At 46.9% G+C, this 56237-nt stretch carries 62 protein-coding genes and 1 tRNA gene (2 of these 63 only partly in view); 24 read left to right on the top strand and 39 right to left on the bottom strand.

Annotated elements, in window-relative coordinates; all coding sequences use genetic code 11:
* Both THAL_RS05465 and THAL_RS05460 read right to left on the bottom strand, forming a co-directional pair.
* On the bottom strand, positions 1-1066 hold the beginning of the coding sequence (locus THAL_RS05465) for a Lon protease family protein (protein WP_012992111.1). The gene continues 1277 nt to the left of window position 1, outside the view; 1066 of the gene's 2343 nt are visible here — the first part of the coding sequence; its start codon is at positions 1064-1066; its stop codon lies beyond the left edge, outside the window.
* Complete coding sequence (locus THAL_RS05460) at positions 1063-1380, bottom strand: MTH1187 family thiamine-binding protein (protein WP_012992110.1); 318 nt, start codon at positions 1378-1380, stop codon at positions 1063-1065. Before THAL_RS05460 ends, THAL_RS05465 begins: the two co-directional genes overlap by 4 nt.
* Before the next feature lie 27 nt (positions 1381-1407).
* Between THAL_RS05460 and lipA the strand changes: the two genes are divergently transcribed.
* Complete coding sequence (gene lipA, locus THAL_RS05455; protein ID WP_012992109.1) at positions 1408-2253, top strand: lipoyl synthase; 846 nt, start codon at positions 1408-1410, stop codon at positions 2251-2253.
* Here lipA and queA read toward each other — a convergent pair.
* Positions 2226-3230 (bottom strand): tRNA preQ1(34) S-adenosylmethionine ribosyltransferase-isomerase QueA, encoded by a 1005-nt coding sequence (gene queA, locus THAL_RS05450; RefSeq protein WP_041434226.1) that lies wholly within the window; start codon positions 3228-3230, stop codon positions 2226-2228. The two genes, lipA and queA, sit on opposite strands and share 28 nt — an antisense overlap.
* A 40-nt stretch (positions 3231-3270) precedes the next feature.
* On the opposite strand from queA, the gene pdo reads away from it, so the two are divergent.
* From pdo to THAL_RS05435, 3 genes are read left to right on the top strand one after another with little or no spacing between them, the layout of a single operon-like run.
* Positions 3271-3936, top strand: coding sequence for a protein disulfide oxidoreductase (gene pdo, locus THAL_RS05445; protein WP_012992107.1), 666 nt, complete (start codon positions 3271-3273; stop codon positions 3934-3936).
* Positions 3923-4246: a tetratricopeptide repeat protein gene (locus THAL_RS05440; RefSeq protein WP_012992106.1), complete on the top strand. Its 324-nt coding sequence runs from the start codon at positions 3923-3925 to the stop codon at positions 4244-4246. Before pdo ends, THAL_RS05440 begins: the two co-directional genes overlap by 14 nt.
* Entirely contained in the window at positions 4210-4968 is a 759-nt protein-coding gene (locus THAL_RS05435; RefSeq protein ID WP_012992105.1) for a DUF3108 domain-containing protein, read from the top strand. Before THAL_RS05440 ends, THAL_RS05435 begins: the two co-directional genes overlap by 37 nt.
* Before the next feature lie 31 nt (positions 4969-4999).
* Here THAL_RS05435 and THAL_RS05430 read toward each other — a convergent pair whose 3' ends face one another.
* From THAL_RS05430 to THAL_RS05370, 13 genes are read right to left on the bottom strand one after another with little or no spacing between them, the layout of a single operon-like run.
* Positions 5000-5221 carry a hypothetical protein gene (locus THAL_RS05430; RefSeq protein ID WP_012992104.1) on the bottom strand — a complete coding sequence of 74 codons (222 nt, stop codon included), beginning with the start codon at positions 5219-5221 and terminating at the stop codon, positions 5000-5002.
* A gap of 59 nt (positions 5222-5280) precedes the next feature.
* Positions 5281-6141 carry an LptF/LptG family permease gene (locus tag THAL_RS05425; protein ID WP_012992103.1) on the bottom strand — a complete coding sequence of 287 codons (861 nt, stop codon included), beginning with the start codon at positions 6139-6141 and terminating at the stop codon, positions 5281-5283.
* Complete coding sequence (locus tag THAL_RS05420; RefSeq protein WP_012992102.1) at positions 6141-7757, bottom strand: tetratricopeptide repeat protein; 1617 nt, start codon at positions 7755-7757, stop codon at positions 6141-6143. The genes THAL_RS05425 and THAL_RS05420 overlap by 1 nt, the downstream gene beginning before the upstream one ends.
* Complete coding sequence (locus THAL_RS05415; RefSeq protein ID WP_012992101.1) at positions 7754-8629, bottom strand: universal stress protein; 876 nt, start codon at positions 8627-8629, stop codon at positions 7754-7756. The genes THAL_RS05420 and THAL_RS05415 overlap by 4 nt, the downstream gene beginning before the upstream one ends.
* Positions 8626-9429: an inositol monophosphatase family protein gene (locus THAL_RS05410; protein WP_245522232.1), complete on the bottom strand. Its 804-nt coding sequence runs from the start codon at positions 9427-9429 to the stop codon at positions 8626-8628. Before THAL_RS05410 ends, THAL_RS05415 begins: the two co-directional genes overlap by 4 nt.
* Complete coding sequence (locus THAL_RS05405; protein WP_012992099.1) at positions 9392-10609, bottom strand: phosphoglycerate kinase; 1218 nt, start codon at positions 10607-10609, stop codon at positions 9392-9394. The genes THAL_RS05410 and THAL_RS05405 overlap by 38 nt, the downstream gene beginning before the upstream one ends.
* 9 nt (positions 10610-10618) lie before the next feature.
* Entirely contained in the window at positions 10619-10951 is a 333-nt protein-coding gene (locus tag THAL_RS05400) for a hypothetical protein (RefSeq protein ID WP_012992098.1), read from the bottom strand.
* A gap of 19 nt (positions 10952-10970) precedes the next feature.
* On the bottom strand, positions 10971-11738 hold the full coding sequence (gene trpC, locus THAL_RS05395) for an indole-3-glycerol phosphate synthase TrpC (protein ID WP_012992097.1): 768 nt from the start codon (positions 11736-11738) through the stop codon (positions 10971-10973).
* Positions 11735-12304 (bottom strand): sulfurtransferase TusA family protein, encoded by a 570-nt coding sequence (locus THAL_RS05390; RefSeq protein ID WP_012992096.1) that lies wholly within the window; start codon positions 12302-12304, stop codon positions 11735-11737. Before THAL_RS05390 ends, trpC begins: the two co-directional genes overlap by 4 nt.
* A gap of 9 nt (positions 12305-12313) precedes the next feature.
* The gene (locus THAL_RS05385) at positions 12314-13141 is read right to left on the bottom strand and encodes a hypothetical protein (protein ID WP_012992095.1); all 828 of its coding nucleotides are present in this window, start codon (positions 13139-13141) and stop codon (positions 12314-12316) included.
* A gap of 19 nt (positions 13142-13160) precedes the next feature.
* The gene (locus THAL_RS05380; RefSeq protein ID WP_012992094.1) at positions 13161-13418 is read right to left on the bottom strand and encodes a hypothetical protein; all 258 of its coding nucleotides are present in this window, start codon (positions 13416-13418) and stop codon (positions 13161-13163) included.
* On the bottom strand, positions 13408-14406 hold the full coding sequence (gene recA, locus THAL_RS05375; protein ID WP_012992093.1) for a recombinase RecA: 999 nt from the start codon (positions 14404-14406) through the stop codon (positions 13408-13410). Before recA ends, THAL_RS05380 begins: the two co-directional genes overlap by 11 nt.
* 41 nt (positions 14407-14447) lie before the next feature.
* Positions 14448-15503 carry an NADH:flavin oxidoreductase/NADH oxidase gene (locus tag THAL_RS05370; RefSeq protein ID WP_012992092.1) on the bottom strand — a complete coding sequence of 352 codons (1056 nt, stop codon included), beginning with the start codon at positions 15501-15503 and terminating at the stop codon, positions 14448-14450.
* A gap of 67 nt (positions 15504-15570) precedes the next feature.
* On the opposite strand from THAL_RS05370, the gene THAL_RS05365 reads away from it, so the two are divergent.
* From THAL_RS05365 to THAL_RS05330, 8 genes are all read left to right on the top strand, one after another.
* A complete protein-coding gene (locus THAL_RS05365) occupies positions 15571-16638 on the top strand; it encodes a bis-aminopropyl spermidine synthase family protein (RefSeq protein ID WP_012992091.1) in 1068 nt (355 codons plus the stop codon).
* Positions 16639-16741: 103 nt separating this feature from the next.
* The gene (locus THAL_RS05360) at positions 16742-17413 is read left to right on the top strand and encodes a DUF4198 domain-containing protein (RefSeq protein WP_012992090.1); all 672 of its coding nucleotides are present in this window, start codon (positions 16742-16744) and stop codon (positions 17411-17413) included.
* On the top strand, positions 17394-17813 hold the full coding sequence (locus THAL_RS05355) for a hypothetical protein (RefSeq protein ID WP_012992089.1): 420 nt from the start codon (positions 17394-17396) through the stop codon (positions 17811-17813). Before THAL_RS05360 ends, THAL_RS05355 begins: the two co-directional genes overlap by 20 nt.
* Before the next feature lie 2 nt (positions 17814-17815).
* Entirely contained in the window at positions 17816-18859 is a 1044-nt protein-coding gene (locus tag THAL_RS05350) for a transporter (RefSeq protein WP_012992088.1), read from the top strand.
* A 10-nt stretch (positions 18860-18869) separates the two neighbouring features.
* Entirely contained in the window at positions 18870-19505 is a 636-nt protein-coding gene (locus tag THAL_RS05345; protein WP_012992087.1) for an energy-coupling factor ABC transporter permease, read from the top strand.
* A complete protein-coding gene (locus tag THAL_RS05340; RefSeq protein WP_012992086.1) occupies positions 19495-20049 on the top strand; it encodes an energy-coupling factor transporter transmembrane component T family protein in 555 nt (184 codons plus the stop codon). The genes THAL_RS05345 and THAL_RS05340 overlap by 11 nt, the downstream gene beginning before the upstream one ends.
* Positions 20036-20770 (top strand): energy-coupling factor ABC transporter ATP-binding protein, encoded by a 735-nt coding sequence (locus tag THAL_RS05335; RefSeq protein WP_012992085.1) that lies wholly within the window; start codon positions 20036-20038, stop codon positions 20768-20770. The genes THAL_RS05340 and THAL_RS05335 overlap by 14 nt, the downstream gene beginning before the upstream one ends.
* 15 nt (positions 20771-20785) lie before the next feature.
* Positions 20786-21397 carry a TetR/AcrR family transcriptional regulator gene (locus THAL_RS05330; protein WP_012992084.1) on the top strand — a complete coding sequence of 204 codons (612 nt, stop codon included), beginning with the start codon at positions 20786-20788 and terminating at the stop codon, positions 21395-21397.
* Here the strand turns inward: THAL_RS05330 and THAL_RS05325 are convergent.
* From THAL_RS05325 to THAL_RS05295, 7 genes are read right to left on the bottom strand one after another with little or no spacing between them, the layout of a single operon-like run.
* Complete coding sequence (locus THAL_RS05325; RefSeq protein ID WP_012992083.1) at positions 21368-23050, bottom strand: hydrogenase maturation protein; 1683 nt, start codon at positions 23048-23050, stop codon at positions 21368-21370. The two genes, THAL_RS05330 and THAL_RS05325, sit on opposite strands and share 30 nt — an antisense overlap.
* Positions 23050-24186, bottom strand: a complete 1137-nt coding sequence (gene hypD / locus THAL_RS05320; RefSeq protein ID WP_012992082.1) for a hydrogenase formation protein HypD — start codon at positions 24184-24186, stop codon at positions 23050-23052. Before hypD ends, THAL_RS05325 begins: the two co-directional genes overlap by 1 nt.
* Positions 24165-24416 carry a HypC/HybG/HupF family hydrogenase formation chaperone gene (locus tag THAL_RS05315; RefSeq protein ID WP_012992081.1) on the bottom strand — a complete coding sequence of 84 codons (252 nt, stop codon included), beginning with the start codon at positions 24414-24416 and terminating at the stop codon, positions 24165-24167. Before THAL_RS05315 ends, hypD begins: the two co-directional genes overlap by 22 nt.
* 3 nt (positions 24417-24419) lie before the next feature.
* Positions 24420-24764: a hydrogenase maturation nickel metallochaperone HypA gene (gene hypA / locus THAL_RS05310; RefSeq protein WP_012992080.1), complete on the bottom strand. Its 345-nt coding sequence runs from the start codon at positions 24762-24764 to the stop codon at positions 24420-24422.
* Between the two features lies 1 nt (position 24765).
* Positions 24766-25764 (bottom strand): hydrogenase expression/formation protein HypE, encoded by a 999-nt coding sequence (hypE, locus tag THAL_RS05305; RefSeq protein ID WP_012992079.1) that lies wholly within the window; start codon positions 25762-25764, stop codon positions 24766-24768.
* Between the two features lie 59 nt (positions 25765-25823).
* Entirely contained in the window at positions 25824-27047 is a 1224-nt protein-coding gene (locus tag THAL_RS05300) for a type II secretion system F family protein (RefSeq protein WP_012992078.1), read from the bottom strand.
* Entirely contained in the window at positions 27047-28120 is a 1074-nt protein-coding gene (locus tag THAL_RS05295) for a type IV pilus twitching motility protein PilT (RefSeq protein WP_012992077.1), read from the bottom strand. The genes THAL_RS05300 and THAL_RS05295 overlap by 1 nt, the downstream gene beginning before the upstream one ends.
* Before the next feature lie 42 nt (positions 28121-28162).
* Here THAL_RS05295 and THAL_RS08565 point away from each other — a divergent pair, with 42 nt between their 5' ends.
* Together THAL_RS08565 and THAL_RS05285 are read left to right on the top strand one after the other, a co-directional pair.
* Positions 28163-31597, top strand: coding sequence for a valine--tRNA ligase (locus THAL_RS08565; protein ID WP_012992076.1), 3435 nt, complete (start codon positions 28163-28165; stop codon positions 31595-31597).
* Positions 31594-31959: a hypothetical protein gene (locus THAL_RS05285; protein WP_012992075.1), complete on the top strand. Its 366-nt coding sequence runs from the start codon at positions 31594-31596 to the stop codon at positions 31957-31959. The genes THAL_RS08565 and THAL_RS05285 overlap by 4 nt, the downstream gene beginning before the upstream one ends.
* Here THAL_RS05285 and THAL_RS05280 read toward each other — a convergent pair.
* The 10 genes from THAL_RS05280 to THAL_RS05235 are packed head-to-tail and all read right to left on the bottom strand — an operon-like array spanning position 31952 to position 43062.
* Complete coding sequence (locus THAL_RS05280; protein WP_012992074.1) at positions 31952-32968, bottom strand: DNA-processing protein DprA; 1017 nt, start codon at positions 32966-32968, stop codon at positions 31952-31954. The two genes, THAL_RS05285 and THAL_RS05280, sit on opposite strands and share 8 nt — an antisense overlap.
* Positions 32965-34677, bottom strand: coding sequence for a proline--tRNA ligase (locus tag THAL_RS05275; RefSeq protein WP_012992073.1), 1713 nt, complete (start codon positions 34675-34677; stop codon positions 32965-32967). Before THAL_RS05275 ends, THAL_RS05280 begins: the two co-directional genes overlap by 4 nt.
* 7 nt (positions 34678-34684) lie before the next feature.
* The gene (locus THAL_RS05270; protein ID WP_012992072.1) at positions 34685-36094 is read right to left on the bottom strand and encodes a hypothetical protein; all 1410 of its coding nucleotides are present in this window, start codon (positions 36092-36094) and stop codon (positions 34685-34687) included.
* Positions 36091-36663 carry a GTP-binding protein gene (locus tag THAL_RS05265; protein ID WP_012992071.1) on the bottom strand — a complete coding sequence of 191 codons (573 nt, stop codon included), beginning with the start codon at positions 36661-36663 and terminating at the stop codon, positions 36091-36093. The genes THAL_RS05270 and THAL_RS05265 overlap by 4 nt, the downstream gene beginning before the upstream one ends.
* Positions 36664-36675: 12 nt before the next feature.
* The gene (locus THAL_RS05260; RefSeq protein WP_012992070.1) at positions 36676-37791 is read right to left on the bottom strand and encodes a LapA family protein; all 1116 of its coding nucleotides are present in this window, start codon (positions 37789-37791) and stop codon (positions 36676-36678) included.
* Positions 37788-38120: a ribosome silencing factor gene (gene rsfS / locus THAL_RS05255; RefSeq protein ID WP_012992069.1), complete on the bottom strand. Its 333-nt coding sequence runs from the start codon at positions 38118-38120 to the stop codon at positions 37788-37790. The genes THAL_RS05260 and rsfS overlap by 4 nt, the downstream gene beginning before the upstream one ends.
* The gene (locus THAL_RS05250; protein WP_012992068.1) at positions 38117-39022 is read right to left on the bottom strand and encodes an outer membrane protein assembly factor BamD; all 906 of its coding nucleotides are present in this window, start codon (positions 39020-39022) and stop codon (positions 38117-38119) included. Before THAL_RS05250 ends, rsfS begins: the two co-directional genes overlap by 4 nt.
* A complete protein-coding gene (locus THAL_RS05245; protein ID WP_012992067.1) occupies positions 39012-40373 on the bottom strand; it encodes an Rne/Rng family ribonuclease in 1362 nt (453 codons plus the stop codon). The genes THAL_RS05250 and THAL_RS05245 overlap by 11 nt, the downstream gene beginning before the upstream one ends.
* The gene (locus tag THAL_RS05240) at positions 40355-42367 is read right to left on the bottom strand and encodes a carbon starvation CstA family protein (RefSeq protein WP_012992066.1); all 2013 of its coding nucleotides are present in this window, start codon (positions 42365-42367) and stop codon (positions 40355-40357) included. The genes THAL_RS05245 and THAL_RS05240 overlap by 19 nt, the downstream gene beginning before the upstream one ends.
* Positions 42364-43062: a dienelactone hydrolase family protein gene (locus tag THAL_RS05235; protein ID WP_245522231.1), complete on the bottom strand. Its 699-nt coding sequence runs from the start codon at positions 43060-43062 to the stop codon at positions 42364-42366. Before THAL_RS05235 ends, THAL_RS05240 begins: the two co-directional genes overlap by 4 nt.
* Positions 43063-43127: 65 nt before the next feature.
* Here THAL_RS05235 and selD point away from each other — a divergent pair, with 65 nt between their 5' ends.
* On the top strand, positions 43128-44186 hold the full coding sequence (gene selD, locus THAL_RS05230) for a selenide, water dikinase SelD (protein ID WP_012992064.1): 1059 nt from the start codon (positions 43128-43130) through the stop codon (positions 44184-44186).
* On the opposite strand, the gene leuA is transcribed toward selD, so the two are convergent.
* From leuA to THAL_RS05205, 5 genes are read right to left on the bottom strand one after another with little or no spacing between them, the layout of a single operon-like run.
* Positions 44141-45700 (bottom strand): 2-isopropylmalate synthase, encoded by a 1560-nt coding sequence (gene leuA / locus THAL_RS05225; protein ID WP_012992063.1) that lies wholly within the window; start codon positions 45698-45700, stop codon positions 44141-44143. The two genes, selD and leuA, sit on opposite strands and share 46 nt — an antisense overlap.
* 41 nt (positions 45701-45741) lie before the next feature.
* Entirely contained in the window at positions 45742-46410 is a 669-nt protein-coding gene (gene pyrF / locus THAL_RS05220) for an orotidine-5'-phosphate decarboxylase (protein WP_012992062.1), read from the bottom strand.
* On the bottom strand, positions 46403-47017 hold the full coding sequence (gene hisH, locus THAL_RS05215) for an imidazole glycerol phosphate synthase subunit HisH (RefSeq protein ID WP_012992061.1): 615 nt from the start codon (positions 47015-47017) through the stop codon (positions 46403-46405). Before hisH ends, pyrF begins: the two co-directional genes overlap by 8 nt.
* Entirely contained in the window at positions 47014-47829 is an 816-nt protein-coding gene (locus THAL_RS05210) for a cytochrome c biogenesis CcdA family protein (RefSeq protein WP_012992060.1), read from the bottom strand. The genes hisH and THAL_RS05210 overlap by 4 nt, the downstream gene beginning before the upstream one ends.
* A gap of 8 nt (positions 47830-47837) precedes the next feature.
* Positions 47838-49271 (bottom strand): aldehyde dehydrogenase family protein, encoded by a 1434-nt coding sequence (locus THAL_RS05205; RefSeq protein ID WP_012992059.1) that lies wholly within the window; start codon positions 49269-49271, stop codon positions 47838-47840.
* A 22-nt stretch (positions 49272-49293) separates the two neighbouring features.
* Between THAL_RS05205 and THAL_RS05200 the strand changes: the two genes are divergently transcribed.
* Positions 49294-49908: a hypothetical protein gene (locus THAL_RS05200; protein ID WP_012992058.1), complete on the top strand. Its 615-nt coding sequence runs from the start codon at positions 49294-49296 to the stop codon at positions 49906-49908.
* On the opposite strand, the gene THAL_RS05195 is transcribed toward THAL_RS05200, so the two are convergent.
* Positions 49891-51195 carry an ArnT family glycosyltransferase gene (locus THAL_RS05195; RefSeq protein ID WP_012992057.1) on the bottom strand — a complete coding sequence of 435 codons (1305 nt, stop codon included), beginning with the start codon at positions 51193-51195 and terminating at the stop codon, positions 49891-49893. The two genes, THAL_RS05200 and THAL_RS05195, sit on opposite strands and share 18 nt — an antisense overlap.
* A gap of 19 nt (positions 51196-51214) precedes the next feature.
* On the opposite strand from THAL_RS05195, the gene THAL_RS05190 reads away from it, so the two are divergent.
* The 8 genes from THAL_RS05190 to rlmB form a co-directional block, all read left to right on the top strand.
* Positions 51215-51290: transfer RNA gene (locus THAL_RS05190), tRNA-His, on the top strand.
* Positions 51291-51316: 26 nt separating this feature from the next.
* Entirely contained in the window at positions 51317-52189 is an 873-nt protein-coding gene (gene epmA, locus THAL_RS05185) for an elongation factor P--(R)-beta-lysine ligase (protein WP_012992056.1), read from the top strand.
* Between the two features lie 5 nt (positions 52190-52194).
* A complete protein-coding gene (gene def / locus THAL_RS05180; protein WP_012992055.1) occupies positions 52195-52719 on the top strand; it encodes a peptide deformylase in 525 nt (174 codons plus the stop codon).
* Positions 52706-52942: a SpoVG family protein gene (locus THAL_RS05175; RefSeq protein WP_245522230.1), complete on the top strand. Its 237-nt coding sequence runs from the start codon at positions 52706-52708 to the stop codon at positions 52940-52942. The genes def and THAL_RS05175 overlap by 14 nt, the downstream gene beginning before the upstream one ends.
* Positions 52939-54582, top strand: coding sequence for a cytochrome c biogenesis protein ResB (resB, locus tag THAL_RS05170; RefSeq protein ID WP_012992053.1), 1644 nt, complete (start codon positions 52939-52941; stop codon positions 54580-54582). The genes THAL_RS05175 and resB overlap by 4 nt, the downstream gene beginning before the upstream one ends.
* Complete coding sequence (locus THAL_RS05165; RefSeq protein ID WP_012992052.1) at positions 54563-55027, top strand: YqhA family protein; 465 nt, start codon at positions 54563-54565, stop codon at positions 55025-55027. Before resB ends, THAL_RS05165 begins: the two co-directional genes overlap by 20 nt.
* The gene (ispF, locus tag THAL_RS05160) at positions 55020-55496 is read left to right on the top strand and encodes a 2-C-methyl-D-erythritol 2,4-cyclodiphosphate synthase (RefSeq protein ID WP_012992051.1); all 477 of its coding nucleotides are present in this window, start codon (positions 55020-55022) and stop codon (positions 55494-55496) included. Before THAL_RS05165 ends, ispF begins: the two co-directional genes overlap by 8 nt.
* Positions 55493-56237 carry the 5' portion of a 23S rRNA (guanosine(2251)-2'-O)-methyltransferase RlmB gene (gene rlmB / locus THAL_RS05155; RefSeq protein WP_012992050.1) on the top strand. The gene runs 2 nt beyond the window's last position, so only the first 745 of its 747 coding nucleotides appear in the window; its start codon is at positions 55493-55495; its stop codon straddles the right edge of the window (only 1 of its three bases is visible, at position 56237). The genes ispF and rlmB overlap by 4 nt, the downstream gene beginning before the upstream one ends.

Raw genomic sequence — 56237 nt, 5'->3', positions numbered from 1 at the left:
AGTATCCTCCCCTTGCCTTGTGTAAACTCCCAGGAGAAAGACTCATGTGGTCTGCATACAGAACACCCATCTCCATACTGTAGGATACTTTTCCAAAAAGAGCGGGAAAGGAAGGAACTTCTTCCAGTATTACCGGTGCTCCCTTAAGATGGGAGTTGTCCACCAGTACGTTTATCCTAAAACGTCTGAAGTTTCTCTCCAGGGCCTTCCTCCACTCGGGATTGGCCTCAGCACTCTTCCAGGACAAGAAGAGATCCACGTTTCTGACAAGTTCTTCTTTTAGTCTCGCGAGAAATGTCTCCACCTGAGGTATATGACAGTATCTCTCCTCACATCTTCCCAAAGCTTTCTCCACCACGTACCGAGCTACCTTCTCTTTGAGTTGGAAAACTTTTTCCATGTAAAAGTGATCCAGCTCTCTAAGCTCTCTCATATAGTCCCTGAATTTTTCCTCAAAGGCGGATAGATTCTTTTCGTATGCCTCCATCAGACGGTTGTCGGCATAAATCTCCTCCTCCGGTATAAGTCTCTTCCCCATAAGAGGTAGTAACTTTATACCTGCAGGTGTCAGTACTACACCGAGACCGTAGTGTCTGGCTTCTTCGGCCATCTTGTCTAAAAGTTTCTGTCTTTTCTCCTCCACCTGCTTTCCTATATGGGCAAGCTCCTCTTCGTACTCTTTACTCTCAAAAGCTCTTGGCAGTTCCACCTTCAGAGTCTCCAACGCCCTATCTATCTCCTCCGCCAGTTTCTTACCCATACCGGCTGGAAGGAGTAAACAGAGGGGCTTTAAAGGATCATCGAAGTTATGGACATAGCATATATCCTCCGGCACAGGCTGATCTTTCGCAGCCTCCATTAGCCTCTGTAAGGTGTAGGTAGTTCTTCCTATACTCTCAGGTCCTGAGACGTAGATGTTGTAACCTTCGTTCCAGGTGCTTAGAGCCACCTGAAAGGCTCTCTTTACCCTGTCCTGTCCTATGAAAATCTCCGCAGACTCTACCTCTGCTGTAGATGTGTTGAACTTAACATCTAAGATCAGGTCTTCGGCCCTGAGTTCTCTCACAGTTTCTTTACTTCCCTACCCAGTTTTTCCTCCACCGACTTTATCTTAGACTCAAGGCGTCCCGATTTACCTTCCCTGTAGTCTATCTTCATGGTGATAGATATACGCGAGCAGTCTTTCTTAAGGGCCTCAAACCCTTCTTTTAGAACGGCCATCACCTCATCCCAGGATTCACCCTCTATTATGGTACCCATAGGCGTCAGGACATAAGGTAGACCAGACCTGTCCACTATATCCACAACTCTGGCCACATACTGGCTCACACTCTCTCCTTTACCTAAAGGCGTCATACTGACGAACACCAACACACTCATGGAAAAGCATTATAATATAAAACCCTCATGAAACCAGTGGTTCACCTGTCCCAAACTCACTCCCTGAAAAGGATTCTGAGGAAAGCTCTGTTACATACCGTATGTGAGGAGTCACGGTGTCCCAACATCTCTGAGTGTTTCTCACGTGGCACAGCCACTTTCATGATATTGGGAGATGTATGTACCAGGAGTTGTAGTTTCTGTAATGTAAGAAGGGGTAAAGAGGGTACAAAGGTGGATCCAGATGAGGCGATGAGGTTACTACATGTGGTGAGACAGCTGAACCTTAAGTATGTGGTCATAACTTCCCCTACACGGGATGATCTTGTGGATGGTGGTGCATCACAGTTTGCTCTTTGCACTCGTATCTTGAAGGAAGGGATACCCGGCATAAAGGTGGAGGCGCTGGTGCCCGACATGGGAGGGTCTGTGGAAGCTCTACGCATTGTTTTGGATGCGAAGCCAGATGTGCTGGCTCACAACGTGGAAACAGTACCACGCCTTTACAACTACGTAAGGAAAGGATCCGACTATATCAGAAGTCTGAGACTTTTGGAGAATGTCAAAAAACTATCGGGAGATATCACCACCAAGTCGGCCATAATACTGGGTTTTGGAGAAAGGTGGGACGAGATCTTGCAGGTTATGAAGGACCTCAGAAACGCCGGGTGTGACGTACTGACTATAGGGCAGTACTACCAACCCAGTAGGCGTCATCATCCCGTGCTGAAATACTACACCAAGGAGGAGTTTGAAGCTTTAAAGGAAGAAGCTCTGTCTTTGGGGTTCAAATGGGTTGCAAGCGGTCCTAATGTGAGGAGTTCTTACAGAGCCTTTGAGGTTCTTCACAGTATCAACATACCATCTCCATAGCTGTAAAACCTGTAACGCTCCTTTACAGCCACGTTGTAAGCATGCATTATAAGATCCTTTCCGCCAAAGGCGCACACCAGAAAGAGGAGGGAGGACCTGGGGAGATGGAAGTTGGTAACTAAGGCATCCACTACCTTAAACTGATATCCTGGGTATATGTAGAGATCTGTCCAGCCTTCGTAAGGCTTATCCACGGCCGTCTCAAGAGCTCTCACCACGGTTGTTCCTACAGCCACAACCCTTTTACCTTTCTCCTTGGTTCTCTTGATAAGCTCTATGGTCTCTTGGGGTACCTTTATGTACTCAGGATCCACACGATGCTCTTCTACCTCGGAGACCTTTACAGGTTTAAAGGTACCATAAGACACGTGCAGGGTTATAAAGGCTTTCTTTATACCAAACTCCTCCAGTCGGTCCAGAAGCTCTTGGGAAAAGTGTAAAGAGGCTGTGGGTGCTGCCACAGAACCCTCTTCCTGAGCAAAGACTGTCTGGTAATACACCCTGTCAATGGGCTCATCCTCCCTCTCTAAGTAAGGAGGGATTGGTATGTGACCGTAACGGTCCAAAGCTCTCGCAGGATCAGAAGATATGAGAAAAACTTCAAACTTACCTCCCTCCAAGTGTCTTCTTACCTCCACCTTAAGATCTTCCCCCACCTCTATCACCATGCCTTCCCTTATGTTCTTACCACCTATGAGAGCGCGCCACACGTGTTTATCCACATAATCGGTAAGGAGGATCTCTACCCTTCCACCTGTAGGCTTGTGTCCGAAGAGTCTGGCAGGTAGCACCTTAGAGTTGTTGAAGATCACGAGATCACCCTCTTGTAGATAGAGAGGAAGGTTCCAAAAGATGTCGTGTTTTATGCTACCATCCTTTCTGTTTATCACCATAAGGCGTGCTGCGTGGCGTGGCTCTACAGGATACTTGGCTATGAGTTCCTTAGGCAGATAATAGTCAAACTCCTCCGTACGCATATCTTTTAAGAATATAATCATTCCCTTAAGGAGGAAGAGGATGCTGCTAGGGTTAGACGTAAGAACTCAACTGAGGGAGATTTTCTCAAAGGACCTTAAGGAACCGGTTAACATCAAACTCTTCTCTCAGGCTATAGGTTGTGATACCTGTCCCACCGCCGAGGAGTTACTCAAAGAAGTGGCACAGCTGGATGAAAGGATAAAGCTGGATATATACTCTCCCCTCGTGGATAGAGAAATCAGTGCCCGCTATGGTATTGAGCGTGTACCCACCATAGTGGTGGAAGGTGATAAGGACTATGGGATACGCTACATAGGACTGCCCGCAGGGCTTGAGTTTTCCACCCTCGTTCACACCATACTGCAGGTTTCCAAAAGGGAACCCAAACTCTCCGAAAAGACACTGGAGTTTCTAAGTGAGATAGACGTTCCTATAGAGATCATGGTGTTTGTCACCACGTCGTGTGGCTACTGTCCGGCTGCCGCCATAACGGCGGTAAACTTTGCCATAGCCAACGATAACATAAAGGCTGTAGTGGTAGACGCCTCTGAAAACCCTGACCTTGCCCAGTTGTACCAGGTGGTGGGTGTCCCTAAAATCGTGATAAACAGGGGACTGGTGGAGTTTGTGGGAGCACAACCGGAAAATGCCTTTCTTGGGTATGTGATGGCAGCTTATGGGAGGTTGAAGAATGGACAGGCTTAACTACTTCTTACAGCTTCTGGAGAAGGATCCCAACAACCCTCTTGTTCACTATTCTCTCGCCTTGGAGTACAAAAAGAAGGGACATCTGGAAAAGGCCATAGAACATATGGAAAAATACCTCAGTATGAAAGAGGACGAAGGAGCAGCTTACAGATTACTAGCCGAGTGTTACCAAGAGCTGGGAGATTACGAAAAGGCTGCACGTGCCTTGGAAGAGGGTATAAAACAGGCCGTTAAGTTTAACCATCCCTCCATGGTACAGGAATATCGACAATGGTTAGAGGATCTTCGTACCTCCTGGCCTTCCTGACCCTTAGCTCCACCCTATGGGCTGCGGAACTTACTGCCTGCTACACCGCCAAGTACCTCTTCTTACCTGTAGCTGTCACCTGCATAACTTACAGTCAAAAGGGTGACAAGCTACACATATCCAGCTGGGTCAAAACTGTAAACGTAGGAAAACTAGTTAAGAGAGTGTACAACTATGGAAACGCCCTTGTAGATCTAAACCCCATCAGACCCATATCTTTTTTCTACCATCAGGAAGAGGGGACCTTTAAGAGAGAACAGTTTTATCACTTTCAGAACGGAAGAATAAAGGTTAGGGAGGTAAAGTACGAGGATCTTACCAACAACATACAGAAGGAAGAGGTTAAAGAGTACGTCTATACGGGATACGTGGAGCCTTACACCGCCAGCCTCACCCTTTACGCCAATGTTAAAAAGACCAGCGCCGGTAAAATCAAAATGTTTTACGACGATAAGAACTACGAGATACCCTATCAGGTGGTAGGTAAAGAGCTGGTGAGAACACCGGCTGGTAACTTTGAGAGTGTGAAAGTGTTGGTAAATCCCAACATACAGACTAAGGGTCTGCTCCGTCCCACTGGACAGTGGACTCTTTGGCTTGATGACGGAATGTTGCTACCCGTAAAGATGCAACTCTCCTTTGTGATAGGAAGTGTGAAGGCTGAACTTGAAAGTATAGAAGGAGATAGAGACCTACTGAGAAGGGTGTTACTGAAAGAGTGACAAGGAGGGGGCAGACCCCCCCCTTTAAAGCTTACTTCTTCTGTTGCTCTGCGGGAGCTTGCTCCTTCTTTTCTTCCTTCTTCTCCTCCTTCTTCTTCATGTGCTTTTTGTGGGCTTTCTTTTTGTGAGCTTTCTTTTGCTCAGCAGCGGGCTTTTCTTCCTTCTTCTGCTCGGCTGGAGCTGCTTGCTCGGCAGCTAAGGCTGCAGAACCTGCAAAGGCTACGGTGAGCAGAGCTACGAGGAGCTTCTTCATGGCAACACCTCCTTAAAAGTTTTACTAAGGAAAATAATATCGTATCCAACATGAAAACTTCATGAAAAGGTGAGAGAGGACCTGATGAGGAGGATGGTAAGGTGATAGAAGATGGATATAAGACCCACTAGGTAGTAAAGTTGAGTGTGTGTCCTTATAAGTCCCAGTACGAGAGGAGAAACAACAGGTATCAGTGCGATACTGAAGAAGAGGTTTATAAAGTTCACCAGCGTGTCTTTTGTGGTGGTTTGGGAGATGGTTCCGGGAGGTGTGCCAAGGCGTAATAGGTATACATCAAAACGGGCCAGAAACCTCTTGTTTTCCTTCTCTGTAAGGACGGATCCGTGCTTTAACAGAATTCCATCGGAGTGTAGCACGGCCTCCTTTGCTACCACAGTAAGGTCCTGGGTTTTCAGAAAAACGTTTTTCCACGTATTCCCTTCCCTTTCTCCCACGTAAAAGGTTACGTCTCCCGCAGTGTAGAAATCACCGGCCGGTATACCCATGAGCAACTTGGAGTAATACTTACTCAGCAGTATGTTTCTGGCGGTAGATATGTCAGACTGATGCAAAAGATAGGCTCCTACCGCCATAGCCAAAAGTAGCGGAGAAAGGCGAAGGAGGGTGTGAAACAGTACGTTACCCAATGATATACCAAAGGTCTGCATCACGTGAAGTTTTTTGTTCTCCTTAAGTTCGTAAAGGTTCCAACACCAAGACAGAAGTAAAGAGGATGGAATAAAGTACACAAAAAAGTAGGACCACCAAAGGAACATAAAACCTACAGCATCAAAAACGGGAAGCTTGAAGATGAGTTTATCCAGCTTCACCAGCTGGACTATAAAGAAAGACAGTGTGAGGAAGGTGCTCACCAAGAGAGATAACCGAATCGTCCTCCACGCTATCCAGTTCCACAGCATCAGAACCTTAACTTTTCCATAAGCCTCTCCTTCTGACCCGGCTCTCCTCTCTTACCCTTCTCTAGAAGTTTCAAAGCCTCTCTGTAGTGATAGAGGGCCTCCTCTCTGTTACCCAGCTTCATGAGTACTTCTCCCATATGCTCGTGAATGACAGGGTCCTCTTTTTCCTTCTCCAGAGCCTTCTTCAGAAGCTGATAAGCTTCGTGATACTTTCCTCTGTAATAAAGGGCCCAAGCGTAGCTGTCCAGATAAGCCGGGTTGTCAGGATCTTTCTCTAAGGCCTTCAGTATCAGTTTCTCCCCTTCCTCAACCCTTGCACTGTGGTACCACAGTAGCAACGAGTAGCCAAGATGGTTGTAAAGATCTGGGTCTTCCGGATTTAGCTCTATAGCCTTTCTGAGGTTCTTCTCTGCCTCCAGATACTTGCCCTCTTTGTCCAACAGGATGGCGGTAACAAAGTAGACTCTGTAGTCGTTGGGGTTTATCTCCTTAGCTTTCTGAACGTAAAGGAAAGCATCCTGAAGCCTGTTGGTTTCTGAAAGAAGGTGAGCCATCAAAAGCAGCATGTTGTAATTGCTGGGATCTATTTTTAGAACCTTCTGGGCGGTTTCTTCCGCCTTAGTGTAATCCCCCAGATCTGCATAAACACCGGCTAGCCTCTCCATTATCCTCACGTTGTTGGGATCCTTCTGCAAAAGCTCCTCGTACACCTTTTTGGCCTCTTCCGTCCTCTTGAGAAGTTCCAACACTACGCCGTAGGTGAAGTTCACCTGAAGATCATCCTTGTTTTTCTGGCGAAGTTCTGAAAGGACTTGCAAGGCCTCCTCATACTGAGAGGCTTTTATAAGTACAAGAGCATACTGATACTGATAACCACTGTCTGGGTAAAGATCTATCAGCTTTCTGTATGTTTCCTTAGCCTCTTCCCATCTACCCGAAGAGGCATAGAGACTTGCCAACCTCTCTAAGGCCACCCTGTTGTTGGGGTCCTTCTCCAGTATACTTTTGTAGAGGGTTTCTGCTTTGGAAAGCTCCCCTCTACTTTCGTAAAGTCCACCGAGGGTTATAAAGCCCGCTTCAAAGGTGGGTTTTACTCTCAGAGACTTTTCCAAGTACTCTATAGCCTTCTTCTGATCTCCCTGTGCCATGTACAACCGGGCTAGAAGATAGTAGGGTAGGGGATTCTGGGGGTTCAGCTCAGACAGTCTTTGAAGTAAGGGTGTCGCTTTGTCGTACTGACTCCTTCGCATATACTCATCTGCCAAAAGCAGGAGTATCTGAGGAGAATCGGGAACTACTCTGTAGCCTTCTTCTAAAGCGGACATAGCCTTATGTTGCTCTCCTCTGACAGAATACACACTGTGTAACGTAAGGTAAGCTTCAGGGAGCTTTGGATACTGTTTCCTAAACTCCAGAGCTAGCTGTAAAGCCCTATCGTACTTTTTCTGAAGGATGGCCAGCCTTACCGTGTCCACAAAGAGGGTGGGCGTAGGAGCATGCTTGATGGCCCTCTCACACACCGAAAGATCCTCTCTGTACCTACAGAAAAGGTAATCACGGTAAGGGTTATAAGCGTAAACAAAGTGCAAGGTCAAGAGAAGGAGCAGTATCCTCATGATGGGTTCCTGTAGATCAATACAGGCATCTCTGCCTTTCTGATAACTTCCTCCGATGTACTACCCACTATGACTCTCTTTAGACCTGTGAGTCCTCTGCTACCCATAACCAGAAGGTCCGCACCCCACTGCGCACTTTTCTCCAGTATGGCAACCGCCACATGGTGGTGCTCCCCTATCTCGTAAGAGGCCTTTATGCCTCTCTTCTTTGCCTCTTCCACCATACTCTGCAGGTGCTTCCTCTTTTCTTCCTTTATCCTCTCTTCTATATCCGTCACTATTCTTTCCATTATGGGTAGATTGATACTCTCCTCTACGTGCAGCAAGAGGAACTCCACGGGTGTGAAAGCAATAAGATCCAAAGCAAAGAAGAAGGCTTCTCTTGCCAACTGGGAAAAATCGTAGGCCACACACACTTTGTGAAAGGTCTCCCTATCTTCTCCTTTGAAAACCAACACAGGTTTTGTGCTGTACCTTACCACTTTTTGGGCGGTGGATCCCAGGAGGATCCTCTCCACCAAACCTTTCCTGTGACTGGCCATTATTACCAGATCCACCTCCCTCTCCTTCTCTATGATAGCCTCCGCAGGATCGCCCACCGTTATGTAAAGATCTGTCTTAACAGGTTTCATAAACTCCACTAAGGCCGCCAGTTTTTCTCGGGCGTTCTTTATCTTTTCTTGTTCCATCTGCGACAGTATTTCCAGATCCACAGTGTTGAGACCAAAGCTTTCGGGATAAGGAAACAGCATGACGGGGGCTACAGCATGCATCAGGATAACTTCTGCGGAATGAAGGTTAGCCAAACTCTTGGCCAGCCTCAGAAGAGGATTTGTCACTTCACTGAAATCCACAGGCACTAGGATCTTCATACTAACCCCTCCATAATGTGGCTGCAAACATCTCTCAGGAAAGGAAAAAGGTAGGGTGTTCCTGCCACCACATCCGTCCCTTCCCTTAACCCTTTGCTCAGTTCTACCATACCTCCAGCCTCTTTAACTATAAGCAAACCTGCTGCCACGTCCCATGGATTTAGTTCAAACTCCACAAGACCGTCAAAGATACCCTCTGCCAGAAAACAGAGATCCACAGCCGCAGCACCGGGCCTACGCATGGAACCCACTTTATCGAAGATCTCTTTAAGGATCTTCCAGTAAAAGTCAAGATTCCTACGCGCCCTTGAGGGAAAACCATAGGCCACAGCACACTTCTTGAGCTCCTTTCTATAACTTACGTGTATTTCCCTGCCGTCCTTGTAGGCACCTAGACCCTTGGCTGCCCAATAGAGGTTATTGGTGTAAGGAAGATAAACGGCACCTACCACAGGCTCTTCACGGAAGGTCAGAGCCACAGAGACCCCGAATATGGGAAACCCGGTCACAAAGTTCTTGGTTCCATCCAGAGGATCTATAAACCAAACAAAATCGGTGTTCCGGTCACCACCCTTTTCCTCTCCTACAGCTCCGTGATGGGGAAAGTATCTCAGTATATGGTCCCTTATGCGCTCCTCCGCCTCTTTATCCGCCAAACTCACCAGATCTTTTTCTCCCTTGAAACTGAGGTCCTGTTCTTGGAGTTTTCCAAAGTACTCTCTCAGGACAGCACCGCCCAGAAGGGCAGCTTCCTTAGCCACTCTAAGAAATATGTGTAAATCCATCACCTTCTCTGTCATCTAACACTTCAATACAGGGTAAAGTGTTTCCTTCCAAGAGTTCCAAAAAGGCACCACCACCCGTAGATACAAAGTCTATGGAGTTATAAACACCAGCTCTGTGAATGGCGTGATCGGTGTCTCCACCACCAGCTATGGTGAGGGCAGGTGACTCGGCCAACATCTTGGCTGTCTGGTAAGTACCTTCCTTAAATCTGTCCAGTTCAAACACACCTAAAGGACCGTTCCACACTATAGTCTGAGCATCCGCTATTACTTCCCTTATAAGAGATACCGAAACAGGACCTATGTCCAATCCCATCCAACCTGAAGGTATCTCCTGCCATGGAACCACTCGGGTAGGTGTGTTGTCAGACAGTTCCCTACCTATGACAAAGTCCACAGGCAGGTAAAACTTCACATCCAGCTTTCTGGCCACCTCCAGTATATCCCTGGCCGTGTCAAGGAGATCTTCCTCCACCAGAGAGTTACCCACGGGAAAGCCCATGGATTTTATGAAGGTGAAGGCCATGGCTCCCCCCACAAACAGCTTGTCAACCCTCTTGAGGAGGTTCTTCAGAATGCCCAGCTTGGAGGAAACTTTGGCACCTCCTATTATCGCTACCACCGGTCTCTGAGGATTAACCATAGCCCTCTCAAAGTAACTCACCTCCTTTTCAAGAAGGAAACCCATCACCGCTGGCTTGAGGATCTGAGGTACCAGGTAAGTGGAGGCGTGTTTTCTGTGGCATGTACCGAAAGCGTCCGCTACGTAAACCTCTCCCAAACTGGCCAGCTCTTTGGCAAAATCTACATCTGCCTGCTCTTCTCCCTGATGAAACCGCAGGTTTTCCAAAAGGAGAACATCTCCTTCCTTCATATCCTCCACCAGCTTTTTTACCTCAGCACCTACACAGTCGGGGGCCAACTTCACTTCCCTTGCTATGTATCGGGAGAGTCTTTTGGCTACCGGAGCCAAGCTGTACTTAGGATCTCTACCTTTTGGTCTTCCCAGATGAGACATAAGGATCACCTTGGCTCTTGCATCTAAGAGGTACTGGATTGTGGGTAGGCTCGCCCTTATGCGCGTGTCATCCTCTATATTACCTAAATCATCCATAGGTACATTGAAATCTACTCTCACCAAAACCCTCTTACCAGAAAGGTTAACATCTCTGAGGGTTTTTTTTCTGTAAGGCATGTTAACACCTCAGAAGTCTAAGTCTATATCTTCGTCATCTAGTTCTACGTTATGGCCTGTAGGAAAAACTCCCCTGAGACCTAATGCCAGGTTTTTAAGGTTTTCAAGATACATAAGGACATCTTCGTAAGTCTGAAGGAGAGACCTGTAACGAGCCGCTTCTTCATATGCCAACCTTTTGTTCTTGAGAAGCTTCTTTACAGCTATCCTACTCATATAAGCTCTGGAAAACTTCTCCTGCCACTCCTTCCAAAAATCACTGGCGTTTATAGGTGTCTTAACGATGAAGTACTCAAGATGTGAAAGCTCTTCTATGAGGTGTACATCTACGGGGTTTTTCATAGCGAACCTCCTCCTTCTATTATAACAGCTCCATAAGTTTTTTAACAGGATCGTCACTCTTCATAAGACTTGTACCTATCAGAAAGGCATCTACACCACACTTTTTAAGTTCCTCTATCTGGTCTTTGCTTTCTATACCGCTCTCTGCCACCACATACCTGGCACCCATCTCTTTCAGGACAGGTGCCAGCTGTTTTGTCACAGATATATCCACCCTGAAGGTATCAAGGTCCCTGTTGTTGATGCCTATAACGTAAGCACCTGCTTTGAGAGCTCTCTCCGCCTCCCTAAGGTTAAAGACTTCCACCAGATGCCCAAGTGTTAGTTCACGGGACAGTTCCAAAAGATCCTTCAGGAGCGCATCGTCTAAGATCCTCACTATTAGGAGAACAGCGTCCGCTCCGAAGGCTCTCGCTTCCTCTACCTGCACGGGATCTAACAGAAAGTCTTTACGTAAAACGGGGACCTTCACAGCCGCGCTCACCTCCCTAAGATCCTCCAAAGAACCTTTGAAGAACTCTTTGTCCGTCAGTACCGATATAGCCACAGCCCCGGCCCTTTCGTAAAGTACCGCCTGATGGGAGGCCTTCACATCTTTCAGAGAACCGGCAGAAGGTGAGGCTCGCTTGACTTCCGCTATTATCCTTGTTCCATCTTTTGTGAAAATCTGTTCCCAAGGACGTGTGGGCCCCCTGAGGGATATTAACTGAGCAAGGTTTTTTCTGTAGTCTTTACTTTTGGAAATCTCTCTCCTCTTGACTTTTAGTATCTTCTCAAGAAAGCTCAAGGGTAAATTCTCCTGTAGTCCTTTCCCTCTTTGCTGTATATAGCTTCAACACCTACACCTGCCTCAGAAAGCTCTTTGTAAAGAAGAACAGCTCTATCTCTCCCCTTAACAGCCAACACTACACCGCAGCGCGGATCTATCTCATCAGGTATAGGTAGTAGTTTAGCCCTCTTACCCACCATCTTCTCTGCTCTGAGGCCTTCAGAAATAGCCACAAAGGTTATAAAATGATCGGGCTTTTCCACAAAAGGGTTAAGGACCGTCAGGTAATATCTGGCATGAAGTTTTACACCCAAGGCATGGAACTTTACCCAGTACCACAGGGACTGGTGCTGAGATTGGGAAGTTTTTTGAATGCGGGCGATCACTTTTCCATCCTCCTTGTGAAGAGCAAGAAGGAGATGACCTGTCTGCATACACCAGTTATAGATGTCTCTTTCAAAACCGGGGTCCGTGGATATAACCTTAAGGATATCTCCTTCCTTAAGCTGGTTCATCTGCTGAGACGTCATAACTACAGGTAAAGGACACATAAGTCCACTCAGATCAAGTACTCTTTCCTCCATGGCAACACCTCACACAGCCAAATGGACTATCCCTTCATGGATGTCTTTAATGTAAAGATTAAGTAAACGAGCTGCTCTTTCAAGGTTCTCCAAAAGCCACCTATCCCTCAGCTGGGCAGGGTGATTCATATAGAAGATCACTGTGTGCTGATCCCCCACAGGTACACTGAAGGAGAGGTTAGCGGTATCAACTTCCACCGATGGTGTTCTGCCTCTCACCACTCTAATACCCTTCAGAGAGAATGTTTCCTTCACCGATCTGATGTAATCTCCTACACCGTCACTCTTGGTGAAAAGTTCAAAGAGATCTTCTAAGGTTTTCCTACGTCTTCTCTCCTCGTCCAGAGAGGAGAGCTCTTTAGTTAGGTGGGCAAAACCCTTTCTGAGCCTAACAAAGTAACTCCTCTCCTTCCTTATACTCTCCACAAGGTCAGGGGCGTAGGCTGACAGAAAGGCTCCCAGCAAGAGGGGCAGTATTTCTAGACCCTTGACCCCACTCAGTATCACCGCCATAACAGCAGCAGACCAAAGAGCCAAGAGTGACACACCCACATACCTGTTCACGTAATGCACCATAGGTAGCAGAAGACTTACCACAGATATAGGTTCCTTAGATAAATATATCATTGGTATCAGGAAGATGAGATCCATATATCTGCCAAGTACACCTGTCTTCCAGAAACGGAGATGACTGTAGAGGATACCCGAAAGGTACAGACTACCGATGACTAGAAGGGCGGCCTTTGTATGGATATTTTTTTGGAGGGCTATCACCGTGAAGTAACTTAAGATGAGCAACCTAACCACCAATAAGATAAGTCTTCTTTCTTTCAGCACAGGCCTATATTTTAACTGATCACTCCACCTCTATCCTCTTAACTTTCTCCTTTTTCTGGGTTCTTTCCAGTTTTCTTTCTACGTGGGATATCTGGTAATCTAATAGGGTTTTGAAGATCTTAAGGAAGGAGAGTTCCATACTGTAAAGGTGATGCATTATCTCAGAACGCAGCTCCTTAGGAGGTAGGAAGATTTCCAGGAGTCTGAAGACCTCCTTCCTCAGTTCCTCCACTTGGTCCTCTAAGCTCTCCTGTTTAAGTTCCTTTTCACGGGCCATGGTTGAGAAGCTCCCTCAGCTTCTTTTCTATCTCCTCGGTAAGGGTGGGGTTCTCTTGCAGGAACTTTTTAACCTGATCCCTCCCTTGACCTAACCTAACATCACCGTAGCTGTACCAAGCACCACTCTTCTTTATGATACCGTACTGGGTGGCTGTGTCTATAAGGTCACAGAGCTTACAAATCCCTTCACCGTATATAACATCAAACTCTGCCTCTTGGAAAGGTGGGGCCAGCTTGTTCTTCACTATCCTAACCCTCACCCTGCTACCTACCTTACCATCCCCCTCCTTAAGGTCTCCCACCTTCCTTATATCTAGTCTCATGTCGGCAAAGAACTTGAGAGCTCTCCCACCAGGTGTGGTTTCAGGATTACCGTACATGACACCTATCTTCTCTCTCAGCTGGTTTATAAATATCACAGCAGCGTTAGCCTTGTGAGCTAAACCTTTGAGCTTCCTAAGAGCTTGTGACATGAGTCTTGCCTGTTTACCTACGTGAATGTCCTCCATAGAACCTTCCAGTTCATCCTTGGGAACTAGGGCGGCCACCGAGTCCACCACTATGACATCTACAGCTCCGCTGGAGAGAAGACTCTCCGCTATCTCAAGGGCCTGCTCTCCGTAATCGGGTTGAGAGATGAAGAGCCTTTCGGTATCTACACCTATCTTCTCAGCATATCTCGGATCAAGGGCATGCTCCGCGTCTATGAAGACCGCTACACCACCATTCTTCTGGGCTTCGGCTATCACATGCAAAGCCAGTGTAGTTTTACCAGAGGATTCCGGACCAAACAGCTCCACTATCCTACCTCTGGGAATGCCCCCCACACCCGTTGCTATGTCCAGAGCTATGGAACCGGTGGGTATAGCCTCCACCACCACACGCTCTGCGTTTTTTAGGGGCATTATGGCCCCCTTTCCGAACTTTCTCTCTATACTGGCCAGCACACTCTCCAGAGCTTTCTTTTTTTCCTCGGTTACGCTCATGTTATATCTAATTTAAACCCTTCCCCTTTTGCGGACAACCTTCACCAGGCCCTCAGATACTGCCTGGGTACCATCCCCTTTACACCTGCCTTTTGGGCCCACCTTACAGGCAGATAAGGATCTCTGAGAAACTCCCTACCTATAGCTACAAAGTCGGCCCTACCGTTAGCCACTATCTCTTGAGCTAATTCGTAACTGGTTATCATACCCACAGCTTGGGTTAGAACTCCAGCCTCTCTTTTTATCCTCTCGGCAAAGGGTACCTGATGACCTGGGTATTCTCCAAAGGGTTCATCCTCCACTATCCTGCCGGAAGAGCAATCTATCACGTCCACACCTTCTTTTTTCAAGATTTTTGCCAGCTCCACACTTTCCTCCAAGGTCCATCCTCCCTCCACGTAGTCTACAGATGATATACGTACCCACAGAGGCATGCTGTCGGGCATCTCACTACGAGCTATCCTTACCACCTCCAGCAAAAAGCGAACCCTGTTTTCAAAACTACCACCGTACTGATCCTTCCTCTTGTTGCTTACTGGAGACAAAAACTCGTGTATAAGATAACCGTGTGCAGCGTGTATCTCTATAATATCAAAACCTGCCTCAACAGCTCTTTTCACAGCATTTCTGTAACTTCCTTGAACCTCTTTAATGTCCTCCACACTCATCTCACGAGGAATTGTCCAGTTTTTTCCAAAAGGTAACGGACTGGGAGCTATGGCGTGTTTACTTCCCCTCACCTTCCTCACAGATCTCTCCCAAGGTGGGTAGTCCTCAGCCTTTCTGCCTGCGTGTGCCAGCTGTATGCCTACGGCTGCACCGTACTTCTTACAGAGATCTACCAGTTTTGCGAGGCCATCTACATGATCATCCCTGTAAATCCCCAGGTCCAAAGGAGATATTCTTCCCCTCTCCTCCACAGCTGTGGCCTCCAAGATTATGAGACCGGCACCACCCACGGCCCTTGATACATAGTGGACCAGATGCCAGTGGGTGACATGACCATCCTCCGCAGAGTACATACACATGGGGGACATAACGATTCTGTTTCTTATGTTCACGCCCCTGACATCTATGGGACTGAACAGATGCACCATAAGGTGTAGTATAACAGAGAAGCTATGGTATAATTAATAGGCTAAATCTCGCTTCAGGAGGTGTCCGTTGAACCCACTAGTTAAGTTGGCGGAGAGAGCGAGAGAGGTAGGACAGGTTAGGGTTTATAAAAAGAGTGTGGAGCGTGTTCTTTCTGCCCTTCTAAAGAGTGGGGATTTTTGGGAAGTGGTGGATATGTCGGATCTTCCTGTGCCGGCAGCCTCCGCTATAGTTAAGGTGCTTATAGAGGAAGGTCTGGCTTTCATAGACGATACAGAAGATATAAGACTTACCCAGAAAGGTATGGATTTGGTAAGAGAGTTGGGAATAGAACCTTACGTAGACTACGCCTGTGGTGCCTGTGAAGGGAGAGGCATACCCTTCTACGCTGATATAGAGTTCTACAGAGAGTTTCTCCAGATAACCAAAGACAGGCCCAAGGCCATAAGGGACTACGATCAGGGTTCAGTGACTCCTGAGACTACAGTGGCAAGAGTGCTCTTTATGGATTCGCGAGGAGATCTAAGAAACAAGGACATAATAGTTCTTGGTGCAGAGGACGACCTGACGGGACTCGCAGTGGCCCTCAGTAGAAAACCAAGAAGCGTTTTGGTGATAGACATAGACAAGAGACTCATAGACTTCGATAACGCTATATTCAGGGAGTTGGGTCTAGACAATGCCAGAGCTATGGTATGGGATCTGAGAAATCCCTTCCCTCCCGAAATGCTGGGGAAGTTCGACGTTTTTGTATCAGACCCTCCCGAAACCTTGCCGGCTTTTAGAGCCTTTATAGGTAGAGGCATAGCCACCTTGAGGGAAGAGGGTGGGGTAGGATACTTTGGTCTTACGCTCCGGGACTCTTCTGTCTTCAGGTGGAGAGAGTTCCAAGCGAGCCTCACCACAGAGTTCGGTGTGGCCATTACCGACATAGTACAGGATTTCAACGATTACATAACGTGGGACTATCATCCGGAAACTAGAGCTGCCGAAATAGCTCCCGTGAAACGCAATCCTAAGGGCATATGGTACAGATCAGCGTGGTACAGAATAGAAGCCTTACCGGGCTTCAAACGTTGGAACGAAGCAATATCCGATGACGTCTTCTACCTAGACGAAGAAGGTTCCACCACCTAACTTTCCTTCTCTCCGTGGTTCTCCCTCTTTAAAGTCTCTTGACTTATGAATGATCTTTTATTAATATTACTTTTGTGTTATAAGTAATATTAGGAGGTGGGACATGCGATGGATACTGCCATTGGCACTGACAGTTAGCGCCTTCTCCCATCAGCTTTGGATGGAGCGAGAGGGGGACACTCTCCTTCTCCACTACGGACACCTAAAACCAGCGCCCGGAGAGGAGCGTTACGTCAGGTACGAGCCCTCTTGGGTGAAGCATGTAGCCTGTTACGACGCCGAGGGATACCAACAGAAGATCTCCGTAATCCACACCTACCCTCTCAGAATAAAGGGAAACTGCAAGGTGGCCGTTGCCACTCTGTGGGAAGGCTACTGGACCAAAACGACGGAAGGTTTAAAGAAAGCTGCCAAGGATGAGGTGAAAGAACCAATAGAAAGTTGGGCATCTTACGGTTACGTAAAGCGTCTGGACCTTTGGGTGCCAAAACCCATAGGGCAAGAACTGGAGATAACACCACTGGATGACTTTACAAAGGCAAAGGTGGGAGAAAAACTCACATTTCTGGTAACCTACAGAGGTAGGCCGCTGGCCAATGTGCCTGTCAGTTACAACGGTCACGTGGTGGGCACAACAGACGACAGGGGAAGGATAAACATACGTTTGAAGGAGAAGGGATTAAACGTAGTGGAAACAAGCCTGAAAGAGATGGGGGATGGTAAGAAGGCTGATTACATCATAAGGGAGGCGACCCTTGTTTTTGAGATACATTGAGATACTTCTGCTCCTGTTATCTTCTGTAGTTTTGGCTCACGATGTTCAGCATACGGTGAACTGGGAAGGTAAATGTGCGGTGGTGCGCTTTTTCTTCCCCGATGGGACGCCCTTTTCTTACGAAAGCTACAAAGTCTTCAGTGAAAGAAGTCAGGTACCTTTTCAGATAGGTAGGACGGATGCCTTAGGGAGAGTGGTCTTTTGTCCATCCACACCGGGTGTGTGGAGAGTGAGTACCTACTCGGAGGATGGTCACGGTGCACGTGTGGACATTGAGGTGAAAGAGGTGGGTGCTGTGGAAAAGGTGAGTTTATACGAAAGGTACTCAAAGGTACTGACAGGTGTGTCCCTACTCATAGGTATTTGGGGTCTATACCAAATCTACGTAAGGAGGAGATAGTCGTGAGAAAGACCCTCTTGATGTTCCTCACATGTGGTACCGCTTTGGCTCATCACGGAGTTGCTACGTTGGGTGCTGCCGGCCTTGAAGGTCCTGGAGCCCCCTTAGAAACATCAAGTTCAGCAACTCTGCCTGAAGGTAGTTGGCTCTTTTATGTAAAGTTGGATCATGTGAGGTGGAAAAAGTTCTCTTTTCAGGAGTTCCCAGACCAGAAAGATACCTACAACTTTTTCACGTACGGTATAGGCTACGGATTGAAACCTTGGCTTTCTGTTTACCTTTTTACCCCTTATTATGTAAAGACTGAACTCAAGTCCATAGACAACGACCCCACAAAAGGACAGTACTCCTATACCAACTCTGGATTTGCGGATATATCCCTTATGGCTGTGTTGGGTTTTAAGTACGATAGAGGTTTTAAGCTGATCCCTAAGAACGAAAGTCTTGACGACCTTATGGACTGGCATTTTACCATATACGGAGGTGTATCTATACCTACCGGAAACCCTAACAAGTACGATAGAGCAAGGGATCCAAAAGGTGAGTTTGAACCTGATATGTCCACTGGTTTTGGAAAACCTGCCTTTACCGTTGGGTTTACTTCTACAAAACAGTTGGTTAGCTTTCCAGCCCTTACCTTAGTTTTTGACACCAACTACCTAAAGTTCCTGGAGCATACTTATAACTTTAGAGATACTCCTGATTCACCTAGAAAAAAGTATAAGTTTGGTGATGAATTCAGATTCAACGCAGCGTTAGCCTACAGACTATACACAAATATGGAAAAGAAGTTCCGTGCAGACTTGCTCTTAGAGGCTAACTTTCAATACAACCAGAGGGATAAAGAAGATGGCGTGAAACTTGAAGGCTCTGGTGGTAAGATAATTTACGGGGTTCTGGGTACAAGGCTTTACTACAAAAGTACGTCCATGGGTGTAGGTCTAAAAGTTCCCCTTTGGAAGAGACTCAACGAAGAGAATCAGCAGCAGGGTGCTGAAGGAAAGGAGAAGTACCGCCTTATTCTAACTCTCAGCTACCTCTTTTAGGAGGGATGGAATGCACATACCGGATGGTTTCGTTGCTCCTCACGTATATGTACCCGCTTACGGTGTCAGTATAACCCTCTTTATCAAGTATATGAAGGAGTTTAAAAAGAGGGTGGGAAGTAAGAGTATGCCCCTCTTAGCTCTTCTTTCCGCCTTTTCCTTCTCACTTATGTCCATAACTTTACCTCTACCTGGTGGTACCAGCGTACACTTGGAGGGTATAGCGGTTATGTCTATTCTCATGGGACCTGCGGTAGCTTTTGTATGCACCACCATCATCCTATTTCTGCAAGCCTTCCTCTTGGGTGTGGGGGGAGTCACTACACTACCCATAAACCTCTTAGCTATGGGGTTTATAGGAGGGCAAACGGCCTACCATGTTCACAGAATCATCCAGAAGATGTGGGGAGACACTCCGGCTGTACTGATAAGTGCTTACCTTTCTGTACTCGTTCCAGCGATACTGATAGGTCTTGTTTTAGGAATACATCCTATCCTCTTCAGGTCTGCGTCGGGACAGCCCCTTTACTTCCCTTATCCCCTTAGTGTCACCTTACCCGCCCTTATAGTTCCCCATGCGTTGGCTGGCCTACTGGAAAGCCTCTACACCTTGTTGATAATCCGGAGGGTAAAGTATGAGGGATAAAGTCCTCTTTTTGTTATGCTGTGGACTCATAGTGGGTATCTCCTTCGTGTCCGACATAAGGATCCTTTTGGGAACTATGGCCCTGTTTCTCATAGCTTCCCTTAAAAACACACCGGTGCTAAAGATCCCCGTATACTCTGCCCTTTTCTCCTTACTCCTCGTACTTCCCTACACGGTACTTCAGTATGTAAAAGGAACACCGGACTTTCATGCAACGATACTGTTACCTGCCCGGAGTTTTTGTATCTTATGGATCTGCTCCTCTGTGATGAGTCGCATAAATCTACTCAAAGTGTTTGACTTTTCGCGAGATCTCACTATGCTCATAGCTGTAACACTTACCTATGTTCAGTTTTACAAAAGAACTATGGAGGAGTTCTTCCAGGCTTACATTTCCAGAAGTATGGGTAAGGACAGTTGGAGAGATAGAAAGAATCTTATTCTCTCCATGAGCGGATACTTTTTCCACCTTTCTCTGAGACTTTCTGAGGAAGTACACCAGGCCATGCGCTCGAGGGGGGTTATAGAAGATGATGGAACTTAAAGAAGTGAGCGTTAAATACCAAGATAGGATCGCTATAAAGGATATAAGTTTAAAGATCGGTAAGGGGGAAAAAGTAGTCCTTTTGGGAATAAATGGCAGTGGAAAGACAACCCTCTTGAAACTCCTCAACGCTCTTATATATCCTAGTTCTGGAGAATTTCTCTATAAAGGGAAGAAGCTGAAGGACGCTATAAAGGATATAAGGAAGGAAAGCATTATGCTTTTTCAGAATCCGGACGTTATGCTCTTCAACCCCACCGTCTACGATGAAGTGGCTTACTCTTTACGTAAAAAGGGCCTGAAAGAAAGTGAAGTAAAGGAAAAAGTGATGTACTGGCTGAAGGAGTTAGCTATAGAGGATCTTGTTTCTCTTCCACCTTACAAACTGAGTGGAGGACAGAAACAGAGGGTAGCCCTCGCCAGTGTGTTGGCAGCAGAGCCCCAGATTCTTCTGCTGGACGAACCTACAGCCCATATGGACCTTCCATCGGTGGGACGTCTTATAGAGATCATACAGAAAACTGAAGCTACATGCGTGATATCCACTCACCACATATCCCTCGCACCTGAACTAGGAAACAGACTGGTGGTATTATCACCCCACGGGAGATTACTCTACGACGGTGCTCCAGAGAACTTCCTCAAAGACACATCTCTGCTTCTGGAAGCAGGGTTCATGCACACTCACTCAGGATCCCAGTGGCATTTCCATTCCCTGTAAGTTAAAATTAAAAATATGCCAAGACAAGCACTTAAAGAAAGGAATAGAATGCGGATAATAAGGACTGCCTGTAAGCTCTTTGCGGAGAAGGGATATTACAACACCACCATACCTGACATAGCCCAGGCTCTGGGTATGAGCGTAGGAAACCTTTACAACTACTTTGAGTCCAAAGAAGAACTGGCAAAGGAGATAATGCTCACCACTTCTCGTATCGTAGGAGAGAGGATAAAGGTTATAAACGAGAAAAATATTCCCTTTAAAGAGAAGCTCAGAGAGCTCGTCAGGAGTTTTTTTGAGATAGCTTTGAAGGAACCTGAACTTATTAACTACTTTCTGAGGGTGTTTTTGGTCAACAGAGAGGTGTTTAGAGAAGGGTGTGAGGGGTTTACGTGCGTAGGAGATGTAGTGACAGAAATCATGGTATTGGTAAGTGACGGTGTGGAGAAGGGTGTTTTCAGAAATCAGAGTTTCTTCACCGCCTTTACCACCGTAATGGGTCCTTTGGGAGGTATGGTGTTCCTCAACAACGAGGGTGTGTTGGACAAGCCTCTGATGGACTATGTGGATGAACTTACGGAAAACCTGTGGAGGGCGTTAAGTGCTGAGCCTTCTGTGAATGGCTAGGTAAGGAGGTGTACGGAAAGGTAGTATTCTCCTTACGAAGTAGTAACGTGCTATGTGATAGCTGGTGTCAAAACCGTAGAAGTTTATCTTCATCCTTTCCAACTCCTCCGTTCTGTATGAAGAGAGGGGTTTCTGAGACCAATCGGTTAGTCTCTCTCTTCTCTTTCTTTCTATAAAAGGATGGTAAGCTTCGGAATGGACAAAGTTCGTCACCAGATCTTTCAGTTGACCTAAGAACTCTGAATGATCCTTTCCAAGGACGCCGTCTATCAACCCTAGCTGGGCTGCTCTCTTCGCACTTATGGGCATCCTGTTCTCCATGATCTGCCTTCCTTTCTCCCAACCGACACGTTTGGGAAGGGTATAGGTCCAAAACTCAGAACCGTAAAGATTACCTATGTTTTTGTAATGGGGGTTTAAAACAACGCCATCCCGTGCAAAGACCCAATCGCACGTAAGGGCCAGGAATACCCCCCCTGCACCTGCATTACCGCGCAGTCCTGCAACAGTTAGTATATCCAGGGCTGTAAGGATCTCCTCGCATACGTCGTCCATAGCGTTTATGTTCCGCCACGACTCATCGGCAGGACTCTCCGCTTGCTCTATGGTGTTGAGGTTCATCCCGTTGGAAAAGAAGTCCTCGCCACCTAAAAGAACGAGCGCTTTTATAGGCCTTTTCTTGGCGTACTTTATTACCTTAAGAAGTCTCTCACACTGCTCGGTAGACATAGCACCGTTGTAGAAAGGAAAGTGTATGTATCCTACACCCTTTTCCTCTTCGTAAAGTATCTCTCTGTAAGTTTCTCCTTCTGTATCTTCCCAGGGTTCGATGGGATCCTCCTTAACATCCCTCAGGAAGGGTTCTAAAACCCTTACAGATGGCAGTTTGATGGAATCTCTTTTCTTTTCTCTCATGTGAGTTATCCATACAGCGCCGTCGGTTGTTGCAATACAAACAGCCTCATCCCTCACCGCCAGTATCCTTCCTGGCTCACCTCTGAGTTTGCTCTCGGGAAAGGCGTTGTAGAGGAGAAACTCTCTTCCAAAGAGTTCTGCCGGTGCTCCTGGATGTCCGTCACTGGCGTAGACCTTTGTTAACACACTTTCCGTGTTGTCCTTCTCCCAGTTTATACGCCTCCACTCCACCTCTACCTTTGGATTCCACACACCGTACTCCTGAGGTTTTTTGGTTACTTTCCCCTCCTCCAACATGGTTACGGCTTGTAACACACACTCCACCGCACCCTCTGTCACTTCGTTTCTGTATAGGCTGGACTTCCTGGCAGGCCTCATGGAGAAGGTTCTGTAAGCCCACACATCACCCGCATCGTACTCCTCCGTAGCTTCCAAAAGGGTGACACCCCACCTTCTTTCTCTCCTGAGAATAGCCCAGTCAAGGGCAGATGGCCCTCTGTCACCGGGTGGACCAGGATGTATTATCAGCGTGAGATAGTTCTCGTACACCTCCTTAGGTACCTTTCTTTTCAGAAAGGGAGCTATTATAAGATCTGGTTGATAAAGCTCCGCAGCCTCTATCATCAGATCTGGATGTACGTCCAGTTCTATAGACACCTCGTGTCCCCTGTCTACCAACTCGCAGTAAAGACGTTGGGAGAGGGAGTTAAACCTGTGACAGTAAAAAAGTATACGCATCAGTGACCCCCGTGTCTGTACTTGTAATAGGCCGCGCATGCACCTTCCGAGGATACCATACAGGATCCTATGGGGTTGGACGGTGTACACACCGTTCCAAAAAGTTTACACTCGGTAGGTACAGCTACACCTCTTATCACCTTCGGGCAGATACAGGCGGGATGCTCCTTCGGCGGTGGAAGTGAGACAAGGAAGCGCCTTTCTGCATCGTACTGGGCATAATCCTTCTTTATCTTCAGGGAGCTGTAGGGTACCACACCCAGACCTCTCCACTCAAACTCTTTCCTCAGTTCAAACACCTCTGCCACCAACTTCTGAGCTTTAACGTTACCTTCTCTACTCACAAAACGTGTGTACTGAACCTCCACTTGAGCCCTTTTTTCCCGCAACTGTCTGACGATCATGTAAACGGACTGCATGATGTCCAAAGGCTCAAATCCCGAAATCACCACAGGCTTCAGAAATTCCTCAGCAAAGTACTCGTAAGGTTTGCTACCTATAATCACACTGACGTGTCCCGGTCCTATGAAGGCATCTATACGAACTTTCCCTATCTCACGGATTTCAGGTGCGTTCAGTATGTGCTGTATAGCTGCAGGAGTTATAACGTGGTTACTAACCACCGTGAGGTTCTTTAAACCCCTCTCTTTGGCTTTCATAAGGAGTACAGCTGTCTGGGGTGTAGTGGTTTCGAATCCTATAGCGAAGAAGATCACCTGCTTTGAAGGGTTTTCCTCAGCTATCCTGAGGGCGTCCAGACAAGAGTAAAGCATACGAACATCTCCTCCCTCTGCCCTTACGTTTAGAAGGCTCTTTCTCTGGGACCCGGGTACGCGCAACACATCACCGTAAGTACACAGAATAACCTCTGGGTTTCTTGCCAACTCTATGGCCATATCTACTCTTCCGGTAGGAAGAACACAGACGGGACAGCCGGGGCCATGTATGAACCTGACGTAACCCTCCAGTAACTGATCTATTCCATACTTCATAATAGCGTGGGTGTGTCCTCCACAGAACTCCATTATCCTCACTTCCCTTCCTAATGACTCAACAGCCCTCTTTATCGCCCTCTCGTAAAGCTTAATCTTCTCTGTATCTCTGTAAGACTCTATTACATCTCTGGCTGTTGCCATAGTTCTTCCTCCTCTTTAAGGATCTCTTCGAAGAGCTCCAGACTCTGAAGAGCCTCCTCCTCACTCAGTTTATTGATAGCAAACCCCACGTGTATCAGAAGCCAGTCCCCCACATGCACCTCTTCTTGCATGAGCTCCAAAGAGACCACACGCCTTACACCGAAAACCTCCACCACCGCAGTGTTATCCTCTCGTATCTCCACCACTTTGGAAGGTATAGAAAGACACATACCTTACACCTCCATCTCGATACTTTTTAAAAGTAACTCATCACCACCCACCACACGTGTATCAACGGAACCACACAGAGGGCAGATCATATCCAACTCCTCTTTCTCCACCTGGGTGTTGCAGGAGTTACACCACAGGCGTAGTTTTTCCACCACCAAATCTAACTGAGCATTCTGTGCCACAGTTCCTTCCTTAAAAGTGTCGAAAGCTATTCTGAGAAGATGAGGCTCCACACCGGACAGAACCCCTACCACCACCTCTATCCTCCTCACATCTTTTGCACCTTCCCTCTCCGCATACATCTCCACCAACTGGAGTAAGTTTTGAACTATAGACATCTCATGCATGTCAGCATATCCTCGGTAAAAGTTCACCCATGGGAGGTTCAAGAAAACGATGAGTGCCGTAAGCTGTTCTTAAAAGAACCTGAGGCTTACCTTTCTGAGCCCTTCCTATCACGGCTGCATTGGTACCCAATGGATGTTGCCGCAGTATCTCCAACACCCTCTCAGCAGACTCCTCCGCCACAGCCAGCACCATCCTACCTTCGCAGGCAAGATGATAGGGTTCTAGACCCAGGAACTCACACAGCCCCCTCACCTCTTCCCTTACAGGTACGCTCTGTTCATCCACCACAAAGGAAACACCACTGGCACGTGCCCATTCGTGTAACACAGCTGAGAGGCCACCACGAGTAGGGTCCCTCATAGCGTGAATCTCCACCCCTTCTTTCAACAGAGCCTCCACCATATCCCAGAGAGGAGCACAGTCACTTTCCAGATGGGTTTCGAAATCCAGTCCCTCTCTGGCGGCAAGTATGCATGCCCCGTGATCACCTATTGTACCTGTGACGATGATAATATCACCATCCCTTACGTTGTGGGAAGAGAGGCCGGGATACACAACGCGTCCTATACCGGTGCTGACAATGAAGACACCATCGGCAGTTCCCTTTGGCACAACCTTTGTGTCTCCCGCCACCACTCGTACACCTAAACTACGGGCCGTATCCCCCATACTCCTAACAACAGTCTCCAGATCTTCCAAAGACATCCCTTCCTCCAGTATGAAACTCACCGTCATATACATAGGCCTTGCACCCATAGCGGCAAGATCGTTGACGGTACCACATACGGCCAGCTTTCCTATGTCTCCACCCCTGAAAAAGATGGGACTAACGGTAAAGGCATCTGTGGTAACAGCGATGTGGCCTTCTAAGGGAACAACTGCTGCGTCCTCAAGTTTTGAAAGTATAGGATCATCCAAGTATTTGAGAAACAGATCCTTTATGATGGTCCACGTTTCTTCACCGCCATTCCCGTGAGCCAGCAGTAGCTCCCTTACCATAACAGACCTCCATGAATGGATGTTCATCTAATATAGGCGCCTGCGCCTAGAATGCAACACTACTTGATAAGTTCTCCCAGCTTGAAGATAGGCATGTAGAGAGCTATCAGAATAAGACCCACCGCACCCCCTATGAAAACTATGAGCATGGGTTCTATAAGCTTTATAAGGCCATCCACAGTTCTGTCTACCTCATCTTCGTAAAAACGGGCTATGGTCTCCAGCATCTGATCCAGCTTACCTGTGTCCTCACCCACCCTCACCATAGCCACCACCAACTTGGGGAAAACACCTGTTTTCTCTAACGCTCTGTACATAGGCTGTCCTTCCACCACACCTTTACCTGCAGCCTCTAAAGCCTCCTTTATGATGGTGTTTCCTACCACTTGTTTAGAGATCTCAAAACTGCGCTCTAAGGCCACACCGCTGGAGAAAAGGGTAGCCATAGTACGTGCAAACTGAGCCATCGCACTTTTCTGAAAGAGCGAGCCCATCTTGGGTATTCTCAACATGAAGGCATGGACACTCCTGCGAAAGCCATAGTTGGTGGTGTAAAGATAACGAAAGACCAAAGCAGATCCTATCAGGAATATGAGAATCAGAGGCAGGTTGTTTCTGAGAGCGTTGGAGGCAGCTATCAACATCTGGGTAGGGAGTGGTAGTTCTCCACCTAGGGAGGAGTATATCTGGGCAAAGGTAGGAACCAGAAAGTAAAGGATTCCGGACACTATCGTTACAGCAACTATCACCACGAAAGTGGGGTAAAAGGAGGCACTCTTGATCTTACCCTTTATGGTGGCCATCTTCTCGTAATACTCGGAAGCTTTCAAAAGAGCAACGTCTATCTTACCGGTTTCCTCACCTACCAGCATCAGGTTTACCACAAGTTCTGGGAACACATGGGGGAACTTCCTCATGGCAGCTGACACCGACATACCTTCGCTTATCATACGGGCCACTTCCTGAGAGGCTTCCGATAGTCTTCTGTCAGGCATCTGTTCCGCTATAACGTTCAGTGCTTCCACCAAAGGCACACCAGCTTGAACCATTGTTCCCAACTGTCTGCAGAATATGGAAATATCTCTATCACTTACCCTCCTTCTGAAGGAAAAGGAAGGCTTTTCCTCCTTCTTCTTCTCCTCCTCTTCCAGAACCTCCAGTTCCACTACATATATCCCTTGACTTTGTAACTCGCTGAGGAGTACCTCCTGACTGGGGTAAACCACCTCCCTCTCTATAACGTTGCCTTTCTCGTCGTAAGCCCTGTATCGGAAACGTGCCATCAGCTGGCCCTCTTCAACATCATCTCCAACTCTTTCACATCGGGGGAGTACCTGTAAGCATCTTCAAGAGTTATGAGACCAGACCTGTAGAGTTTGTAAAGGGACTGATTCATGGTCTGCATACCTGTCTCTGCCTGTCCGCTCTGCATAAGAGAGTAAACCTGCTGTAGTTTGTTTTCCCTTATGAGGTTCCGTATGGCGACGTTGGGGATAAGTAGTTCGTAGGCAAGAACCCTACCACCCCCTATTTTAGGAAGTAATCTCTGAGATATAACACCCTGTAACACGAAGGAAAGCTGAACCCTTATCTGTTCCTGTTGCTCGGGGGGAAAGATGTCGATGATACGTGTTATGGTGGATATGGCTGTGTTGGTGTGAAGTGTGGCAAAGACCAGGTGTCCCGTTTCGGCAGCACGAAGGGCTATCTCCACCGTCTCAAGGTCTCGCATCTCACCTACCAAGATAACGTCTGGGTCTTCACGGAGAGCTGCTCTCAGTGCCTGTGCAAAGTCCTGCACATCCTCGCCTATCTCTCTTTGATTCACTATGCTCTTTCTGTGCTGGAAAACGTACTCTATAGGGTCCTCTATGGTGATTATGTGATAGGGGAAGTTCTCGTTTATGTAGTTTATTAGGCTGGCCAGTGTGGTGGTCTTACCGCTACCCGTTGGTCCTGTCACCAAAACAAGTCCCATACTGAGGTGACAGAGCTGAAGCACCTTCTCTGAGAGACCAAGCTCTTTTACACTCATTATCTTGTTGGGAAGTCTTCTGAAAACAGCCGCCACTGATCCTCTTTGGAAAAACACGTTGGATCTAAATCTACCTATGTCCTTTATACCGAAGGAGAAGTCCACCTGCCCCTTCTCTTCGAGAGTCTTTCTGTGCTTTTCCGACATCACCGAATAGGCCATCCTCTGTGTCTGCTCTGGTGTCAGGACAGGGTACTCTGCCAGAGGTGTTATCTTACCATCTATACGCAGTGCCGGTCTGCTGCCCGCCGTTATGTGCACGTCTGAGGCGTTAAGTTTTACCGCCTTGTACAGGATCTCGGTAAGCAGAAGATCCTCCATACGACCCCCACTATCACATATTATAGTTAAAATAACTCATCTATGGAGCTGAGAGAGTATGACCATAGGAGTATAGAAGAGAGGATAGCCAAAGAGTACGTAGAGAGTAAGATCTTCAGTTCTGACACAGAGTCCTCACAGAGGTTTTCGGTGGTCATACCCCCTCCCAACGTGACAGGATCCCTTCACATGGGCCATGCTCTGAACGTGACTCTTCAGGATGTGCTGTGCCGATGGAACAGAATGAGAGGGAAGAGAGTGGTATGGGTGCCCGGATTTGATCACGCAGGTATAGCCACTCAGTATGTAGTGGACAGACAGCTTCAACAAGAGGGAAAGAGTCGCTTTCAGATAGGAAGGGAGGAGTTCCTAAAAAAGGTTTGGGAGTGGGTTCCTATCTCCCGTGACAGCATAAAGAATCAGCTGATAAGAATGGGTGCCAGTGTGGACTGGAGGAGGGAGAGGTTTACGTTGGACGAGGGGTTTTCGCGCCTCGTGAGGTACGCCTTCAGGAAGTTGTACGAGGAGGGCCTCATATACAGAGGTGAGTACATAGTGAACTGGTGTCCCAGTGACCTTACCGCATTATCAGATTTAGAAGTAGAGCACGAGGAGGAGGATGGCAAGCTTTACTACATAAGGTATCCTCTGGAGGACGGATCTGGCTACATAACGGTGGCCACCACAAGACCGGAAACTATGCTGGGAGACACGGCAGTGGCTGTCCACCCTGACGATGAGCGTTACAGGGAGCTGGTAGGTAAGAAGGTGCGTCTCCCTTTGGTAGAGTGGGAGAGAAAAGATATCAGGGGTAACCTTGTAAAGGCTGTTATCCCCATCGTGGCGGACGAAAGGGTAAAACCCGACTTTGGGACAGGTGCTGTCAAAATAACACCCGCTCATGATCCCCTTGATTTTGAGATAGGTAGGACCCATCAGCTTCCCTTCGTTAAGGTTATGGATGAAAAGGCCAGAATGAACGAGAACGCCGGACCCTTTATGGGTATGGACAGATACGAAGCCAGAGAAGCTGTAATCCAACGACTCAAGGAGCTAGGGCTGTTGGAAAAAGTAGAGGAACACCAACATGCGGTAGGAAGATGCTACCGATGCAAAACGGTCATAGAACCCATGGTATCTGTCCAATGGTTTCTCAAAACCAGTGATCCTGTCATCAAGGAGAAGGCTTTGGCCGCCGTCAGAGGATACGAGGAAGTGAAAGACAAGGAGTTCTACTCTCAGATAGTGAAAACTAGCAAGCTGGGTTTTAACCTTCGTTTAGAACAAGAAGGAAGGACCATCCTTGTGGTACACGCCGACGAAGGGGTGGATTTTTTGGTGGGGAGAAAAGAAGGTGAGATAGCTTACATCTACTTACCAGAGGGTAGGGAAGACCTACTGGAGGATGCCAGAGGTAAGGCCGATGCTTACAGGCAAGCGGATCTCTTAATCAAGATATCCGGAAGCTTCTACATAATTCGGGAGACAGGGCAGGAAAAGAAAGAAGGGCCGGTTTTACTGCTGCTGGAGAAAGGTCAGCTTATTATGATGAAAGATTCGGAAAAAACTCCTTTGGGGAATGGGGAGGCTAAGGTGGAACCTCTACACGGATCCTTCAGGATAGAGACAGAGAGAAAGAAAATATCCCAAAGAGAGAGAAAAAAGATAAGGTTCGTACCGGAAAATTGGGAAAAGATATACCTACAGTGGATAGAGAACCTGAAAGACTGGTGTATATCCAGGCAGATATGGTGGGGCCACAGGATACCCGTTTGGTACTGTCAGGACTGCGGTGAGGAGAACATATTCACCGACGAAGATTTTGACAGAATATACGACAAGATCATCTTTAACCTCATAGCGGATGGTAAATTACCGGAAGAGTTTACACCTGAGGAGGTACACGCCCTTCTCTCTGCACCCCACTTCGTACATCCCCATATGACGGTTCTGGATTTCTATCGCCAGTACGTGTTTAACTGGCCGCACACTATGGACATGAGCCCTAACGCTCTGAGACTCTTCTTTACACAAGATGCAAACCCTATGGCCATACTTACGGAGAAGAGGAACAGATACAGGTACAATCCTTCCACTAAGAAGTTCAGGTTCGTGCTTCGCTGTAAGAGATGTGGGTCCGAGAACCTAAGGTGGGAGGAAGACGTTCTGGATACATGGTTTTCTTCTGCCCTCTGGCCCTTCGGCGTATGGGGGTATCCAGAAAAGACAAAGGATCTTAGTGAACTTTACCCCACGGACCTTCTGGTAACAGGTTTTGACATAATCTTCTTCTGGGTTGCACGTATGGTGATGATGGGTATGCACTTTATGAAGGACATACCTTTCAGGGATGTTTACATACATGCCCTTGTGAGAGACGAAAAGGGACAGAAGATGTCCAAAACTAAAGGTAACGTGATAGACCCCCTCGACATAATAGAGAAGTACGGTGCGGATGCGTTGAGATTCACCCTCAGTATCCTCACCCAACAGGGTAGAGACATAAAGCTCTCCGAAAAGAGATTCGAGGGATACAAACACTTTGCCAACAAGTTGTGGAATGCTGCCAGGTTTGTTCTCATGAACCTGCAAGAGGACCTTCTGGCTAACCTTCCCATGTGTGCACCTCCCAGATGGGAAGATCTCTGGATAACTACTCTCCTTAACGAAACGGTGAAAGAGGTTAACGAAGCGTTAGAGCGTTATGACTTTTCTCGGGCTTGTCAAAAGATATACGACTTTGTGTGGTCCGAGTTCTGTGATTGGTACATAGAGATGTCCAAGATAAGACTTTACGCTGAAGGGGAAGACCCTTCTGTAAAAGGAGAGAAGCTAACCGCTCAGGCTACCCTCCTGCGTGTGCTGGACACAGTACTTAGACTCCTTCATCCCTTCATGCCTTTCATAACAGAGGAGCTTTGGAGACATCTACCTACGGCCCATAAGGAGTTTCTTGCTTTGGCAGAGTATCCTGTTTTTAACCCTCAGGAGATCTTTCCAGAAGCCAAAGAGAAGATAGAGAGGTTAAAGGAGATAATAACCTCTATACGTTCCCTCAGGAGCGACCTCAGAATAGAGCCCTCCAGAAAGATAAAGGTGTACTACCGAGGAGAGGAGTCAGAGGAGTTGGTGAGGGAGATGGAGCGTTACATAAAGGCTCTCGCCCGAGTGGAAGAGCTTATAAAAGTCTCCAGCAGACCACCCAAAACGGTAGCCAAGTTCTCAAAGGATCTGGAGTTTTACGTATCCGCCTCAGAGGATATAAAGGTGGATGAGCTTATAAACTCTTACACCAAGAAACTTCAGGAAACTAAAAAACTCATATCCCAGTTTAGGGAGCGCCTCTCCAACGAGAGGTTTCTCACAAAGGCACCACCGGAAGAAGTGGAGAGGACAAGGCAGATGCTGGAAGAATATTTGGAGGAGGAAAAGAGGTTAGAGGAGTTACTAAGAACACTGAAGGAGGCGCTGGTATGAGGAGTGTTATCCTGAGTATACTGGTGTTTGGTATCTCTTCATGCGGTGTAGTAAGAACAGGTGAAGAAGGTCTGTACAGAAGAACCCTCAGGACCGTCATAATAGAGAACGTGGAGTCCTGTAAGAGTTTGGTATCACCCGGTGCCCTTGTTCCTCAGGTGTGTGGCCGCTGTAAGATAAGCTTTGAACCGGAGAGGAAGAGATTGATAATAGCGGAGACTGATGAGTGTGTCAGGTATGACGCTTATGGATGCATCACCACAGGGGGAGAACCCTTTGTAGTAAACACCGTTTCCTGCAGACCTTTGGCCGAGAGACCTGTGCCGCAACGGTCCCAACCGCAGAGCGTCCCCATTAGGTAAGCATGTAATAGGCTCCCTGTTTGGTTACCAATCCCCTCATCTCATACAGGGTAAGCTGTTGAAGAATCTTGACAGGATCTTCTCCAGTGAGACTAACCAGATCTTCCAATGTGCGTGGCAGTTCAAGGAGACTTAGGAGGGGATCTGTATGTTTGACAGGTTTACTTCCTTCCAGTAGTAGATCCTCCGGAGCGGCTAGCAGCTTTGCCATTCCTTCGTTCACCAGCTTTATGCATCCTCTCCAACGCTCACTGAATCCATAACCTACGTGTGCCCAAACCGGCCTTCTTTGAACATGGGCTGTTTTTGCGGTTATGAGGGCACCTGATGTCTCACCCGCTTCTACCACCACCAGCATATGGGAAGAACCACTTATAAGCCTGTTTCTTCTTGGGTAAGTGTGTATATCTGCACCTTCGTGAGGGAGTAGCTCAGAAAGGAGTACAGCCCCTTTTTTTACCAAGCTTTTCAGAACCTCTGCAGCCTTCAAAACACCCATACCGGCAAAGCACAGAGTGTAACCTCCCATATCAAGGCAGGAGTGATGAGCCTGCTGGTCTATACCTCTCGCACCACCCGAAACAACGGCGTAACCTGCCTCGAGAATCTTCTCTACCAAACGGTGAGTGAACTTTAGACTGTAAGGATGCGGATTTCTCGTTCCCACCACACCTATACCTTCGAAGGGCTTTAGCTCTCCAATGTAGAAGATAACGGGAGGTGGATCATCTATCTGTGCTAGCAGCTTGGGGTAGAGAGGATCTCCGAGGGTTACACCTCTGATACCCTCCTTATCCACCAAGGAGAGTACCTTTTCAGGATCGAAGGATAGGGAACCTCTCCTTATGGCCTCAGCTTTGGCAGGACCTACACAGAGGGACAACTCCTCCCAAGAAGCCTTAAAGATAACTTCGGGATCACCCCACCTGAGGAAGAGCTTCTTTATACTTCTCTCTCCGAGCCCCCTTACCGCCCTGAGTCTGAGCCACCAGTAAAGTCTGTCTGTCATAACTTCTCTTGGTGAATAAGCTCTTTCACTTGTCCTACCGCCTCCTCTATGGGTGCATCCCAACGCTCACCTGTGTGTCTGCTCTGTACCTCCACCTTTCCCTCCTTAACCTTTTTACCCACCACTATCCTGTAGGGAAAACCGCAAAGATCTGCGTCTGCAAACTTGGAACCCGGACTTTCATCTCTATCGTCGTAAAGGACCTCTACACCCATCTCCTGGGCAGTGGTGTAGAGTTTTTCCGCCACCGCTCTCTGTTCTTCGTCGGATATGTTGACACATACTATATCAAGTTCAAAGGGAGCCACAGGAGTGGGCCACTTTATTCCCTTTTCGTCATGGTGCTGTTCCACTATAGCAGACATACATCTACTGATACCTATACCGTAGCACCCCATCACCACAGGAACATCCTTACCCTCAGAATCCTTCACGAAAGCCTTCATAGGTTCCGAGTAACGGGTACCCAGCAGGAAGATATGACCCACCTCCAGTCCCCTGTTCACCTTTAAGGGTGCACCACACTTGGGACACGGGTCTCCTTCCTCCACCTGACAGACATCTACCATATCACCGTAATGGAAGTCTCTACCGGGATTGGCGTTTACGTAATGTACATCAGGTTCGTTGATGGCCACCACCATGTTCTTCACACCGTAAAGGGAGTTATCCCACAGAACCCTTACGTTATTCTTCAGAGACAAAGGTCCCACGAAACCCCTTACGGTACCCAGTATTTCCTTTATCTCCTCATCCTTTGCCAGGCGGAAATTGTCGGTACCTAAGATAGCCTCCAGTTTGTTCTCATCCACCTGCCTGTCCCCCCTTATGAAGACCAGTAGAGGCTCTTTTTCCTCCACCACGTAAAGAAGTCCTTTGAGGATCTTACGGGGAGGGACCTTTAGAAAACGTGAGAGCTCCTCTATGGTAGAAACTCCGGGTGTGGCCACCTTTTGCAAAGGCATCTCCGGTTCATCTTCTTCCTTACCCTTACCCAATGGCACTATCTCTGCGTTGGCTGCGTAAGAACAGTTTTCACAGTAGGCCACACGTGCCTCACCGTAATCGGTTAAAACTACAAACTCGTGAGAGCTCTTACCACCTATAGCTCCTACACTTGCTTCCACCATCAAAGTCTTCAGTCGCATCTTCTTAAAGATCCTGTCGTAGGCAAACTTCATAGCTTCGTAGGACATAATGGCTGAAAACTCATCTAAATCAAAAGAGTAAGCATCCTTCATAATAAACTCACGGGCTCTGATGAGACCAAATCTTGGCCTCTTTTCATCCCTGAACTTGACCTGTATCTGGTAAAGAATCAAAGGCAGCTGTCGATAAGAAGTTACGTAACTTCTGAAGAGATCTGTTACTTCCTCCTCATGGGTAGGTCCCAGACAGTAATCTCTACCATGTCTATCCTTAAGGGTGAAGAGTTCTCTACCGTACAGGTCCCACCTTCCCGTTTCGCGCCAGAGCTCTGCAGGGTTGAGAACCGTCAAGAGAACCTCCTGTGCACCTGTTCTGTCCATCTCTTTTCTTACTATACTCTCTATCTTGCGCAGCACTCTAAGAGCAGGAGGAGTGTATTGGTATACACCAGAGGCTATCTGTTTTATAAACCCACCCTTTACCAAATACTTATGGGATGGGGCTTCCACATCGGCAGGATCATCTTTGGAGGTATACCAAAAGTATCTACTCCAACGCATGGCATAATCATTTTACCAATCTTAAGTACTCCTCTACATCGAGAAGTTTCAGAACATCCCTATAAGGACGTAGGGAGACCTCCAGTTCTTCCTCCAAACGTTCCTGCCCCAGTACCCTGTGGCCCAACTCCAGCAGAAAGGTAAGGAACCCCGCCACCTCCTTTTCCTCCTCTTTCGGAGCACGTCTGTAAAGGATGTTTCCCTCGCGATGCATCAGAAGATCTGAGGAGGCGAGGTGTGTCAGTATGGTTTGACTCAGAGCTGGCCCTCTCCTGAGGAGAACCCCGTACAGAAGATTTATAAGGAAGAGGTGTACCACAAAGAATAGATTCTCCACAGACTGGTACTGTACTATCTCTACCCAAAAGGGTCTTGAGTACAGAGGGGCGTGTGACCAACTTAGCACACCACCCTCCTCCACTAGTACGCCCGTTAACGTCCCCTTTCTGTACAGGTTATAGTACTTCTTCCCGGCGGAATGGACCACCACGAGACCTGTATAACCCTTTCTGCTCATTCCCATAAAAACCTTTCCCAACTCCACCAACTCATCCTCTAAACCCTTCACCAAAGGATCCTGAACCTCTCTCAACATGAATATCTCCAGGATAGAATCCTCCATACCTATAACGGTGATCCTCATCTCTCCGTCAGGATTCAGTAACACCTCCATCAGGTCTGACGAGTAAGGATACAGAGCCACCGGTTTTCCCTTTCTGTAGTAGAGGTTGTACTCCCCGTCAGAAGATCTCATAATGAGCAGTCCACTGAACTTACTGAGTCTCAAACTCTCCATAAGGGTAAAGAGGTTGACTTTACTCACCTCCACGTCCTTAAGAACATACTCCAGATGGGGCGAAGAGCTTTCTACTTCGGGGCTGTAAAACTGGTGTATGTCCAGATATCCTCCCCCAAAGAGCTCCCTGAGTTTTCTTATACCACTGAGTAGGTCTGTATGAGATGTCAGAAGTATGTGAAGTACACTCCTACCTTCGTAACGGTTCATATCCTCAAAAGGTTTATCCACCTTCACTACAGCGAGAGGTGTCATCACTATCTGCATTAGGGCTTTAAACTCCTCTCTCAGAGCCTGTAGCTGAAGGACTAGCTCATCTACCGAAATAGGTCTCTCCAAAGGTGTCCAGGTAGAAGAGGTTTCTTCCCTGAAGGTAAAAAAGCCTTGAGGGTCTTCCAGCATCTCTAGAAGACGGTACAGAAGAAGGGAAGAAGGTCTTGATTCTTCGGGAAAGAGTTGCTGTATCTCTTGATCCCAGAAGGCGGTTATGTTCCCCATCTCCAAGCGAAGGGATATGTATCTTCCTCCCATAAAAAGATCTAACGTACCATTCTTTCCCAGAAGGCAACCATTTACCAGATCCACCAGATCTTGACGAGAACTTATATATCCGGATATCATCCCATCAATCTTTCCAGTCTGGCCAAAAGCAGTCCTTCCAGAAGATCAAAAGTCTCTCTGACACCTTCCCCCCTTATGGCGGAAGCACACACAGAAGACCATCTATCTACGTTAAGTTCCCTCTCCAACAGGTAGTAATCCAGCGCGTCCGGAAGATCCATCTTGTTGTACTGAATGACAATAGGAACCTGTCCGTAAGTTTTTCCTACCCTCGGTAGGTCCATCCTGAGGAGCTCCAAAAACCTTTTGTTTTCCTCCAGTCTTTTGGCGCTGGAGTCCGCCACAAACACCAGTCCGTCTACACCTTTGAGCACAGTGAGTCTCATATCTCTGTATATATCTTGTCCTGGCACCGTATAGAGAGCGAAGGACACATTCAGCTTGCCTAAGGGCACCTTTTTGGTGGCGAAATCAAAAACCAGCGTTCTCTCCCCGGCTGTGTCTATCTTGGTCATAGAAAGACCTTCCAGAGAAGCCAGTTTTTCCAGGTTGGTGGTTTTCCCAGACATAGCAGGTCCGTAGTACACTACCTTAAGTCTTACGATCCCCCTTTCGGTATCTATCAACATCCTTTACCCCCTTTACCTATTATACCCACCTACGTATCTTATTTTCAGCCAACGGCCACAGGAGGAACACATGAGACTGTATCTCCTGTAAGCCCTCCCACAGACACAGACCCACGGTGTGTAAAGCTCCTGCAGTATGGTGGCACACTTTCTTTCCTGTTCTCTGTGAGAGAAGTAGGTATCCGCCAGCAACGAAACGGTAGGATTCAGTTTATCCTTCACTTTCTCGACGTGAGAGGGCATGTTGAGCTTGAGGAACAATAGAGCGGCAACGTTGGGATCCAAAGCCTCCAACTCCTCCCTCAAAACATCCATAAGTTTTATCAATGTCTTTTCGTCTTCCATCACCATAAAAAGAACATCATTTTGAAAACCCAGCTCCAACACCTTATCGAAGGTTTTTCTGAGGTCTTTGGTTCTTTCTGATTGGGAAAGGAGCCGTAGTAAAACCGCCATACTGTAGGGTGTCCTGTAGGTATCAACAGCCTTCTCTGCAAGAGAGAGGGAATTGGTGTTTAAAGCCTGCAGAGCCATAAGCTCTGCCAAAATAGCTCTCTGACGATCCTTCTCCCATCTCTCACATAGGCCTACTACCCTTTTCTGAGCCTCTACTGCCTTCTCTATATCTCCCAACGAAAAAAAAGCGTCCCTGCACGCTTTGAGGAGGTTGAGGTCTTTTGTCTCTCCCTCCAGGAAGGCAGAAAGTTTGTCTATCGCTCTGTCAGGATAACCTAGTCTCACCGCAAGGGCCAGAGCGTATGGATCCTCTGTGGTAACAAGATCATCCAGGTCTTCCATTCTGTAACTGGCCTCCGCCTTGAAAAAGGTATAAGCAGCCCCACCTTTTCCCTCCGACATCTTACGCACTCTCTGGTAAAAACCGGTCTTCATAGCAGTTGCCACGTCCTCCAGAGAGGACAGCTTTCTCCTTAAGAAAAACTCCTTAGGTACAAAATAGAGAGCCGGTAATAGGACGCCGAGCGCTACTGATGAAAGCACTAAGAGAAAGAGGGGAACATAGCCTTTTGTACCCCAAAAAGATATCTCCACAAAACCTGAGTTCTGTAAAGTAAATACTAAGAATACTAATATCAGGAGGGATAGGAGTATCAGCTTAAGGATCTTCATTCTTCCCACCTCTTGGCTGTGGAGTACAACCATTCAAGATCATAGTATTCTCTCCATTCTTTTTGGAATATGTGTACTATTATATCTATAAGATCCACAAGAATCCAATTGGCGTAATCTAAGCCTTCCACATGGTCGGGTCTTATCCCCATCTTCTCAAGCTCTTCCACAAGGTAGTCAGCCAAAGCGCGAGCGTGAGTGGGTGAGTTGGCGGTAGCTATCACGAAGTAATCAGCCAGATTGGTCAAAGAAGAAACATCCAGTATCACTATGTCTTCGGCCTTTTTATCCTCCAAAAGCTTCTTTATCTTTAACAGAAGATCCTTCATCTTCTAGAGAGTTTCTCCAATTCTCTGTAATAGTTGTTTTCTCCGTAAACTTCTCTGTACTTTTGCAGAGCTTTTATACCTTCTTTATAACTCTCATCAGCTATTCTCTCCCATCTTTCCACTTGGGATTTTAGGAAGTTAATCCTCTTCCCTATGGCCCGTTTTTCATCTTCCGATCGCGCGGCGGCAAGGCTCTTGTAAGCATCCTCTATGAGACCTTGGTAGTACTCTTTCCTTTTATCAGCTTGTTTCCTAACAAGAAGCAGAGATCTTATGTATCTGTAGGAAACCTCTGCATCCGATATCTGTTCGGGGTAGTTGATGAGAAGGTCTCTATAACGTAGGGCTGCAGAGTAGTAGTAACCGTAATCTTCATAAAAGCGTGCTATGAGATACTGGTGTTTGGCCAGTTTTTCAACGGCTTGCTGTATGAGATCGCCTACCTTATCAGCGTAGGGACTGGATGGATACTTACTGAGAAACTCCCTCGCCTTATCGAGAGCCTTTAGGGTGTAACTTTGGTCTCTGTAAGCATCGGGTGCCACCTTCATGTAGCTGTCCACCAACTGGTAAAAAGCTCTCTCCGTTTCGGGAAGACCCGGGTAACTGGCCACAAAGTCCTCAAGGTAAACCACCGCGTTAACATAGTCCTTCTTCATATAGTAGCTGTCCGCTATGGCATACTTGGCATCCTTTATCTGAGAAGGTGTGAGGTTCTCCAGATAGCGTAAGGCTTCCTTCAGTCTCTCTATGGCCTTTCCGTAGTCCCTACTGGCGTAAGCAGCCATACCCTCCGAGTATAGATCCTGTGCTATTTTGGCGCGCTTCTCCTCAGTAACTTTGGCACAACTCCCCAACAGAAGTAATAGCAAGAAGAACCCAATTAGATTCCTATTTTTCATACTCCACCTCATAATCATTGTAATCTACATCTTCCGTAGCTTCTACCTCTGCGCTCCTTACACCTAACCTCTCAAGGAGTTTCTCCACTTCCTTAGACCTCTCAGGTCTCACCCTCACCCTCATCCTGGAAGCCACCACCGACTTGAGATCCTTCTCCAACTCAAAGAGGAAAAGGTTTTCTGCCTTTATTCTACCACTTCCACCACACACAGGACAAGATGAAGATAAGAGGTGGGGAAAACTTTCTTTGGTTTTTCTACGTACCATTTCAAAAAGACCGAGGCGGGTAAAACCATAGAACTGCACATTACAACCATCTTCACCAAAAGCTTCTTTTAAAGCTTTTGTCACAGCCTCCCTGTTTTCCGGTCTCTTCATGTCTATAAAGTCCACGATGATTATTCCTCCAAGGTTCCTAAGGATCACCTGTTTTGCTATTTCTTTGGCAGCTTCCAAGTTGGTTCTCAGCGCGCTCTCTTCTTGAGAATTTCCACAAGGTTCTCCGCTGTTGACGTCTATAACGGTCATAGCTTCCGTTTCCTCTATCACTATGTACCCTCCGCTTTTAAGCCAAACGTATTTACTGAAAAGCCTTCTGAAAAGCTCCCTTATGTGATACCTGTTTATGAGGGGTGTGGGATCCCTTACGTAGACACTGCGTTCTAAGAGAGGAGGATGAAAACTGTCCAGAAAAGAGGCTATGTCGTTCCACAGGACGGGATCATCACAGTATATCTCCTCCAACTCGTGCCAGTGGTCCCTTATGAACCTCTTATAGCAAGGGTACTCTTCCAGAACCATCTTGGGCTTTTTTAACCTCTTCACCCTATTCTGTAGCTCGCGGTAAAGGTTACGAAGCTGAGCCAGTTCTTGCAAAACCTCCTCTTCAGAAGCATAGACGGATCCCGTCCTTACTATAACACCCTCTCCCTCCAGATGAGGTGAAAGCACGCTTACCCATCTGCACCTACCTTCCTTATCCAGTTTTGAAGAGCACCTTATCTCTCCCAGGGAGGGAAAGTAAACTATGTACTTGCCAGGAATCCTGATCTTGTCGGTAAGTCTCACCCCCTTCTGTCCCACCTCCTCCCTCACCGCCTGCACAAGGAGAGTGTCTCCCACCTTTACCTGTAGGTCCTTGAGAGGTAGATAGGCCTCCTTTCCCAAACCTATGTCCACAAAAGCTCCCTCCAACCCTTTCACCACCCTAAGGACTTTCCCCTTGAAGATACTACCCAAAATCCGAGGAGCTTTCCTATCTTCCATATCCATCTTCACCACATCGAAGCCTTCCAGAAGAAAAGCAAAAACGTACCTGTCGGAAGAGAGGATCAGGAGCTTCTTGGCCATGATCTGATCACATGCTTTACTATCAAAAGGATCACCAAACCTACCAGTAGCACGTAGGAGAAGGCCAGAAAGGCATTGAGATAATCGTTAAAGATAACTCTGTGGGCCACACTTACCGACTTTATACCGGGAGGTAAAAGACCTGACAGAACAGCTTCCCTTAAGGTGGTAGCATGGGCAAGAAAGCCTATCTTCTCGTTGGGATGAAATACCTTTATGAGACCTGCACTTAAAGTGTTGATGGCCATAAGGATAGCGGGTACACCGGTCACCCAAGCATACCTATGCCTGTTGTTCTTAACTAGGTAAAGGGTGACGATACTCAGAGCCACGGTAGCCAGAAGTTGGTTAGATATACCGAATAGGGGCCAGAGGCTTCTTATACCGCCGTAAGGATCCACAACACCAGCGTAGAGGAGGTATCCCCACAGACTTACCGTTATGAAGCTGGTGATGACGTTTCCAAGTTTGTTGGAGTAATCTCTGAAGAAAGGTATGGCTACACCCAAAAGGTCGTGAAGTATGTACCTACCTATGCGTGTCCCTGCGTCTATGGTGGTCAGTATGAATATGGCTTCGAAGAGTACCGCAAAGTGATACCAAAAGGCCAGAAGGTGTTCGCCGGTGATGCGAGCTAAAACAAGGGCCATACCTAGTGCAAAGGCAGGAGCACCACCCGTTCTGGAAAGAATAGTCTCTTCTCCTACCAGTTGAGTAACGTAACGCAGGTAATCAGGAGATATAGGAAAACCCCAGGAAGTTATAACTTTGGAAGCCTCCTCCACCGTTTTACCTATGAGGGAGGCCGGGCTGTTTATGGCAAAGTAAAGACCGGGTTCCATAGAGACAGCTGCCACGAGGGCCACGGTGGCCACCAAGGACTCTCCCAACATACCACCATAACCTACCAACCTTACGTGACTTTCCTTGTCCAACAGCTTAGGTGTTGTTCCCGAAGAGACTAAGGAATGAAAGCCCGATACAGCACCACACGCTATGGTGATCATTAGGAAGGGAAACAGACTACCTTGCCAAACGGGACCTATTCCCGTATAGGCGTATTGGGTGAGAGGTGGCATCTTCACGGTGGGATTTACCAAAATCACCACCAGCGCCAAGAAGATGACGGTTCCCAACTTCATGAAGGTGCTCAGATAGTCCCTGGGTACTAAAAGAAGCCATACGGGAAGGACAGAGGCAAAGAAGCCGTATATCATAATGGCAAAAGAGAGCTGCACTTCAGAAAAGTAAAACATTTGGGAAAGAAGGGGATGTTTATAGATCCAGTATCCACCTACGAGAGACAGAAGTAGCAGGGTAACTCCTATGACAGAAGCGGTGACAACATCACCGGGTCTTATGTACCACATGTAGATACCCATTAAGAGAGCTATGGGGATGGTCATAAAGGTAGAGAAGCTACTCCATGGACTCTCCGCAAGAGCTTTTACTACAACAAGAGCCAAAACAGCCAAAAGGAGTACGAGAATGGAGTATATCACCACGAGGACGAGGAACCCTCCCTTAGGACCCAGGAGCTCTCTGGCTATACTACCAAGACTGCGCCCCTTCATACGCGTAGAAACAAAGAGTACCGTCATATCCTGCACAGCACCAGCTATCACCGCACCTATGGGTATCCAGAGTACGCTCGGCAGATAACCCATCTGGGCCGCCAATACAGGACCTACCAGAGGACCAGCTCCCGATATTGAAGCGAAGTGATGGCCAAAAAGTACCCATCTGTTGGTGGGAACATAATCTACACCGTTGTAGTACCTGTGAGCGGGTGTTGGATTACTGTCATCCACACCTAGAACCCTGTAAGCTATAAACCAGCTGTAATACCTGTAACCCAAAGTGTATAGGCTAAGAGCAGCAAGAACAACCCATATGGCACCGGGTCGTTCACCTTTATGTAAAGCCAGCGTATAAAAAGAAAGCGCGGCGAGAAGAGCCAGTGTCAACAGTAACAGGTGGTCTTTCCATCTCATCTTAAGTGTTTGTTGAAGAAGGCCACCGTCTTCTCCCAAACGTCCTTAGCGTACTCCTCGTGATAAACCTCTGGCCTTGTGTCATTAAAGAAGGCGTGGTCTACACCGGAATAGATAAGGAACTGGGCATCCACGTTATTTTTGTTACACTCTTCCACGGCGGCCATAACTTCCGACAGGGGAATGAACTGGTCCCTACCTGCGTGTATAGCTAGAACAGGAGCTTTTATTCTAGAAAAATCTATAGGAGCAAGGGAGTAAAGCCCGTAGAAGGGTACGAGAGCTTTAAAATCTTCTATTTTGCTTCCGAAGTACCACGTGCATGTTCCACCACAACAGAACCCGGTAGCTCCGAACATGAACTCTCCCGTGCGTGGTACGTATCCTATATCTTGCTCTCTGAAGTAACTGAGAGAGGCTTTCACCATCCTCTCAGCCTCGTCCAGTCTGTTCTTCATAAGATCCATCATGAGCTTTCCGGCATCTTCGGGATTGTCCGCTGTCCTTCCCTTATAGAGATCTATACCGAAGGCGTAAAAACCCTCGCGAGCAAACCGATCACACACGTCCTTTATGTGAGGAACAAGCCCCCACCATTCATGAAACACCATTATGAGAGGTGCCTGTTTTTCCATAACCTCAGGCTGTGCCAGATAACCTGAAACCTCCACACCATCCCTGGTGAAACTTATCATCTGGCCCATGCCAAACCTCCTTCAAGTTTTGAGAAAATTATAAGGAAAAACACGGAGGTTCTACCATGGAGCTGTTGAGGTTGGTGCGAGCATCAGGTTGAGCTGCTAAGGTAGGTCCGGGGGACCTAGAAGCACTGGTCAGCGATCTGCAGATATACACGGACCCCAACACACTACTGGGTATAGGTGACGACGCAGGGGTGTACCGATACGGCGATAGTGTGTTGGTGCACACAGTGGACATTATAACGCCCGTGGTTAACGATCCTTACCTTTGGGGAGCTATAAGTGCTGCCAACTCTCTGAGTGACGTCTACGCTATGGGATGCTATCCACTGACGGCCTTGGCAATAGTAGGTTTCAACAGTTGTGAGATGAGCATAGATATTCTTAAGGAAGTTCTCAAAGGTGCATGCAAAAAGTTGGAAGAAGCCGGCACTGTTCTACTAGGAGGACACACTTTGGACGACAGAGAACCAAAGTTTGGACTTGCGGTCACAGGCGTGTGTCCTGATGGAACTTTCCTGACACAGAAGGGAGCAAGACCTAAGGATATCCTTTTTCTCACGAAGCCCATCGGGACAGGTATAGTGGTGAAGGGCATAAAGGAGAGAGTACTGAAGGAGGAAAAGGTAAGTCACGTGATAGAAAACATGCTAAAGCTTAACTATACGGCCAGCAAACTTGCTAAGGAATTGGGTGCAACAGCCTGTACTGACGTTACGGGATTCGGTTTACTGGGACATGCCTTGAACATATCCCGCAAGTCGGGAGTGAGACTCACCATAGACGCTTCCTCCGTTCCCGTGTACGAAGTGGCCTACTACCTAGTGCAGCAGAAGGTGTATCCGAAAGGTGCTGTGGATAACTACCAGTTTGTGAAGGATCAGCTGAACGCCCCACATCTTCAATGGTGGGAACTGCTTCTGTTGACAGATCCTGTAACATCGGGCGGATTACTGTTTACGGTACCAGAAGACAGAGCGCTCCTTGTGGAGGAGAGAGCAAGAGATCTGGGAGTGGACGTATGGCGGATAGGCTGGGTGGAGGAGGGCTCTGGCCTGAGGGTAATAAAAACTCAAACGGTCCCCTCCTCCCTTATACGATCCTTAGATAGGATGTAGCTCTTCCTCAGAAGCGCTCTGTTAACGGCGTCCACAAAACCCACCACACTGGCTTTTATAATGTCCACATCCACACCCCTACCGGAAGACCTAACACCGTCCAGCTCTATAACCAGTCTAGCCTCAGCCTGTGCGTCTGTGTTGGGGGTGAGAGCTTTTATGGAGAAATCCAGAAGTTTAGTGTCAAGGTCCAGAGCTTTCTGTATGGCCTTTATAACAGCATCCACCGGACCGTTTCCTGTTGCGGTGGCTGTCCTTTCCTGACCCATATACCGTATAACAACGGTAGCGGTAGGAAGAAGTTTGTCCCCCGTCTGTACCTGATAGTGCAAGACGGAGACAGGTTGATCGTCAGGTAGTTTCATAACTTCCTCATACACCAACGCTTCCAAATCTTCGTCGTATATCTCCTTCTTCTTATCGGCCAGTTCTTTAAACTTCTCAAAGATCCTCTCCAACTCGGCTTCGGATACTTCTATGCCCATCTGCTGCAGTTTCTTCTTAAGGGCGTGGCGTCCTGAATGCTTTCCGAGAATTATCCTGCTGGAGGGAAATCCTACATCTTCCGGATTCATTATCTCATAGGTGAGGGGATTAGACAACACTCCGTGCTGGTGTATGCCAGATTCGTGAGAGAAAGCGTTGTCACCTACTATGGCCTTATTGGGCTGTACAAAGCTACCGGTTATGCGACACAGGAGTCTACTGGTCTTATATATCTCTTTGGTGTTGATGGAAGTATAAAGATCTCCAAAGAAGTCCTTTCTCACTTTAAGAGCCATAACCACCTCTTCCAGAGCGGCGTTTCCTGCTCTCTCTCCTATACCGTTTATGGTGCACTCCACCTGTCTGGCACCATGTTTAACAGCCATGAGGGAGTTAGCTACAGCCAACCCAAGATCGTCGTGACAGTGAACACTTATTATGACCTTGTCTATATTAGGGACATTGTTTCTTATGTCCTCTATGAGCTGGGCAAACTCCTCTGGTACGGAATAACCCACCGTGTCAGGTATATTGATGACGGTAGCTCCGGCCTTTATGGCCTCCTCTATGACTCGGTAGAGAAACTCCCTCTGACTTCTTGTGGCATCTTCACACGAAAACTCTACATCATCCGTGTACCTTCTGGCATAAGACACAGCTCTCTTTGCCCTCTCCAACACATCTTGGGGAGACATCCTCAGTTTGTAGCGCATGTGTATCTCGGATGTAGCTATGAAGGTGTGTATCCTTTTCCTTTCAGCAGGTGCCAAAGCTTCCGCAGCAAGATCTATGTCTTTCTCAAGAGCTCTAGCGAGAGAACATATAACAGGACCTTTAACCTCCTGAGCTATAAGTTTCACAGCTTCGTAATCACCTTTAGAAGCTGCGGCAAACCCAGCTTCCAGAACATCTACACCCAAGCGCGCCAACTGGAGGGCCATCTGGAGTTTTTCTTCCGAAGTCATGGAAAACCCCGGTGCCTGTTCTCCGTCTCTCAAAGTAGTATCAAAGATGTAAACTTTTTCCATAGCTCTTTTACCTCCTTAGTGTAGATGATAATAATTCTCAATTAATCTTTCGTCAAGAGGTGTAAGATTTCTTCCACGCGTTTGATTGGGTCCTCTGCCCTCAGAATGCTTCTACCTACAACCACCATATCCGCTTTACCCTCCACAGCCTCCCTTAGCGTAGCCACCCTTTTTTGGTCATCGGTAGGGTCACCCTCAACCCTTACGCCCGGCACCACCGCCATGAAACCTCTCTCCTTCACTATAGGTAGTTCGTAAACTGAGCATACAAAACCATCTATACCAGCTTTTATTCCTACATCCATGAGTTTTGTAAAGTACTCATCTTTGGGAAGGCACACCCCCACATCCCTAAGGAAATCTTCATCTAGACTTGTAAGAAGAGCAACACCTAGCAGTTTTATCTTTCTTCTTACCTCAACGGCGGCTTTCAGAGCCTCGTATCCAGAGGAAAGATGAAGGGTGAGATAATCGGCACTTAATCTCTCGGCAGATTCCACAGCTAAAGCCACAGTGTTGGGAATATCGTGAAGTTTTAAATCTAAAAAAAGCTCGAAACCTCTCTCCTTTACGGCATCTACAACCCTTCTGTGATGATCCAGAATCATGGAAGGTCCTACCTTAAAAACTATAGGAAGTCCTGCAAGAGCTTCTATCAGGGACAGAGCCTTCTCTATGTGAGTGTCAAGAGCTATGCAGAGTTTAGCCATCCATTATCCTCTTCGCCCAGTTTTTCAGGATCCTTAAACCCATCTTCTGACTCTTTTCGGGATGAAACTGCACCGCCAGAACGTTCTCCCATTCTACCGAAGATACAAAGTCTATACCATAGTCGGTAACAGTGAGGATACAGGATGGGTCCTTAGGTACCACGTGGTAGGAATGGACAAAGTAAAGGTAAGCACCATCTGGTACACCCTCCAGTACCGGAGAGTCTTTTTTTCTGAATATCTGGTTCCAACCTATGTGGGGTACACGCACAGTGTGAGGTAGTAAAACCACCTCTCCCCTCAGTACTCCTAGACCCTCCTCCTCTCCAAACTCATAACTTCTCTCAAAGAGAAGCTGTAGTCCTAAGCAAATTCCCAAGAAGGGTTTCCCTTCCTCTATCTGTTTCTTGAGTTGGTCCCAGATACCACTGGCCTTAAGGTTTCTAACAGCATCCCTAAAAGCTCCTACACCAGGAAGAACTATAGCATCGGCCTCTGGCAGAAAGTCAGGATCTGATGTCTGAACAACTTCAAGACCCACCACCTGAAGAGCCTTTCTTACACTTAGCAAGTTTCCCATACCGTAATCTACCAGTGCAACCCTCATTGTAGCACACCGGACAGAACAGCCAGTTTCCCGGTAGCCAACAGAAGCCCTATCGTCACCAACAGGACACCACCCACTATCTCCACCCACCTAAAGAACTTGCTGAAACGCCTGACAAACCCCAAAAAAGCAGAAAGGAAAAGTCCGGCCAGTATGAAAGGCACTCCTAAACCCATGGAGTAGGAGAGGAGAAGCAAGGCACCTTGCCTTGCTGTTTCTTGTTGAGACGCGTAGAGGAGAATTGTACCCAGGACGGGACCAATACAGGGAGTCCAACCCGATGCAAAGGCAACACCCACCAAGAAGGAACCCACTATAGGAAGCTGTCCCTTACTTTCTAACCTCATCTGCTGATAAAGTTTCTGGTGTACGTTAAGAAGATAGAGAGCTAAGACCACAAGGAGCACACCCAACACATCCATAAAGGTCCTCTGACTCAAAACTCCAAAGGTGTAGAGGGCCACTGTGAAGGCCATGATGGCACCAAACTCTCTCATAAAGTTCTCTCTGAGGAAAAGACCGGCAAAGTGAAATCCAAAGAACACCACAAGACCACCACCCAGACGCGCTATGTATAGTTGATAATCTCTCAGTAGCTGGCCTACGAAGGTGGCGCTTGCACCCATGAGAGTAAATACCACAGTGAAACCAAGAACAAAGAAAAAAGCGGAGAGAACTACACGACCTGCTCTTCCAGTACCACCCATACCCGAAAGGTAAGATATGTAACCGGGAATTATGGGTAGTACACAAGGTGAGAGAAAGGACAGAAGACCGGCACTGAAGGCTATCAGAAAACTTACATCTGACATGGCATACCTCAACTGAGATCAAATATAACCATCTTTACCTCCGTGTAGTCCTCTATAGCAAAGCGTGGTCCCTCCCTTCCTATGCCGGACTGTTTTACACCTCCGTAGGGCATGTGATCGGCTCTAAAGTTGGGTCCTTCGTTGATGAGAACTCCACCGGCCTGGACACCTCTTATAAACTCCCACGCCACTTTTATATCTCTCGTAAACACACCAACTTGAAGACCGTAGTCAGAATCGTTTACCATACTTATAGCTTCATCCACCTCCCTGTAAGGATTAACCACCACTACGGGAGCAAAGGCCTCCTCCCTGAACAGCTTGGCGTTGGATGGTACCAAACTCACCACGGTAGGGGTAAGGATGCTGGCTACCTTATCACCGCAGGAAACACCACCAGTTACCAACTGGGCACCCATACTGACAGCTTCGTCTATCCAGCTTTGAATTCTCTCCACTTCCGAAACGCTTATCATAGGTCCCACGTCCGTACTTTCATCCATAGGGTCTCCCACTTTCAGCTTCTCCACCTGAGATGTCAGTTCCATAAGAAACTTTTCGTAAACCTCCTCGTGTACAAAAACTCTCTGAACAGAGATGCACACCTGACCGGCTATAGCGTAACCTCCAGCTATAACCTTCTGAACAGCTTTCGTTATATCACCATCTTTATGAACTACCACGGCTGAGTTAGATCCCAGTTCCAAAACCACCTTTTTAATACCGGCCTGTCTTGTTATAATGTCCCCCACCTTCCTGCTTCCTGTGAAAGATATAACCCTTATCTGAGGATGGGTACTTATGGCCTTACCTACATCACCGAAACCAGGAAGTACTGATATAGCCATAGGAGGGACACCAGCCTCAAGAAGAAGCTCTCCCAGCATTATGGGTGTCAGGGGAGTCCTCTCAGAAGGCTTCAAAATCACAGCGTTCCCAGCGGCCAGAGCCGGTGCCACCTTATGCATGGAAAGGTTGAGGGGAAAGTTGAAGGGAGTTATAGCACCCACTATACCTACTGGCTCCCTTATGTAGAAACCCACCTTACCCTTTCCGTTAGGATGCGCGTCCAAAGGTATAACTTCACCCCCTATTCTCTTTGCCTCTTCCGCCGAAAAGATGAGAGTTTGCAGAGCCCTCTGTACCTCCGTCCGCGCTTCCCTTATAGTCTTCCCTACTTCCAGTACCAGAGTTCTGGCAAAGACTTCAGCTCTCTCTTCCAGAAGCTGAGCAGCTTTCATGAGGATCCTATATCTTTCGTAAGGAGTAAGAGAGGCCATCTGTTTATGGCCTTCTATCGCTCTTTCTACCGCAGTGTGAACATCCTCCTCAGAGGCCAAGGAAGCCCTACCTATCACCTCACCGGTGTAAGGATATACAACATCCAGCCATTTGCCTGTACTTCTGCGTTCCCCACCTAATATGAGAGGTTTTTCCAGCATAAGACTTAAATTATAACGAAGCATGAGAAGGGTGAGAGGTCCTCTTATTGTAGCCGCCTTTTCTCTCCTTACTTGGGGATGTGCGGTAAGATACACCTATCTACCTTTACCTTCCGAAGGTTTGCAGATACAGGACAGCAGAGCCTTGTACCAAGATGGGAAGACCCAGTGGGAAGTATCCTTCGGCTCCTGGCGTTATTCTCCCAGTGACCTTACGAGATACTACTTGCCGGTGTTTATAAAGGTGAAGAACTCCTCTCAGGATACACTGGAGGTAGCCTCCGATGGCGTTTATATACTGGCGGGTGACAGGCAGATAAAACCCATCCCTCCATCGGAAGTTTACGTCTCTTACTCCACCACCTTCTCTGTATCGTTGGGTTACGGTTACTATGCCTATCCCTTCTGGTGGGGGATAGGTTGGTATCCTTACTACGAACCGAGAAGGTTTGTGTATCCTGATGTGGTAAACAAGGCTTTCCGATACGGGAGCCTACCACCAAACCAATGGACGGAAGGTTTTGTGTACTTTCCACACGTACAGAGCGGGGATAACCTTACCTTGGTAATCCAGTACAGTATAGGAAAAGAGAGAAAAGTCCTCAAGATCCCATTCCAACTATCTAAGAAGGAGTGATGGTTTCCCTTCGGGACATACGATGACTGCCTTGGCGTTAGGTACGTAAATGATGCGTTTGGTAGGTTTACCTGTCATGAGGGAGATATAGGCACACACTCCATGTCTTTGAGGACATTCACACGCCACCTCTGTAGAAGAAGGAATAGCCTTATAAAGCTTATAAGCTATCACTTTCTCAGATTCATCTCTGCTCGAATAGTAGGGAAAGTAGAAAAGACCGTAGGCTAACCTGAGAAAAATTACAAAAACCATAGAAACGTAAAACAGCTTTGCGAATCTTCCCTTTTCTAAAGCTATCTGATAGTAGTAAGACACAACAACAGCCATTATAGGATAGAGGGGAAGTAGATATCTTCCTCCGGATAGAGCTATCAAGTATGGCAGAAGGTTAAAAAACAGAACATATAAAAGGGAACTAATGGTGTGAGGTAAGCTGAGCTCCTTCTTTTTAAAGAGAGTAATCAGAGCAACCAACAACAGAAGAGAGTGAGGAAGAAGATCCTTGAAAAAAATCAAGAAGAAAGAAGCGTAATGTAGCAAACTTCTTTGGGCTTCAAAGCGTGAACTACTTTCTGAAATGAGGGCAGTTAGGTACTTAGTGGGGTACGGAGTGGCAAAGAGCCAAAGGAAGGGTATCACAAAAAGAAGAAAGTACGCTGAAAAAGACCACAGACTAATGGCAGGTCTTAGATCTTTTCTCTGTAACAGAAGTGAAAAGAGGGTAAGAAAGAAAAAGCCAAAGGCAGGAAATCCCTTAAGAAGGAAACTTAACCCTCCAAGGAATCCTGCCAAAGGAAAGAGATAAGGCTTATCGAGGGATACATAAAGGATGAATATGAAGGCTGACACAAAGAAGGTAAAGGTCATATCTATCTCACCGAGGTATCCGTAAAAGAAAAGAACATTACCGAAAGTGAGAAATACAAGAGAAGCAAGGAGAGATAAATCAAGCTTTCTAAAAAGGTAATAGGTAAAAAACCCAGTGGATAGGCAGGTAAGGAAGAGGAAGAAAACACTCACCACCCGAGGTGTTAACTCTCCCCATCCTACAAGATTGCTAGCAAAGATTATCAACCAGTTAAAGAGAGGTGGTTTATTAAAGTACAACTCCCCCATAAAGGTAGGCTGCATGTAATTTCCACTACTGTACATTTCAAAGGCTATCTCTAACCGTCTACTTTCCTCGTTGCGGAGGGCATACGTGTTTAGGTTAGGCAGCAATGATAGAAAGGCAAGAACAAAGAACAGAAAGACAAGACCTTTACTTAAAGATAGGGTATGCATATAATTATTTTTACAGAAGGAGGGTGTAGCTCAGCTGGTAGAGCAGTGGACTGTGGATCCACGGGTCGCGGGTTCGAGTCCCGTCACCCTCCCCAAGACAAAATAGTTTATAATACTCCAGATGATATCCCAATGGTCCAAGTTTATAGATAAGGTCAGAAGTTTTTTTAAAGAGAGAGGTTTTCTGGAGGTTCACACTCCGATACTTCAGCAGTATCCCAACTTAGATCCCAATGTGGAACCTATGGAAGTTTTGGTGAAGGAGAAGGAAGGAAAAAAGAAAATGTGGCTCCACACATCACCCGAGCACGCTATGAAAAAGATCCTTTCTAAGGAGAAAAAAGACATTTTCCAGATATGCAAGGTTTTTAGAAACGGTGAGTGGGGAAGGTTCCATCACCCTGAGTTTACCATGCTAGAGTGGTATAGGATAAATGCCGATTACAACCTCCTCATACAGGACATAGTGGATCTTTTGAAGTACCTTGGACTGAGTGGAGATTACGAGACCGTAACGGTAGAGGAGGCCTTTGAAGAATATGCGGGTGTTATCCTTTCTGAAGAGGAAGAGATATTTAAGAACAACCTTATGGCATACGGATACGAGTTTGATATGCAGGAGGATTGGGAAGCTCTGTTTTACAGAGTATACATAGACGTAGAAAAACACTTAGGGCAGGAGAAACCCACCTTCTTGGTAAAGTTTCCCCAAAGGCTTGCCATATACTCCAAGGTGAAAGACGGTTATGCAGAAAGATTCGAACTTTACATAAAGGGTGTGGAGATAGCCAACGGCTGGACGGAGGAGACGGATCCCACCATTATCAGGCAGAGGATGGAAACCTTCAGCAGAGGTAGGGATCTTCCTGTAGATGAAGAACTCATCAAAGCTATGGAGAGTATGCCACCCTGTGCGGGCTGCTCCATAGGACTGGAAAGACTCTTTATGGTGATCCACAACATTGACGACATAAGAAGACTCATTTATTATTGATAGCCATGGTGAGATCTGTACTGAAGTACCCTCATCCCCTTCTCAAGCAACCAACTCTAAAGGTGGACGTTATAGACAGTGAGATACTTAAGCTAGTACAGGATATGTGGGATACCATGTACGCGGAGGAAGGCGTAGGACTCGCTGCCAACCAGATAGGAGAGCCTCTACGCATAATGGTTATAGACACAACACCTAAAAGAGAATCCCCACCCGTGAAGCTGGTTCTCATAAACCCACAACTCATAGAAGCGGAAGGGCATATAACCTACAGGGAGGGCTGTTTGTCCTTTCCAGGCCTTTCGGTGGAAGTGACAAGGTACAGTAAGGTGAGGTTTAGAGCTCTGGACCTTTCTGGAGAAGAAAAAGAGTACCAGCTGGAAGGTTTCCCTGCTATAGTTTTTCAGCACGAGCTGGATCATCTCAACGGAATAACCTTCATAGACAGGTTGAGTGGGCTTCGTAGGAGGCTGGCCCTTGAAAAGTATGGAAAACTCCAGAGACAAACAATACGAGGTGAAGCTGATTAAATTTTACCCTTTTCCCTTATCCTTCAGAAGACCCAGGTTGTTAGGGTTTGCAGATGTGGAGTTGGAGAACATTCTTGTTATAAGAGGTGTTAAGCTTTTTGAGGCTAAGAACGGAGGCTACTTTGTACAGCTCCCAGAACCTACTGTAGAAATAAAAGACAAGAAACTCCTTGAAAGTATAAGGAGAGTGGTGGTAGACAAATATAAGGAGGTTAGGTTTTGAAAGGTTTTCCCTTCTTCGTTCTGTCCTTTCTATTTCTGGTGGGCACTGTTGTGGTAGGTGTGTTCCATATGGAAGAAAGAGGTTATATGTATTACTTTGTTCTACTTTTAGCTTTATCCCTGTTCCTTGTAGCCTCTGCTAATGTTACTTTTGCAGCGATAAGAGATCTTTTGAAAGATTACAAAAAGCAAGGAAACATTCTTGGATTTCTGTATGACTTTTTTGCTTCTCTAAAACTTGCCATTTTTCTTATGCTCACTATAGGCATAGTTTCCATGCTGGGTTCCACATATATACAACAGAACCAACCTATAGGGTTCTACCTAGACAGATACGGAGCGGATATAGGTCTATGGATATGGAAACTTTGGCTTAATGACGTTTTTCATTCGTGGTATTACATACTTCTTATAGTTTTGCTGGCCATAAATCTTACTGTCTGTTCTATAAAGAGACTTCCATCTGTGTGGAAACACTCTTTTGGAAAAGAAAGGTTCTTAAAACTGGATGAAAAAATGGAAAGGCATATGAGACCTCTTCTGGTATATCCGAAAACCGATATAACTGAAGATATGCTGGTAAAATTTGTGAAAAAGGAAGGTTTTAAAGTTTTCGTTAATAAGGAAGAGAACACCCTGTATCTGTATGGCGAAAAAGGTAGATTCTCTCGGTTAGGTGTGTTTGTGGTACATATAGCCCTTCTTGTTATCATGGCAGGTGGACTTTTAGATGCCCTCATGGGTGTAAGAGGTAACCTTACTGTGGCCGAAGGTTCAAGAGAAGACAGGCTGGTTATTCCCGGAAAAGATAAAGTTTTAAAACTCCCCTTCCAGATACATTTAGAAAGCTTTCACATAGTAACCTACGAAGAGGAAGCAAAAAGAGAGGGAAGGGTCTTTAGAGGCGATCCCAGTATAAAGGATGCGGTGGCCAGTTATGAAAGTAACATAAAGATAGTGCAAGGAGGACAGGTAGTAGCTCAGGGTATAACAGCCGTAAACAATCCCTTTAGGTACGGACCTTACCGCATATTTCAGGCCTCTTATGGTCTTACAGGCGAAGCGGGAGAGGTTCTCCTCACAGTTTACGATCGCCAAAAGCTTTTCCAGGAAAGGGATCCCCAGACAGCCTTCTTAGGCACCGTTAAGCTAAAGGCAGGGCAGGTGGGAGATTTTAGAGGAATGCTCCTCTCTATAGATAGATCTACCCTCAACATAGAGAACGAACAGGCAGGGTTCAACGGTGAATTTAAACCTGCCATTATTCTGAAAGTCATCAAAGATCACCGTAGCTATGACGTCCCCGTCATATACTCCCCTGAACTCACCATATTTGCTTACAGCCAGATACCACAACTGAAGGACTTTCCTTACATCTTCTTTATGGAAGAGTTCAAACCTAGGTTCTTCAGCGGTTTTCAAATAACTTACAGTCCCGGCATGTGGGTCATATGGACAGGATCAGCCCTACTGGTTTTAGGTCTGATCTTGGCCTTTTACACTGTTCATAGAAAGGTGTGGATAAAGTACCAGGCTGGTATCTTGAAAGTGGCTTTCTGGTCCCATAAGTTCAAAGAAGAGTACAGAAAGAGTATGATAATAAAACTTAAGGAGTTGGGAGATGTGGAGGAAACTTCTTGAGAACGGTAAGAGCATAGCACTTTTGCCTTCCCTCAGTCTCTTTGTAGGTGCGGTTTTTCTGGGCATGTATGGGGTCTTCTTGCTCGTGGAGACCCTTTACAAAGCTATAACAGACCCTACCATGAGGGATACCACCTATCTTTCCACAAAATTCATATCTATAATGGACATTCACCTTCTTTCCGTTGTTCTGTATATCTTCGCTGTGGGATTATATGAACTCTTCGTAGATAAGCTCAACGTGCCTGAATGGCTTAAAATAGGAAATATAGATAACTTAAAGGCAAAACTCAGCAGTGTCATCGTTCTGATACTGGCCATAACTTTTACAAAGAAGCTGGTGGAATGGAAAAATGCTCTGGAGACCCTCATGTTTGGTATAGCTGTTGCCGTGGTTATAGCTGTTTTGGTCTTCTACTACAAAGTAAAGGAGAGCCATGATTGAAGATATAAGGATAGGTTTAGGCTTTGATGGCCACAGATTGGAGGAAGGGTTAGAACTAAAGTTGGGGGGGGTCAAGATAGATTACCCGAAAGGTTTGAAGGGACATTCCGATGGGGATGTGCTACTACACGCCCTCACAGATGCTCTGCTGTCTGCCTGTAAAGAACCTGACATAGGTCAACTTTTTCCTGACACAGATCCTATGTGGAAGGGAGCTGATTCTAGAGTATTCCTAATGGAGGCCCTAAAAAGGGTGAAAGAAAAGGGGTATATGATAATGAACGTGGACTGCACGGTGGTGGCGGACGAACCTCGTATAGCTCCCTATAGAAAACTCATAGAGGAAAACATAGCTCAGTTGATGGAATTGGATCCGTGTCGTGTGTCGGTGAAAGGAAAAACGAGGGAAGGTTTCTGTAAAGATGACAGTGTGGCGTGTTTCTGTGTAGTGCTCTTAGTAAAGGCATGACAAAATTGATTATTTACGGAAGAAATCCCGTTTTAGAGGCCATAAGATCCGGCAGGAGTGTGGAAAAGGTGCTGGTAGCTCACGACTCTCATCCACCCCACCAGCTGGTTAAACTCTGTAAGGAGAAAAACATAAAACTTCAAAAAGTGCCTAGGAAAAAGATAGAGGAGCTGGCTGGCACAAAGAAAACTCAAGGTGTATTAGCTATTCTCAGTCCTGTCCATTATGTGAAGGAGGAGGAACTTTTCCGTAAAACGTTAGAAAGGGGAAGCTTTCTGTTAGTGTTGGATCATCTCACAGATCCCCAGAACGTAGGAAACCTATTAAGAACATGCGAGGTACTGGGTGGTGTAGGTGCTCTACTACCTAAAGACAGGTCATGTCCTATAAACCAGACTGTGATAAAGGCTTCATCAGGTGCTGTTTTTCACCTCCTACTGTCACGTGTATCTAGTCTTAGGAGATCTCTGGAAAACTTTAAGAGAGTGGGAGGGTGGATAGTGGTGGTGGAGAGGGGAGGGAAAGATATAAGACAGGTGGATATACCTCTTCCCTGTGCTCTGGTACTTGGATCCGAAGGTGAGGGTGTCTCCAAAAGCGTGATGGAAATAGCAGATCTCATCGTATCCATACCTATGGGAGGGAAAATAACCTCCTTAAATGTCTCCTCCGCAGGTGCCATAGCTATATGGGAGACAATAAAGAAACACCTCCCTCCTCATTCACATCCCCAAGAAAAGT

The organism is Thermocrinis albus DSM 14484 (genome assembly GCF_000025605.1).
GTDB lineage: Bacteria > Aquificota > Aquificia > Aquificales > Aquificaceae > Thermocrinis > Thermocrinis albus.
This window is presented reverse-complemented; position numbering and strand designations above follow the sequence as displayed.

Coding starts and splice junctions, on each gene's coding strand:
- THAL_RS05460 (WP_012992110.1), bottom strand. CDS start 1,380: ATGAGTGTGTTGGTGTTCGTCAGTATGACGCCTTTAGGTAAAGGAGAG.
- lipA (WP_012992109.1), top strand. CDS start 1,408: ATGAAACCAGTGGTTCACCTGTCCCAAACTCACTCCCTGAAAAGGATT.
- queA (WP_041434226.1), bottom strand. CDS start 3,230: ATGCGTACGGAGGAGTTTGACTATTATCTGCCTAAGGAACTCATAGCC.
- pdo (WP_012992107.1), top strand. CDS start 3,271: ATGCTGCTAGGGTTAGACGTAAGAACTCAACTGAGGGAGATTTTCTCA.
- THAL_RS05440 (WP_012992106.1), top strand. CDS start 3,923: ATGGACAGGCTTAACTACTTCTTACAGCTTCTGGAGAAGGATCCCAAC.
- THAL_RS05435 (WP_012992105.1), top strand. CDS start 4,210: ATGGTTAGAGGATCTTCGTACCTCCTGGCCTTCCTGACCCTTAGCTCC.
- THAL_RS05430 (WP_012992104.1), bottom strand. CDS start 5,221: ATGAAGAAGCTCCTCGTAGCTCTGCTCACCGTAGCCTTTGCAGGTTCT.
- THAL_RS05425 (WP_012992103.1), bottom strand. CDS start 6,141: ATGCTGTGGAACTGGATAGCGTGGAGGACGATTCGGTTATCTCTCTTG.
- THAL_RS05420 (WP_012992102.1), bottom strand. CDS start 7,757: ATGAGGATACTGCTCCTTCTCTTGACCTTGCACTTTGTTTACGCTTAT.
- THAL_RS05415 (WP_012992101.1), bottom strand. CDS start 8,629: ATGAAGATCCTAGTGCCTGTGGATTTCAGTGAAGTGACAAATCCTCTT.
- THAL_RS05410 (WP_245522232.1), bottom strand. CDS start 9,429: ATGACAGAGAAGGTGATGGATTTACACATATTTCTTAGAGTGGCTAAG.
- THAL_RS05405 (WP_012992099.1), bottom strand. CDS start 10,609: ATGCCTTACAGAAAAAAAACCCTCAGAGATGTTAACCTTTCTGGTAAG.
- THAL_RS05400 (WP_012992098.1), bottom strand. CDS start 10,951: ATGAAAAACCCCGTAGATGTACACCTCATAGAAGAGCTTTCACATCTT.
- THAL_RS05390 (WP_012992096.1), bottom strand. CDS start 12,304: ATGGAGGAAAGAGTACTTGATCTGAGTGGACTTATGTGTCCTTTACCT.
- THAL_RS05380 (WP_012992094.1), bottom strand. CDS start 13,418: ATGGCCCGTGAAAAGGAACTTAAACAGGAGAGCTTAGAGGACCAAGTG.
- recA (WP_012992093.1), bottom strand. CDS start 14,406: ATGAGCGTAACCGAGGAAAAAAAGAAAGCTCTGGAGAGTGTGCTGGCC.
- THAL_RS05370 (WP_012992092.1), bottom strand. CDS start 15,503: ATGGTGCATCTGTTCAGTCCCATAGATGTCAGGGGCGTGAACATAAGA.
- THAL_RS05360 (WP_012992090.1), top strand. CDS start 16,742: ATGCGATGGATACTGCCATTGGCACTGACAGTTAGCGCCTTCTCCCAT.
- THAL_RS05345 (WP_012992087.1), top strand. CDS start 18,870: ATGCACATACCGGATGGTTTCGTTGCTCCTCACGTATATGTACCCGCT.
- THAL_RS05340 (WP_012992086.1), top strand. CDS start 19,495: ATGAGGGATAAAGTCCTCTTTTTGTTATGCTGTGGACTCATAGTGGGT.
- THAL_RS05335 (WP_012992085.1), top strand. CDS start 20,036: ATGATGGAACTTAAAGAAGTGAGCGTTAAATACCAAGATAGGATCGCT.
- THAL_RS05330 (WP_012992084.1), top strand. CDS start 20,786: ATGCCAAGACAAGCACTTAAAGAAAGGAATAGAATGCGGATAATAAGG.
- THAL_RS05325 (WP_012992083.1), bottom strand. CDS start 23,050: ATGCGTATACTTTTTTACTGTCACAGGTTTAACTCCCTCTCCCAACGT.
- hypD (WP_012992082.1), bottom strand. CDS start 24,186: ATGGCAACAGCCAGAGATGTAATAGAGTCTTACAGAGATACAGAGAAG.
- THAL_RS05315 (WP_012992081.1), bottom strand. CDS start 24,416: ATGTGTCTTTCTATACCTTCCAAAGTGGTGGAGATACGAGAGGATAAC.
- hypA (WP_012992080.1), bottom strand. CDS start 24,764: ATGCATGAGATGTCTATAGTTCAAAACTTACTCCAGTTGGTGGAGATG.
- hypE (WP_012992079.1), bottom strand. CDS start 25,764: ATGGTAAGGGAGCTACTGCTGGCTCACGGGAATGGCGGTGAAGAAACG.
- THAL_RS05300 (WP_012992078.1), bottom strand. CDS start 27,047: ATGGCACGTTTCCGATACAGGGCTTACGACGAGAAAGGCAACGTTATA.
- THAL_RS05295 (WP_012992077.1), bottom strand. CDS start 28,120: ATGGAGGATCTTCTGCTTACCGAGATCCTGTACAAGGCGGTAAAACTT.
- THAL_RS08565 (WP_012992076.1), top strand. CDS start 28,163: ATGGAGCTGAGAGAGTATGACCATAGGAGTATAGAAGAGAGGATAGCC.
- THAL_RS05285 (WP_012992075.1), top strand. CDS start 31,594: ATGAGGAGTGTTATCCTGAGTATACTGGTGTTTGGTATCTCTTCATGC.
- THAL_RS05280 (WP_012992074.1), bottom strand. CDS start 32,968: ATGACAGACAGACTTTACTGGTGGCTCAGACTCAGGGCGGTAAGGGGG.
- THAL_RS05275 (WP_012992073.1), bottom strand. CDS start 34,677: ATGCGTTGGAGTAGATACTTTTGGTATACCTCCAAAGATGATCCTGCC.
- THAL_RS05270 (WP_012992072.1), bottom strand. CDS start 36,094: ATGATATCCGGATATATAAGTTCTCGTCAAGATCTGGTGGATCTGGTA.
- THAL_RS05265 (WP_012992071.1), bottom strand. CDS start 36,663: ATGTTGATAGATACCGAAAGGGGGATCGTAAGACTTAAGGTAGTGTAC.
- THAL_RS05260 (WP_012992070.1), bottom strand. CDS start 37,791: ATGAAGATCCTTAAGCTGATACTCCTATCCCTCCTGATATTAGTATTC.
- rsfS (WP_012992069.1), bottom strand. CDS start 38,120: ATGAAGGATCTTCTGTTAAAGATAAAGAAGCTTTTGGAGGATAAAAAG.
- THAL_RS05250 (WP_012992068.1), bottom strand. CDS start 39,022: ATGAAAAATAGGAATCTAATTGGGTTCTTCTTGCTATTACTTCTGTTG.
- THAL_RS05245 (WP_012992067.1), bottom strand. CDS start 40,373: ATGGCCAAGAAGCTCCTGATCCTCTCTTCCGACAGGTACGTTTTTGCT.
- THAL_RS05240 (WP_012992066.1), bottom strand. CDS start 42,367: ATGAGATGGAAAGACCACCTGTTACTGTTGACACTGGCTCTTCTCGCC.
- THAL_RS05235 (WP_245522231.1), bottom strand. CDS start 43,062: ATGATAAGTTTCACCAGGGATGGTGTGGAGGTTTCAGGTTATCTGGCA.
- leuA (WP_012992063.1), bottom strand. CDS start 45,700: ATGGAAAAAGTTTACATCTTTGATACTACTTTGAGAGACGGAGAACAG.
- pyrF (WP_012992062.1), bottom strand. CDS start 46,410: ATGGCTAAACTCTGCATAGCTCTTGACACTCACATAGAGAAGGCTCTG.
- hisH (WP_012992061.1), bottom strand. CDS start 47,017: ATGAGGGTTGCACTGGTAGATTACGGTATGGGAAACTTGCTAAGTGTA.
- THAL_RS05210 (WP_012992060.1), bottom strand. CDS start 47,829: ATGTCAGATGTAAGTTTTCTGATAGCCTTCAGTGCCGGTCTTCTGTCC.
- THAL_RS05205 (WP_012992059.1), bottom strand. CDS start 49,271: ATGCTGGAAAAACCTCTCATATTAGGTGGGGAACGCAGAAGTACAGGC.
- THAL_RS05200 (WP_012992058.1), top strand. CDS start 49,294: ATGAGAAGGGTGAGAGGTCCTCTTATTGTAGCCGCCTTTTCTCTCCTT.
- THAL_RS05195 (WP_012992057.1), bottom strand. CDS start 51,195: ATGCATACCCTATCTTTAAGTAAAGGTCTTGTCTTTCTGTTCTTTGTT.
- epmA (WP_012992056.1), top strand. CDS start 51,317: ATGATATCCCAATGGTCCAAGTTTATAGATAAGGTCAGAAGTTTTTTT.
- def (WP_012992055.1), top strand. CDS start 52,195: ATGGTGAGATCTGTACTGAAGTACCCTCATCCCCTTCTCAAGCAACCA.
- THAL_RS05165 (WP_012992052.1), top strand. CDS start 54,563: ATGTGGAGGAAACTTCTTGAGAACGGTAAGAGCATAGCACTTTTGCCT.
- ispF (WP_012992051.1), top strand. CDS start 55,020: ATGATTGAAGATATAAGGATAGGTTTAGGCTTTGATGGCCACAGATTG.